The following is a 55443-nucleotide window of genomic DNA, read 5'->3' as shown; positions in this document are numbered from 1 at the left end:
GGCGCTGTTGCCGCTGCTGGTCACCACCGCCGTACTGATTCTGCAATTCTTCGTCTTCGCTGACTTTACCCCGCACATTCCACTGGCCTGCGGCATCATGGTGTGTGCCTTTTTCGGCCGCCTGCGCGGCATCCGCTGGACGCAGATGGAAGCCTCGATGCTGGAGGTGGTCAAGATCGGCATTCCGGCGATCTTCATCCTGATGGCGGTGGGCATGGTGATCGGCACCTGGATCCTGTCCGGCACCGTGCCGATGCTGATCTATTACGGCTTCCAGATGATCTCGCCGTCGGTGTTCCTGGTCGCTACCTGCCTGATCAGTGCGCTGGTCTCGCTGGCCACCGGTACCTCCTGGGGCACGGTGGGCACCCTGGGCATCGCCCTGATGGGTATCGGCGAGGGCCTCGGTATTCCGATGTACCTGACCGGGGGCGCGCTGGTCTCGGGCGCCTTCTTCGGCGACAAGATGTCACCGCTCTCGGAAACTACCAACCTGACCCCGGCGGTGTGTGAAACCGACCTGTGGAGCCATATCAAGAGCATGATGGCGACCACCGTGCCGGCCATCGTGCTTGCGCTGATTCTCTATGCCTGGCTGGGTGCCGGTTATGCCGACCAGTTGGAGCGCACCACCGATATCACCACCTTCCGCGAGACGCTGGCGGACACCTTTACGCTGTCGTGGATCACCATGATTCCCCCGGTAGTGGTGATCGCCATGGCGTTGGCCAAGCTACCGCCCTTTCCGACCATTTTCACCGGCGCGGCACTCGGCGGCCTGGTGGCCATCGGTATCCAGGGCGAGAGTCTGCACACCGTCTTCGATGTGATGCAGAACGGCTACATCAGTGATACCGGTAGCGGCGCCATCGACGAGCTGTTGAGTAGCGGCGGCGTGCTGTCGATGACCTGGGTGGTCACCCTGACCTTCTTCGCACTGGGCTTTGCCGGGATGCTCGAGGCCTATGGCACCATCGACGCCATCATCCAACGCTTGATGCGCCTGATACGCGGACGCTTCAGCCTGGTGGCGACCAGTTCCGGCACCACACTGGCGGTCAGTACCATCATCGGAGACGTATACACCACCCTGGTACTGCCCGGCCGGCTGCTCAAGGGCCAGTACCAGGCCATGGGCTACAAGACCACCACCCTGTCACGCAGCATCGAGGATAACGGCACCCTCTCCTCGCCGCTGATTCCCTGGAACATGGGGGGTGGCTTCGTGGCGTCGACGATTGGCGTACCGACACTGGTCTACGCGCCGTTTGCCTTCGCCTGCTGGCTGTCTCCGCTGTTCGGACTGCTGTGGGGACTGACCGGCCACTTCATCCCACGGGAAACCCACGACGAGGCTGCCGATGACGCGACCCCGGCGCCAGACTACCAAGTAGCTAGCGGCCACTCATCGTAATAGGCGACCGGCGGCGCACCTACCGATCAGGCGCGCCGCCGGCTCGATGCACAAGGAGACACGCATATGCAATCACGCTGCCTATGGGAGATGACCGCACGCGAGCAGGCTCCGTCGACCTCGGGGCTGGAGCAGGACACCGAGGCCGCCGTGTGTATCATCGGTGGCGGCATCACCGGGTTGAGCACGGCGCTGCATCTCGCCGAACAAGGCATCGATAGCGTGCTGCTTGAGGCCGGCGAGACGGTGGCCAGCGGCGGCTCAGGGCGTAACGTGGGTCTGGTCAATGCCGGGCTCTGGATCCCGCCAGACGATATCGTCGAGGCGCTTGGCAAGCGCGACGGCGAGCGCGTCAATCGCATCCTCGGCGAAGCGCCGGCAGCGGTGTTCGACATCATCGAGCGCTACGCCATCGACTGCAGTGCGACCCGCACCGGCACCCTGCACCTGGGCCATAGCACCAAGGGCCGCCGCGAACTTGAGCGGCGCCATGCGCAACTCGCGTCGCGCGGCGCGCCGGTGACACTGGTCGAGGATGAGGCCTGCCATGCGCTGACCGGCACCACCCGGATCCAGGCCGCGCTGCTCGACGAGCGGGCCGGCACGCTCAACCCGGCGGCCTATACCCACGGCCTGGCGAGGGCCGCCGCCGCGCAAGGGGCACGGTTGTTTACCGCCAGTGCCGCCAGCGGGATTGAGCGCCACGGCGAGCGCTGGCGGGTCACCACCGAGCACGGTTCGGTCACGGCGCCTCAAGTTGTTCTAGCCACTAACGCCTACACTTGCGATGAGTGGAATCAGGTCAAGCAGCACTTCTTTCCCGGTCACTTCTTTCAGGTCGCCTCACAGCCCCTCGAGGGCGACGTCGCCGAGCGCATCCTGCCGCAGCGCCAGGGCGCCTGGGACACCCGCATGGTGCTCAGCAGCATCCGCCGCGATGATCAGGGTCGGCTGATCCTGGGTAGCCTGGGCAAGGGCGAAGGTCGCCCGCGGGCCTATCTCGAGCAGTGGGCGAATCAGGTTCAGCGCCGCTATTTTCCCGAGCTTGGCAAGGTCGAGTGGCAAACCAGCTGGACCGGCCGCATCGGCTTTACGCCCGACCACACCCTGCGCCTGTTCGAACCCCAACCAGGAATCCTCGCCGCCAGTGGCTACAACGGCCGCGGCCTGACCACCGGCAGCGTGGTCGGCAAGGGGTTCGCGCACTATGTCGCCAGCGGTGACGATGCCCTGCTGCCGCTGCCGCTCAAGCGTCACGCCCCGATCAGTGCTCGCGGCCTGCGAAGTGCCGCCTATGAAAGTGGCTTCACGCTCTATCATGCGGGGCAGTGCCTGCGAGTGGTGGCATAAAAAAACCGCTGCCGAGGCAGCGGTTAAGAGAGCAGCACACACCACTCAGAGACGATCGAACAGCGACATGCCCTGGATATCGACGAAGGCCTTCTGCGCGGCCTGGAGACCGACCTGACGCAGGCTGTATTCGGAGATCGCCTCGGCGTAGTCGAGGTCGACCAGATCGGAAAGGGTCTGCTCGTAGTTGAGCATGCGGTTGCCGCCCACCGAGTCGACCACATCGAGCTCGTTGAGGCGCGCGCCTACCGAGGCGCGCACGGTGAGGACGTTATCGAGGCTATTGTCCAGTTCGCGCATCGAGGTGTTGAGGGTATTGCGCAGGGTAGCCTTCTCCTGAGCGGTCTCGGCGGGCTGCTCGAGTACTGCCAGGGCGTTCTCGAAGGTCTTGAACAGATCGGGATCCATCTCGGTGGCACGGCCGAAGGTGAAGCTATCGTCCTCGGCGGGCTCCCCGTCCAGGGTCAGGCTCAGGCCACCGAAACGGATCTGCTCGCCGGCGACATAGTCGACGTCCTGATACTCCGCAGCCGGCTCCAGTGCGACCCATGCCTGGGCATCTGTATCAAACGTTTCTACCGTGTAGGTGGCATCATCCCCGTCACCGGCAAACTCAATGCGATACTGCTCGCCATAGCCAGGATCGGAGGAGTCGACCACCGTGGGACCGGAGACGACCACGCTGCCCTGATTGTCGCCCATCTCGGTGATGTACTTGGCGCCGCTGGGCACGCTGGCAAATATCTTGTTGCCGTTGTCGGCCACCGGCATCAGCCGCGAGGAGTCGATGCGCTGCTCGCGAACGTTGTCATCACCGACGTAGCTCACCGAACCGTCTGCCTCGCGCACATAGGGCGGGCTGTTGTCCTGATAGCCCCCGAACAGGTAACGGCCGTTGCCGTCGGTGGCGTTGGCCTGACCGATCACGGTCTCGTAGATACCGCGCAGCTCGCTGGCAATCGACTCGCGGTCAACGTCGCTCAGGGTATCGCTGGAAGCCTGGATCATCAGCGTCTTGGCGCTGGCGATGGCATCGCTGACGCTGTTGAGAATGCTCTCCTCCTGGGACAGCGAGTTGCGCGCACTGACCCGGGCATCCATATGCTGCTGGGTGACCGCCTTTGACTGGTCGACGCCCACCGCTCGCGAGGCGGCCTGGGGGTCATCCGAGGGGTTGACCACGCGGCGACCGGAGGCGATCTGCTGGCCCACCTTCATGAAATCATTCTGCTGGCGGTTCATGCTCGACACGCTTTGCTCGAACATGGTAACGGTGCTGACACGCATCGCGGTTAACTCCTAAACGAATCAGGCACGCAGGCCCAGAATGGTATCCAGCATCGACGAACCGATATCGATGACCCGTGCATTGGCCTGATAATACTGCTGATAGCGAATCAGGTTGGCCGCTTCTTCGTCCAGATTGACCCCGGACTCGGACTGCTGAACGGCCTTGAGCTGGTCGGTAAGGCCCTGCTGAGCGTCGAGGTTGACCTGCACGATATTGGTACGGTTGCCCACGTCGCTGACCATGGAGCCGTAGGCCTGGCTGACGCTCGAGGTGCCGCCCACCAGCGAGACATCTTGCAGCCCCTGCATGGCCAGGGCGTTGCGGTTGTCGCCGGAGCCGGGAGGCGCCGCGCCAAGGGTCAGGGTCTGGTCTTCCTGGATATCACCCAGGGTAAAACTGACCCCGTCGATGGTGATTTCATCCCCGGCACTCACGTCGTTGAAATCTAAGGTCGTGCCATCTTCAGCCGTCACCTCAATATTGAATTGGCCACCATCTTCACTGACAACCAGGGAATAGGGAGCTCCTCCCTCACCGAAGGCGCCATCGGCAGCCCTGAGCCCACTGACCGGCATATCTCCCTCCGCCTCGACGAAGCTCGCCGCAGCGATCTTGTCGAGATCGTTGATCTGGGTCTCCATGCTGGCCGCGGCGCGCCGTACCGGCTGGACCTCGAAACGGTCGCCGTTTTCGAAACCGTCATCAGTAAAGCCGATCACCACCCCGCCGAAGCTCAGCTCGTTGGCGTCGTCATCGAAGCTGTGCTCTACGACCTGACCGTTATCCTTGCGTACCACCTCGAAGGCGGGTGCGGCGCCATCGGTCACCCGCACGGTGTAGTCGGTGGCGCGCAGATCATCGATATCGCCGAAGCGGGTCGACTCAATCTCGACATCGCCGGCGTTGCGGTCATTGGCGTAGGCCTGTGGCTGGCCGATATTGAACAAGTCCTCGCCCTGCTCACCGTTGAGGTCCTGACCCAGGCGGTGCTGCTCGTTGAAACCCGCCGCCAGCGAAACCGCCAGCTGCCCGATCTGGTTCTGGGTCTTGTCGAGGGTCTCGGCGCGGAAAGTCATTAGCCCGCCCAAGGTGCCCCCTGTCACGGCGTTTTCGTTGAGCGGTGAGATACTGCCGTTGGAGTCACGGTAGCCGAGCACCATGCGCTGCGGGTCGTTGGGCGCCTCGATGGCCTCGAGGTCGTACTGATTGGTGCCCGATACCAGCGGCTGCCCGTTGGGCAGCGAGATGTTATAGGTCTTGCCATCCTGAATGTCGACGCGCACGTCCATGCGCTGGCTGAGCTCGGCAATCGCCTCGTCGCGCTGGTTGAGCAGACTATTAGGGGCTTCACCCTGGCGCGCCCGCGCCAGGGCGATCTCCTTGTTGAGACCGGCAATCTGGTCGGTGAGGTTGTTGATCTGGGTGACTTCGTCCTTGATCTGGCCGTTGACGCCCTGCTGCATGTCGTCAAGATAGCGGTCGAAGGAGCGGAACTGGGCGCTCATGGTGTCGGCAGCGCCGAGCACGCCCTGGCGCGCGGCAGGATCAGACGGCGCACCGGCCAGGTCTTCCATGGCCGAGAAGAAATTCTGCATCAACGGTGCCAGGCCAGCGTCGCGGTCGGCAAGCAGGTTGTCGATCTGGCTGACCTGCCCCTGATAGGCCTTGAGGGCGCTGGAGGAGCTGGTGGCCGCGTTGAGCTGGTCGGCGACATACTGGTTGAACTGGCGCTGAATGTCGTTGACCTTCACGCCGCCCGCCGCACCGCCTTCGCCCAGCAGTGTCAGCTCGCGGTTATAGCCCGGCGTATAGACGTTGCTGATGTTGTTGCTGGTAGTGTTCAAGGCGTTCTGAGCGGCGTTCAGCCCGCTCAAGCCGATCGAAAATATGCTCATGATTCCGTTCCCTAAAGCCAATGCTTGTTATATCGGCACCGCCGCGGTTTTCTTTAACGCTTAGAACCAGCTGTTGCCCGGGGCATAGATACTGCCGCCAGCCGGTACATCTCGACTGGCCAAGGTTGTCCCGGCGGACTCGACCGGCCCCAGGGTATTCATGATCGACACCAGCTTGTCGGCGTAAGCCGGATCGGTGGCATAACCGCCCTGCTGCAGCGCGCGGGCAGCCTGCTCGGCGTTGGGCGCTTCCACCACACCGGCATAGCGCGGGTTATCGCCAATCAGTTGGGCATAGTCGGTGAAGGCTTCCTCGAAGGAGTCGTAGACGCGGAAGGTGTCGGTGAGTCGCGTGCGCTGGCCGTCGAGGTACTCATGGGTGGTGATGTCGGTGGTCTCGCCCTGCCAGCGGCTGCCGGCCTTGATGCCGAACAGGTTGTGGCTGTTACCGCCGCGAGCATCGGGAATCTCGTGGCGGCCCCAGCCGGTCTCCAGCGCCGCCTGGGCGAGAATCAGCTCGGCCGGCACACCGGTGGCCTGACTAGCGGCCTGGGCCGGGCCGGCCAGCTCGTCAACGAAGGCCCGCACATGGTCGGGCTGGTCGCTGCGCGGTTCGCTGCGCTCGGCGCCGGATGCTGCTTGTGCAGCCTCAGAAGCATCTCGCTGAGTCCCGCGCTGCAGATCAAGGGCCTCCAGGAAACTGCCCGGTGTCGCCGCGGCGGCGCTGTCGGCGGGCTCGCGCTCAGATATCTCACCGGCGCTGAGGCCACCGCTGAGCGCTCGCGGCGTGCCACGCGGAATCCCGGCGATCAGCGAATCGGCCTCGCTGTCGGCCTGCTCACGTTCGGGGACCATGCCGCGCCCTTCGAGCTGGTTGACCAGCTGCTCGGCGAGGCCGATGCCGCGGCCAGAGAGGTGCTGCGCCCACTGCTGGTCGAGCAGTGACTCGTAGAACTCGGTCTGCTGACTATGCAGCAGATCGGAGCGCGGCGTGGCCTCGCGCATGCTCTTCATCATCATCTGCACGAACAGCGCCTCGAACTGCTTGGCGGCCTCATCGAGGCCGGCATTGGGGTCGCGGCTGGCGGTGTGCCGCAGGCGCTGGATACCCTGCATATCGAGGGCAAACTGACCGCCGAGATCATTGCTCATCAGAGAATCTCCAGCTCGGCACGCAGCGACCCCGAGGCCTTGAGCGCTTCGAGAATCGCCATCAGGTCGTTGGGCGTGGCGCCCAGCGCATTGAGGGCATTGACTACGTCGACCAGGTCGGCTCCTTCCACCATCATCAGCGCGGCTTCCTGCTGCTCGACGGCGATATCGGTGTCCGGCACCACCACCGTTTCGCCCTCGCCGAACGGTGCGGGCTGGCTGACCTGGAACTGAGTGTCGATGATGATCGACAGGTTGCCATGGGCCACAGCGGCGCGCCGCAGGGTCACCGAACTGTTGAGCACCACCGAGCCGGTACGCGAGTTGAGCACCACCTTGGCCGGAGCATCGTTGGGCGTGACCTGCAGATTCTCGACTCGGGCCATGAAGTTGACCCGATCATTGGGATCAGAGGGCCCCTGCAGGCGGATGGTGCGACCATCCTGGGCCGCCGCCACCGGCCAGCCGAAGTCGTCGTTGATCGCTTCCACTACCTGGCGCGCGGTGCCGAAGTCCGACTCCTTGAGCTGCAGGTCGAGGACGCCGCCGTTGGCGCCCAGCTGCAGAGGCACTTCGCGTTCGACCATGGCGCCACCGGCGATGCGCCCACCGGCCTGCTGGTTGATCTGCACGCTGCTTCCGCCGCCTTCGGCGCCAGCGCCGCTGACCAGCAGGTTGCCCTGGGCAATGGCGTAGGTGTCGCCGTCTGCGCCCTTGAGCGGCGTCATCAGCAGGGTGCCGCCGCGCAGGCTGCGGGCGTTGCCCACCGACGAGACATTGATATCCAGACGCTGACCAGGCTGTGCGAACGGCGGCAGGTCGGCGGTAACCATTACTGCGGCCACGTTGCGCAGCTGCATATTGGTGCCTGGCGGCACGGTGATGCCCAGCTGCGAGAGCATGTTGGTCAGGCTCTGGCCGGTAAATGGCGCCTGCATGGTCTGGTCGCCGGTGCCGTCGAGCCCTACCACCAGGCCGTAGCCGACCAGGGCGTTATCACGCACGCCGGCGAAATCCGCCAGCTCGCGCAGGCGCTCGGCCTGCACCGGGCTGGCGACCATGGCGAACAGCAGGGCCAGCATCAGGACTTTCAGTAGGCGGCTGCCACGCAGCCGGGCGGTGAACGTGGTCATCGTCAGCGGCTCCGCTAGAAGGGTGAAACGTTAAGGAAGAAGCGCTGCAGCCAGCCCATGTGCTGCGCCTCGTTGATGTAGCCGTCGCCGACGTACTCGATGCGCGCATCGGCCACCTGGGTCGAGGGCACGGTGTTCTGGCCGGTGATGGTGCGCGGACTGACAACCCCCGAGAAGCGGATGAATTCGACGCCCTGGTTGATGGCGATCTGCTTCTCGCCACGCACCCGCAGGTTGCCGTTGTGCATCACCTCGAGTACCGAGACGGTAATGGTGCCAGTGAAGGAGTTATTGGCCTCCGAACCGCCGCCACCGGAGAAATCGCTGTCGCCGGAGACGTCGAAACCGTAGTCGGCCAGCTGGTCCAGCACGTCAGGCAGCTCCAGGAACGACAGTCCCGCCGAGCCACCGCGGTTGGCGTTGCTCTGGGAGTTCTTGCTGGCACTGACTTCCTCATCGAGGACGATGGTCAGGATATCGCCAACCATCCGCGGGCGACGATCCTCGAACAGCGGGTGATGGCCGCGGCTCGGCTGGTAGATCGAGCCGTTGGGCTCGGGAGGCTGGCGGTCAGGGATACTGACCTGCTCCTGCTCGCCCACCACCGACGGGCGTGGCATCTGCGCGCAGCCAGTGATCAGGACCGCTAGCAGCAGTGCGCCGAATAACCGCCAGGGGCGCCGTGAGGAAGTGTGCCGATTCATGCTCTGCTCCGGGTGTCGCTTACAGCTGGCTCAAGCGCGCCAGCATTTCATCGCTGGTCTGCACCGCCTTGCTGTTGATCTCATAGGCGCGCTGGGTCTGGATCATGCTGACCATCTCCTCCACCACGTTGACGTTGGAGGTCTCGACGTAGCCCTGCATCAGACGGCCAGCACCGTTCATGCCCGGTATGGTCTCGTTCATCGGGCCGGAGGCGGTGGTCTCCAGGTAGAGGTTGCCACCAATGCTCTCGAGGCCAGTCGGGTTGACGAAGGTCGCCAGGCTCAACTGGCCGACTTCCAGGCTCTCGCTGGTGCCCGGCTGGGTGACCGAGACGATGCCGTCCTCCCCCACGCTGACCGACAGCGCGTTCTCCGGCAGGATGATCGCCGGCTCCACCGGATAGCCATTGGCGGTGACCATCTGGCCGTTCTGGTCGAGCTGGAAGCTGCCGTCGCGGGTGTAGGCGGTATTGCCGTCCGGCATCAGCACCTGGAAGAAGCCTTGGCCGTTGATCGCCAGGTCCCGGGAGTTCTCGGTCTGCTCGAGTCCGCCCTGGTTATGCAGCCGCTCGGTGGCCACCGGGCGTACACCGGAGCCGACCTGCATGCCTGACGGCAGCGCGTTCTGGACATCGTTCTGAGCGCCGGGCTGGCGCAGATTCTGGTACAGCAGGTCTTCGAACACCGCCCGCGAGCGCTTGAAGCCGTTGGTGCCGACGTTGGCCAGGTTGTTGGAGATGACATCCATCTGCACCTGCTGCGACTCGAGGCCGGTCTTGGCAGTCCACAGCGATTTGATCATGGGATAATTCCTTGGGTAGCGCCCCGGTCAAGAGGCTTAGCCTTGAATCGACAGCAGGTTATTGGCGCGCTGGGCGTTCTCGTCGGCGCTGTCGATCACCTTCATCTGCATATCGTAGCGACGCTGGGTATCGATCATCGCCACCATCGATTCGATGGCGCTGACGTTGCTGCCCTCCAGCGAGCCGGAGACTACCCGCACGTCCTCATTGGCAGCCAGGATCGGGATCTCGCCATCGTCAGCGGGCGGGGCACGAAACAGACCGTCGTCGCCGCGCTGGAGGATCTGGTCCTCGGGATCGACCAGCTTGAGCTGGCCTACCGGCACCAGCGCACTGGGGTCTTCACCGGGACCGATGGCGCTGATGGTGCCATCGGCGCCGATCGACAGCTGAGCCTCGAGGGGCACGATGATCGGGCCATCGTCGCCGATGACCGGACGCCCGACGCTGGTCAGCATGCCGTTGCCGTCGACCTGCAGGTCACCGCGACGGGTATAGGCCTCGCCGCCGTCGTCGGTCTGCACCGCCAGCCAGCCATTGCCTTCCAGCGCCACATCGAGCTCACGACCGGTGGTGCTCACCGGGCCGTGAGAGAAGTCAGAGCCCGGCGTGGTGGCGGCCACCGAGGCGCGCGTGTCCAGCAAGCCGTCGCCCTCCACCGGCACCGCACGCATGGCGTGCAGCTGGGCGCGGAAGCCGGCGGTGGCGGCGTTGGACAGGTTGTGGTTGACCACCGACTGCTGATCGAGGCTCTGCTTGGCCCCGCTCATGGCGGTATACAGGATACGATCCATGGTTCACTCTCCCCGAGGCGTCATCAACGCAGGTTGATGGCGGTCTGCAGGATCTCGTCCTGGGTCTTGATGGTCTGGGAGTTGGCCTGGTAGGCGCGCTGGGAGACGATCATGTCGACCAGCTGCTTGGCCATATCCACGTTGGACATCTCCACCACCCCGGACTCGATGGAACCGAACATGCCGGTACCCGGCGCCCCCACCAGCTCCTGACCGGAGGCGTTGGTGGCGGTCCAGGCGTTGTCACCGTTGGGCTGCAGGCCTTCCGGGTTGCGGAAGTAGGCCAGCGCCACTTGCCCAGCGGGGCGTGACTGCTCGTTGGCATAGTTCATCATGATGGTGCCATCGTCTTCGATGGTGATGCCGACCAGGGCCCCGGAGGTGAAGCCGTCCTGGGTCAGGGCGCTGGTGGTGGAGTCATTGCCGAACTGAGTGGAGCCGGCCAGGTCGAGCTGGAAGTCCAGCTCTTCAGGGTCGTTGCCCAACGGGGAGTCGGCGCCGAAGTTGATTTCCTGCTGGGGATCGGAATTCAAGGTGCCGTTATTGTTGAAGGAGACCTCGAAGTCGTTGGCATCATCGTAGTAGCCGTCCATGACGACCTTGGCGTTCCAGGTATTGTTGACCGGATCACCGGCAGCATCTTCATCCACTTTTTCGTAGTAAACCGTCACATTGCGCGGATTGCCCAGCGAGTCGTAGACGGTGAAATTGTTCGAGTAGTGATACCCAATCTCCTCAGTATCACCAGTCGCTAGATCTGTGGTCACCTGGGTAGTACTCAGGTCCTCATCGGCATTCTCGCGGGAATCGAGATTGATCGTGGTACCCACATTCTCGGTGGCACCGGCCGGCATCTCGTCGGCGGGTATATTGAGCACCTGGGGCTGGCCGCCGACCTGCACCTCACCGGCAGCGTTGAGGCCATAGCCCATCAGCTGCGCGCCCTGGGCGTTGACCAGGGTGCCGTCCGGGGTCAGGTTGAGCTGACCGTTACGCGAATAGACGATCTCCCCCTGCTGCTCGTAGCGCAGGAAGCCCTCACCGCTGACCGCCAGATCGAGGTTGCGGTTGGTCGACTCGAGGTTACCCTCGGTGAAATCCTGCAGCGTGGCCGAGACTCGCGTGCCCAGACCCACGGAGCCGGCGAAGACGTCGGCAAACTGGGTGCTCGAGCCCTTGAAACCGACGGTCTGCGAGTTGGAAATATTGTTACCAAGGGTGCCGAGGCTCGATGATGCCGCGTTCAACCCGCTCAAGGCTTGTGAAAAGCTCATGGTCCTTCTCCCTGTGTCACCGTGTGGTGGCTATTTTTTATGCGCTGTGCGACGGAGTGCCCGTCACGCTAGAGTTGTAGAATCTGACGAATATCTTCGAGGCTGGCTTGCTCACTGATGCCGCCCAGGTCGAGGCGCGGTGATCCGTTGCTGTCGCTGGACACCCCGCTGACCACGGCGTAGTTGAGCGCCTTGACGTCGACGCTGTCATCGCCGGCAGTGGCTTCGAAGGAGATGCTGTAGGCGCCCTCCGGGGCCATTTCGCCGCCGTCGAGCTTGCCGTCCCATTCGAACGACTCGACGCCCGACGACACCGCACCGAGGTCGAAGCTGCGAACCACCTGTCCGCCGCCGTCGCGAATCGTCGCCTTGACGTTGTCGGCGGACTTGTCGAGCTCGATACCAAACGGCGTGGCGCCGTCCTTGCCGACCAGGATGCGTTCGCCCGGCACCAGTACGCCCTGGCCGATCAGGCCGACGGCTTGCAAGGTGTGTCCGGCGTCGATCTGCCCGGTGATGCCTTCTAGCGTGCTGTTGAGCTCTTCGATGCCACTGACGGTGTTGATCTGAGCCAGCTGGGACGTCATCTCCGCGTTTTCCATCGGATTGAGCGGATCCTGGTTCTGCAGCTGGGTAATCAGCAGGGTCATGAAGTTTTCGCGCAGCTCGTCCGACTCGCGGGCGCTGTTGCCACCGGCGGTGGCATTCATGCTGCTAGTGACGCTGCTATCGATGATGTTGGACATGCTCAGCCCTCCCCGATGGTCAAGGTCTTGAGCATCATCTGCTTGCTGGTGTTCATGACCTCGACGTTGGCCTGGTAGGAGCGCGACGCCGAGATCATGTTGACCATCTCATGCACCGGCTCGACGTTGGGCATCTGGATATAGCCCTGCTCGTCGGCCAGCGGGTGTTCGGGGCGATACTCCATGCGCAACGGGCTCTGGTCTTCGACCACCTCGCTGACGCGCACGCCGCCGACGCCGTGACGCCCCTGGGCCTGGGTCTCGAACATTACCTGCTTGGCGCGATACGCCTCACCATCGGGGCCGGCCACGCTATCGGCATTGGCCAGGTTACTGGCGGTGGCATTCATACGCTGCGACTGGGCGCTCATCGCCGAGCCGGAAATATCGAAAACGGAGAACATCGACATGAATAACTCCTGTTACTCGGGCTGCATGGCCGACTTGAGGCCCTGAATGCGGCTATTGATCATGGTCAGCGCCGCCTGGTAGCGAACGGCGTTATCGGCGAACTGGGTGCGCTCACGGTCCATGTCCACGGTATTGCCATCCAGGCTGGGCTGGTCCGGCACACGGTAGAGCAGCTCCTGACCGCCCGGCGCGCTCGCCTGGGCGGGGATATGCCGCGCCGAGGTCGTGGCCAGCGCCATGCCGCTGCCGCCGGACCGCCCACTCTCCATCACCTTGGAAAGCTCGCGGGAGAAGTCCATGTCGCGCGCCTTGTAGTTGGGCGTATCGGCGTTGGCGATATTGCCCGCCAGCACTTCATGACGCTCTGCGCGCAGGTTGAGGGCTTCCTGATGAAAATTCAGAGCACCCGAGAGTTTGTCGATCATCCGCTGAGCCTCCCTTCTCGATGGCCGCTGACGGCACGTGGGGTATTGGGTCAGCGTGGAGAATAGATGAGCGGCTGTCAGGACAAAGGGCCAAACAGGGGCTGCTTTACGCGTCATTTTCGCCGTTGCGTTTCTGCGCAGCAGCCTAGAATCGTGATCCTCGGTCAACCTCGCCTGCGCGCTGCCGCAGAGGACGTCACCATGCCGCTTTCCCCCCGCATTATTCGAGTCTCCCTTGCAACGCTGCTCGCCGCGCTGTGCCTGAGCATGCCCCTGGTCGCGAGCGCCGAGGCCTCACGCCAGCTGCTGGTCGAGCGCGTGCATGGCTTCCTTTATGAGCGCAGTCATGAGCTCGGCAGTGAGGTGCATATCGAGGTACACCCACCATCGGCACATCTACCGGCATGTGAATCTCCAGAGCCGTTCATGCCCAATGAGCGCGCCCCCTCTCAGGGCCGGGTATCGGTAGGGGTGCGCTGCGGTGAACAGGGGCAGCAGGTTCGCTATATGCAGGCGTCGGTGGCGGTGATCGGCGACTATGTGGTGCTGCGCGAGGATATTCCTGCCGGTACACTGATCAAGCCGGAGATGCTCGAACTGAGCGAGGCGGAACTTGGCCGCCTACCGCGCGGAACGCTGACCGATCTTGATGAGGTCATCGGCCAGGAGAGCGCCCGCGCCCTGCGCGCCGGCAATGCCATTACATCGCAGCAGCTTCGCGAGGTCACGCTGGTGGAACGTGGCGCCACGGTTCGCATCGAAGCGGTAGGCGACGGCTTCGCGGTCAGCCGTGAAGGCCAGGCGCTGGACAGCGGCGGCATGGGCCGGGAGATCCGCGTGAGACTCGCCAACCGCGACATCCTCAACGCCCAGGTCAGCGGCCACAATCGGCTCAGCGTCGATTTTTAACCTGAGCAGCGATTGTCAAAAATAGTATTCAAGTTCGTTCATTCCCGGCCGATACTGGGTGAAAGGACTGAGCGAGAGAGGCTTCCCGTGAAAATCGATAGCTCCCACCCCCTGACACGCCCCCAGCAGGGCGAGACAGGCAACACCAGCAAGACGCCAGGCAGTGGCGATGGCCCGACCAACCCTGGCAGCCCGGCTGCGGTGACGCACCTGAGCAGTACCGGCAGCCACAGCAGCCAGGACGTCGACTCCGCTCGCGTCGAGGAAATCCGCCAGGCGATCAGTGATGGCAAACTCGACATCCACGCCGAGCGCATCGCCGATGGCCTGATCGATAGCGTCCGCGATATGCTCAGCGACGGCAGTGGCTCGCCGCGCTCATGAGCCTGGCAGCCCACCTCGCCCGCCAACAGCAGCGCCTCGAAGCGCTTGTCATCCTCCTCGAACAGGAGCGCGAGGCGCTGTGCGCCGGTCGCGTGGATGGCCAGCAACTCAACGAACTGGCGGCCGGCAAGCAGGCTCTATTCGACGAGCTCGATCGTCTCGAGAGCCAGCGCCGCAGTGCTCAGCATAAGCTCGGCTATGCCGAGGGGCTGCCCGGTGCCGAAGCCGCCGCCCGCGACGCCGACTGCCTCGAGGACTGGCTGGCAATGCGCGACAGCGCCGAACGCGCCCGCCACCTGAATGCCCAGAACGGTGAGCTGATCGCAACGCGTTTGAGCCATAATCAACGCACGCTCAATTTCCTGCACGAAGCCGCCGGCAAGGCGCTCTACGGTCCAGATGGCCAATCCCAGCGCAAGGGGCTGGCGGGAATCGCTTCGCGCGCCTGACGCCAGCCTTGACCTCAACGCAACGCCTGATTAATAGTCGGTTACAATGACACTGCATTAGTCAGGTCGGCGCGCTGCCTTCAGGTCTTCGCGACGCCGCGTATAGTCGCCAGCGACCAGGACGGAGACCGGCATGCCCACCTTCGCAGAGCAAGACAGCGCCACAGATAGCGTTGCCGCGTCTGGCGACCACGCCCCGGACGACACCTCCCTGGCGCTGCCCGAGGCGCTGGCTGAGCTGCTGGGCACCAACCGTGCCCTGCCCTCGCTGCCCACCGCCGTGATGCAGATCATCGCCTTGGCCGACACACCGGATGCCAACCTGCAGGAGTTCACCGCCACCATCGAGCGCGATCCGGCGCTGACGCTACGCATGCTGGGACTGGCCAACAGCGTTTTCCACGCCCATGACACGCCTGCCAATACCTGCCATGAAGCCATTACCCGGCTAGGCATCGACGCCACGCTGTCGGTTGCCCTCGGCTTCGGCCTCGCACAGCAGCGCCCACCTCAGACGCCCGGTCTCGATCTGACCCGCTTCTGGCAGCGCTCACTGATCAGCGCCCTGGCAAGCCACACGCTTGCCAAGCATCTATCACAGCCCTCCCCTGGACGCGCCTTCACGCTGGGTCTGCTGCAGGATATCGGCATGCTGGCCCTGGATGCCTGCCTGCCACGGGGCTATGCCGCACTGCTGTCGAGCGCTGATAGTCACGACGCGCTAAGCGCCGCCGAGCAAAAGGCCTGGGGATGCGATCACGCGCTGGTCGGCGCCTGGCTTGCTCAGCACTGGGGATTGTCCAAGCGACTGGTAGCCGGCATCGCCGACAGCCACCTGCCACTGCCCCAGGTATCTCCCGAACAGCGCTGTGTGAACGCCTCGCGACTACTGGCCGAGGCCTGGCTCGACAACGCAGATGGCCTTGCCGATCACACCGACTTCGACGTGGTGAAACTGACCAGGGTACTGCAGTGCATCTCACCGGCACTGGAAATCGATGAAGACACTCTGATCGAGCTGCTGTGCGGTCTCCAGAAGACTCTCCCTACCACCGCCGAACTGATGCATATCAGCTGCCCGCTGGAGTTCGACGCCACCCGCACCCTGCTCAGGGCCAAGCAGCAGCTGCACGCCCATCACCTCAAGCTCAGTCAACAGCTGCTCGACCAGCGGCAGGAGATCGAGCGGCTGAGACTGCTCCAGGCCGATCTTGCACAGCGTGTCCGTTACGACCCGCTCACCGGCCTCTACAATCGTGCCCATCTGGAAGTGTTACTTGAACAGCACTTTCGCGACGCCCTGGACCAGCAGCGTGAGCTCAGCCTGGTATTCATCGACCTCGACTACTTCAAGCAGCTGAATGATCGCTATGGCCATCGCCTCGGCGACGACGTCCTCAAAGGCTTTGCCGATCTGCTGCGCGAGCAGTTGAGTGATAGGGTGCTGGGCGGACGCTATGGCGGGGAGGAGTTCCTACTGTTCTTGCCCGGCGCCGGACGCGATACCGCCGAGCGTCTCGCCAAGGCGCTACAGCAACGTATGGCGGGATCTACCCTGGCGACGACTCCAGGACAGAAGGAAATTCGCGTCAGCGCCTCGATGGGGATCGTCAGCCTGGCGGATAACGTTTTCGCCAACGCCGAGGATCTGATCCAGGCCGCCGACCAGGCCATGTACGTCGCCAAACACGCCGGTCGCGCCTGCATCGCGCATTACCTCTCCGGCGTACTCACGCAAGGGCAGCCCAACAGCGCCTGAACCTGATCGCTCAGGCGTCGCCCTCTCCCTCACGGCGACGCTCCACGGCACGCCGCACCCCGGCTCCCAGCAGCAGCAGCAGGGCCAGCGCCACCAGCGGCAGAATCACACCGACACTCAGCGCATCACCGGTCTCGACCGCTTCCAGAGCGCCGTAAATGGCGCTGGCATACACCGCCCACTTGACCCCCAGGCCGATCACTGCGGCGATCACGAAGGTGCGCAGCGGGAGATGCAGCAGGCCTGCGGCATAGTTGATGACCGAGTGGGGAAAGCCAGGCAGCACGCGAAAGGCGCACTGGGTCAGAGCATCGCTGCGCCGACTCATCACTCGCATGATGCGCAGGGTCAGACCCTTGGGGGTGTAGCGCTGACGAAAGTTCGCCGCCAACCAGTAGGCGCCAAGCGCCCCACTCACGCTGCCGACGATCAGCATCAGGGTCGCCACCCAAGGCGGGTGGAAGGGCGCGATCAGCCACAGCCCGATGCTGCCCGGCAGGCCCACGGCGAGCGTCACCGCCATCACCAGCATCACGGTCAGCATGGTCAGCGGGTGGTGAGAGGCTTCATCGGCCCAGTGACGAAAGGCGCTAAGGTCGGGGGACTGCCATATCCATAGCAGCACGGCCATCAGGATCGACGCGCCAATCGCCACCAGTCGCCAGTGACCGCGCGCTTCGCGCACATCGTCATTCATGTCGCCTTGCATTGAGCCTTCCCGAGCATCCGCAGCAGATCCAAAAAGAGCCAATGGTGCCACGAAATGCCGCCGACATCATGCCCGATCCAAGCGGCAGGCAATCAGCTCAGTGGCGGAGGCGTCTCATCATCTTGCTGGGCAAGCACCGATGAGGCCGGATTTCCCGGCTGAAGTCGCTGATCGATGTAGTGCAGCACACCGAGCTGCACCACCAGGATCGATACACACAGCATCAAACTCTTCCACATGACGGCAGATTCCAGGCTCAGGAGCAGGCGCTCCGACAGCGCTAATATAGGCGCTGTCGCGATTCTACGGTAGCGCTATCTGCGCGTCGCCGCTGCGGCTTATAGCCGCGCCTCGACACGCGCCAGAATCTGCCGACTGACCTTGCTGACCAGCGGCTTGGCGGCACGATTGACGGCACGCTCCAGCAGCCGGTTATTGATGCGGTATTCAATGGTCAGCGATACCTCGGTGGCATCCCCTACCCGACGCAGCCGATAGCAGCCCTGGTTACGCACGCCGTCCAACGACTCCCAGGCCAGTCGCTCGGGAGCCTGGCGCTCGGTGATCTCGACATCGAAGGTCCAGTCCATGCCTACCGCCCGCACGTGCCAGCGGTAGCGCTGTTCGCCCAGCGGTTCGATGGCCTCGATCAGGTCGGAGTAATCGGCAAAGTCCTCCACCCGCTCGAGCAGGGCGAAAACCCGCTCCGGGGTGGCCGGTAGAATGGCACTGTGCTCGATGGTGGCCATAACGATCCTTGCAATGGTAACGACGCTGCCCCGAGAGTACCGGGACGGCCGGCGTATAGCCAGGCCCCAGCGGCGCCGCTACAATGGCGCCGCAACCGGACCGGACCCCGGACAAATTCTCCGACAGGGGCTTTCCCATGACAACCGATGCAAACTCCGCCGTGGTGATCTACTCCGGCGGTATGGACTCCTTTACGGTGCTTCACCGTGCACTGCGTGAGGGCCAGCGTGTCCACGCCCTCTCCTTCGACTACGGCCAGCGCCACGCCCGTGAGCTGGATGTCGCACGCCATGTCTGCGAGGGGCTGGCGATTCCCCACCAAGTCATCGATATTCGCGCCATCCACGGCCTGATCGACAATTCGGCGCTGACCGATGCCAGTCGCGACATGCCCAGCGGCGACTATGCCGCCGACAATCTGGCCGCTACCGTGGTGCCCAACCGCAATATGATACTGCTCTCGCTGGCCATCGCCCAGGCGGTCAATATCGGTGCGCCGAGGGTCTACTATGGCGCCCATGGTGGCGACCACGTGCTCTACCCCGACTGCCGCCCGGCGTTCGTCGACGCAATGAACGGGGTGGCGGCCATCGCCAATTTTGAGGCGGTAGAGATCGTCGCGCCCTACCTGCGGCGGGGCAAGGAGGAGATTCTTGCCGACGGGCTGGCCATGGGACTCGACTACGCCGAGACCTGGACCTGCTATCTGGGCGGAGAACTGGCCTGCGGCACCTGCGGCAGCTGTCGTGAACGCCTGGCAGCCTTTGCCGCTAACGGCATAAGCGACCCTATCGGCTATATGGAGCGGCCCGATAGCAACGCCTCGTCTCGCATTGATGGAGCGCCCAGCTGATGTATCACGTCAAGGAGGCTTTCTACACCCTGCAGGGCGAAGGCGCACGCGCCGGACGCGCCAGCGTGTTCTGCCGCTTCAGCGGTTGCAACCTGTGGAACGGCCGTGAGCAGGACCGCGCCACCAGCGTCTGCCAGTTCTGCGATACCGACTTCGTAGGTACTGACGGCCCGGGCGGCGGACGCTTCGCCAGCGCCGACGCTCTCGCCGACCAACTGCTCGACAAGTGGCCGACACCCGGCCACGGGGCCACCCCCTATGTGGTATTCACCGGCGGCGAGCCACTGCTGCAGCTCGACACCGTGCTGATCGAGGCCATGCATGCACGGGGCTTCGAGATCGCCGTGGAGACCAACGGCACCCTGGCGCCACCCGCCGGTATCGACTGGCTATGCGTTAGCCCCAAAGGCACCAGCCAACTGGCCGTGACCGCTGGTGACGAGCTCAAGCTGGTCTACCCCCAGCCGGACGCGCCGCCGGAGCGTTTCGCCGCACTCGACTTCCAGCACTTCTACCTGCAGCCGATGGATCTGGCCCCCCAGGGTGGCAATGGCACCACGCTCGACGCAACCCTGGCTTACTGCCTGGCCACGCCGCGCTGGCAGCTGTCGCTGCAGACGCACAAGATCGCGGGGTTTGCATGACGCTATTCGTGAATCGCCTGACCCAGCTCGATGTCTCGCTGTGGTGTCCGAGCCGCGGCTTGATCGGCGCCAGCTGGCACGCGGATGTCGAGCTCGACGGCAGTCTGGGAGAAGACGGCATGCTGTTCGACTTCGGCGAGGTCAAGCCGTGGATCAAGTCGCGACTGGATGGCGGCGCCGATCACACCCTGCTGGTGCCGAGCCGCGCGCCGGGCATCAGCGTCCAGGAGTGCCGTGAAGGGCTATCGATACGCACCCAGCTGCCTTACCCGATGGAAGTGCGTGGCCCGCGGCAGGCCTTTACCCTGCTGCCGTGGCAGGCCGTCAGCAGCGAGCGGCTCGGCGAGCATCTGGCCAAGGAGCTGATGCGGCGTCCACCGCCGCGGGTCGAGGCGATCCGCTTGGCGCTGCGCGATGAAGCCATCGACGGTGCTGCCTTTACCTACAGCCACGGCCTCAAGCGGCATGCCGGCAACTGTCAGCGCATCGCTCACGGCCACCGCTCGCGGCTCGAGATCTGGCGCCAAGGCCAACGCGATGCCGGCTTGGAAGCCCGCTGGGCGAACTGGCTGGCCGACCGCTATCTGGTCGACGCCGAGGATGTGATCGGCGACGACGACAGCGACACCCTGCACTGCCACTACCGCGCCCCCCAGGGCAATTTTGCGATGCGTCTGCCCCGGTCGCGCTGCGCCGTGCTGCCGTACCCGACCACCGTCGAGCACATCGCCGCCTGGCTTGCCGAGCGGGTTGCCAAGGAGTGCGGCGAGCGTATCAAGGTCAAGGCCTACGAGGGTATCGACAAGGGTGCCATGGCCGAGGCGGGAGCGTGAGCGAGGCGCGCAGTGAAGGCTGTCGGCCGGGCTGCGGGGCCTGCTGCATCGCCCCGTCGATCAGCTCGCCGATCCCCGGCATGCCGCATGGCAAGCCGGCCGGGGTACGCTGCGTGCAGCTCGACGACGCCAACCTGTGCCGGCTGTTCGGCGACCCGCAACGCCCGGCGGTGTGCCGGGCCTTCGACTTCGATATCGAACTGTGCGGCAGTCACCGCGACCAGGCACTGCAGCGCATCGATATACTGGAGCTCAGCACCGCCTAGCTGACCGACTCAGACATTATCGACGCTCGCCGGGACGCGCTGATCCAGCAGGTTGCGCCAGCGCATCAGCACCGGTGCATCGCTGTGCGACACCTCGCTGAGCAGCCGCCGGAAGTCGTCCCGCGCCTTGCCGTCGGACGCATCGATCAGCGTCAGCCACAGCTCCAGGGCATGCAGCTGCTGGTGCAGGTTCTCGTGTTCACGGGCCTGCGCCAGGGCTTGCTCGGCCAGGGCGCGAACCGCTTCGCGGGGATGCCCCAGATGGTGACGCACCCGCGCCAGCTGGGTGGCAATCTCCGGCAGGTAGAGCGAACCGCGCTCCTGAGCCACCAGCAGGCACTGATCGAGATAATCCTCGGCGCGCGCGTACTCGCCCAACGCCATGCAGGCATCCACGTACCACAGCACTGGACGCGTAAAGCGCTCGCGCCCGGTGACCTCCTCGAACTCCTCCATCCCCGTCTGCAGCATCACCAGGCCCTCACTGTCGCCGGCCAGGGCGCGCTGCCAGCCGATCAGGCTCTGGGATGACACCTGCCACAGATGCAAATCCGGGGTGCCGGTCATCTCGAAGGCACGCTGGGCGCGCATACCCGCCAGATGGACATGTCCCAGTTGACGATAGACCGCCGCCGAGAACAGTAGCGCCATGGCCAACGAGCCTGGGTGATTGAAACGCTCGGCAAGCCGAATCGCGGCTTCGGCCTGCTGCTCGGCACGCCGATAGTCGCCGCGCAGGCACAGCGCCCAGCCTTGATAGCAGGAAGCCGCGACCTGGGGGTGATCTGAGAACGGTAGCCACTCGATCAGCATCGGCTGGTTAAGTGGATCGATCTCCTCGAGATGATCATAGGCCTGGCGAATGCGGCCGGCCCAATATTCGCAGGTCGCCTGGGCATAGTCGGCGAGGCGTTGATAGCGCACGTCGTCGAGCCGGGCGGCCAGGTCGGCCAGATTCGAGGCCAGCGAAAAAGCATCGGCGTGGGCGTGACGCTGACTGCAGCCTACCCACAGGCCCCACTTGACCAGGAAACGCTGCTCCAGATCGATCTCCTCGTCGCCGTCATCGTCGCTCTCACACTCCATCAGCTCACGGGCGCGTACGAAGCTCTCGTGAGCGGTAGGCGAGCCATGCCCCTCCAGCGCAAAGGCGGCCTGGCCGCGCACGGTCAGCAGGCTGATCTCGCGCTCGCTCTGGTCGCTGACGTGGCGCAGGCTGGCAAGCCCGAAATCGGCCATCTTGAGGGCGGTGCGGTTGGCGCTGACCTTGAGCGCCTCACGGGCGGCCAGCTCGAAGTAGCGAGCGCCACGGGCATAGTGGCCGCTGCGCCTCAGGTGCGTGGCAAAGTCACCGGGATGGCGGCTGATCCACATCGGGAAGCGCTCCTCGATGAGGTTGACCACTTGCAGGTGAATGCGCATGCGCAGGTCACGGGGGCAGGAGAGGTAGGCGGCTTCCTGCAGCAGCTGATGGCTGAACTGGTAGTCGAATTCGCTGCCGCTGTCACAAGGTTCAATGACCTCGAGGCGACACATCTGCTCGAGTGCCTGCTTGAGGCGCGCCGACTCCCAGCCGCTGCACTCGACCAGGAAGTCGAGGCGGAACTGGCGCCCCAGCACCGCTGCCACATGCGCAATCTCGCGGTCGACATCGAGCTGGTCGATGCGACTGGCCAGCAGGCCCAGCAGACCGCGCGGCAGCTCGTCGATCTGTACGCTGCGCCCTTCGCGGCGATCCATGTCGAGCCTGCGGCAGATCTCCTGCAGATAGAGCGGCACACCGTCGCAGCGCTCGATCAGCTGACTTCGCAGCCGCGGGCTCAAATGCAGCCGGTAGCGGCGCGCCAGCTGCGACAGCAGCCGCGAGGACTGCAGCGCATCGAGGCGTCCAAGTGCTATCTGCTGATCCCAGTGCAACTTGGCCGGCAGTGGTTCACGACCGTGGTGGCTGGCCACTATCAGCAGCGGACAGTTGATCGGCAGCCGCGCCTGGAGGCCGGAGAGCACCTTGAACGAGGGCTCGTCGAGCCACTGCAGATCATCGACCATCATCACCAGTGGCCTTTCCTGGGTCAGCAGCTCGATGAGCCGCTGCATCAGGCTGACCACAAGTTCCACCGCTTCACCGCTCTGGGCCAGCGCCGAGACCTCCTCGGGCTCGCGCACGCCAAGCGCCTCCTCCAGCAACCGGCGCTTGCCCTCGTCCAGGCGCAGGGCCGGCAGCTGCTCGAGAAGCGCCCCGAACACCTCGCTATCGATATTTTCACCGAGGTGCCAGTGAAGCAGTTGGCGGGCCACGCCATAGGGCATCTGTACCGAGAGTCGCGTGGTCGGCTGCCAGCATACCGCGGCGTCGCGGCTCTGCTCGACCTGACGGAAGCCGACCAGCAGCGCTGACTTGCCCATCCCCGAGGCGCCACGTACCAATACGCTCTGACGCAGGCCGATACCGGCCCTGGCCAGAGCATCGCGCAGCTTGCGCAGCGCCGCTTCGCGGCCGATCAAGCTCGGCGGCAAGGCCTCTCGACCACCCTCATTGGCGCCCAGCACCAGTGCCCGCAGGCGAATCTTGCCGTCACTGGCCAGCAGTCGTGAGGAGAGCCGTGGCTGCAGGTCGAGTGCCGGCGGCATATGCTGGCTAGACTCCTGAGAGATCACCAGCTCGCTACCTTCCGCAGCGCTCATCAGCTCCAGCGACACCTGGGTGACCTGGCCGAGCGGATCGACCAGTTGACGCTCAGGCAGATACACCACCCGACCGCTGTTGAGCCCCGCCGCCAGCTCGAAGGTGGGCAGCGCCCCGTCGCCCTTCCAGTGCCGTGCACACTCGTCGGGCAGCGCCCGGCGGCAGTGTTCGTAGAGCGCTACCAGCTCGGCCAGTTGATGAGCCGGGCCATGGGTGCCGAAGCAGGCCAGCCCCAGGCCACCGGTGGCCCCCGTGAGCCAGAACCCGCCCAGGTGGTGGCACTGCTGCTCCAACCAGCGCATCAGCTCTATCTGCAGCGCCAGACAGGCGCGCGTCTCGGCGCGATCCTGCCATTCGCCCTTGAGGCGCAGGCGAATGGCCATCACCGACAGCTGGCGCTGCTCGATCTCATCGTCGCGCAGTGGCGAACTGTCGGCGGCAAGGGCCCGCGAGAAGGCGCCCTGGGGCGACAGGCGCTGCATGTCGCTCTTGCCATCCGACCAGTGGCGAGCCAACTGCAGGAAACTCGGCTCGGGCTGCTGGCCGGACAGCGCCAACAGCTGCAGATAAGCGTTGTACTGTTCGTGGGCCGCCGCCGATTGGCCCTGCTCGGCGAGCTGGCGCACCAGTCGTTCATGAAACGGGCCGTAACCGGAAAAGCGGCTGACCAGCCCCCGCAGCAGATGCTCGGGCACCTCATCATTGGCCTCGAGCACGGTTTCCGCATAGGCGATGACCCGCTGACGCCACTCGTTGCGCACGCGCAGCAGCCAGCGCTGAAACTCGGCGCAAGCCGATAGCTGCAACTCTTCGACCAGATCGCCACGATAGATATCGAGAATCGACTCGAGGTGGGTGATATTGGCCGGCGCGTCGAGCATCTCCTGCAATTCATGGAGATCGAACGCCCACTCGTCAGGTAGCTTGAAGGCGATCGTCTGACGCGACACCACCAGCACGCGCTCGGCCTGGTCACCCAGCGACTGGCGCAGACAGTGCAGCGCATGGCGCAGGTTGGTACGCCCTGACGAGAGTCCCTGGTCAGGCCACAGCAGCTCGGCCAGGGTCGAGCGATTGACCGGCTGCCGATGCAGCAACAGGTAGACCAGCAGCGCCTTGACCTTGTCATAGCTGAACTGGGAAAGGCTGTCCTCGCCGAGCATCAGAGAAAAGTGACCGAATAGCGCTAACTGCTCGTTGACAGGTGATTCCCGCATCATGATGGTTCCTGCGTTATTATCTGGTCAGTATGCCCCGCGCATGCCTGAGCCGCTCATGCGGCGCACGGCAAGCCGCTATGGAAGCGAAACTCGCTGTCCTCACGGTTGATCAAGTCGGCTTCACACTCGGCGAAGAAGACGATTCGCGCCTCGACTTCGGCATCGCCCCCCTCCACCGCGTAACGACGCGCCAGCATCAGATAGTCCTCGAAGTGGCGCCCTTCCGACTTAACCAGACTGCGATAGAACTTGGCAAGTTCAGCGTCGAGATGTGGAATCAGCCGCGCGAAGCGTTCACAGCTGCGCGCCTCGATATAGGCCCCGATAATCAGTATATCGACCAGCCGCGCCGGATCTTCAGGCCGCACGTGGCGACGCAGGCCCTCGGCGTAACGCGACGCGCTGAGATGGCGGTAGCTGACGCCGCGGCTCTCCATGAGCTGGATCACCTGCTCGAAGTGCAGCAGCTCTTCCCGCGCCAGCTGCGACATCTTGGTCAGTAGCAGTGGGCGGTCGACGTAACGGTACATCAGACTCATCGCCGTCGAGGCGGCCTTCTTCTCGCATTGGGCGTGGTCAATCAGCAGCAGGTCCTGATGCTCGAGCGCCGCCGCGACCCAGGCATCGGGCGTGGGGCAGCGCAGAAAGTGCATCAGCGAATCGGGTAGCAGCGCCTGCGAAGCGTCTTGCATAGTCAGTCTCTCTTGCATTGATGTAGCGGACCGTCGCGTCGGATGTAGACAATCTGTTCAAGGCTCGGCATCACTGCGCGCCTGAGCGGCCACACTGAGGGCGCGGTTGAGCGTCGCATAAAGCTCTGCCGGCGGCAGCATGCTCACCTCGGCACGTGGCGCCAAGCCGTAGCGATGCATGTCATTGATCCGCTGACGACCTACCCGGAGCAGCTCGACGGCGCGCGACAGCGCCGGCTGGTCAGGTCGAAAGCGAATCCGATGGCGCACCAGTTGAGCCTCCAGCAGTGCGGCATCGGTCACCGTCAGGTACCGCTCGGCCACCGTCACGCGCAAGGTGTCCAGCGCCTGCATGCGCGCTTCGCGCTCGGCGCCGTCGTAGCCTAGCCAGTCGCGTATCTCGCGATCGTGACGCTGGCAGCCACGGCAGGTGGTATCGCCCACGGTAGTCGAACACAGGCCCACGCAGGGCGACACGATTCGGCGGTTCATGGGCGTCCCTCACTGAATGACGACGGGTGAATTGACGGCGCCGATGGTACCGCGTCAAGCCGTCAGGGGCACCCTCGATATCGCCATTGCAGCCCCCACCCGAGGGCGCGCCGACCAAAGTTGAAGTCCCACCACGCCTAGTCTCCTTAACATTGTCGACAGTTTCACGTATGATCCGCAGCACCTATTCACACGGTTACTGCGAGAACCAGGACGGCATAGCGCCGGTGTCGACTACGGGGGCAACCGCACTCGGCACGCAGGTAACGTCCTGGCTTATGACACTTGATGAGGGCCCTATCGTGCTTGAAGCTTATCGCCAACATGTCGAGGAACGTGCCGCCGAGGGCATTCCGCCGAAACCCCTTAACGCCGAGCAGGTCGCAGCGCTGATCGAGCTGCTGAAGACGCCGCCGGCGGGTGAGGAAGAGTTTCTGCTCGAACTGATCACCGACCGCGTTCCCCCGGGTGTCGACGAGGCCGCCTACGTCAAGGCCGCCTTCCTCAGTGCCATCACCAAGGGCGAGGCCAGCTCGCCGCTGATCGACAAGATCCACGCGGTCAAGCTGCTCGGCACCATGCAGGGCGGCTACAACATCGCCACCCTGGTCGAACTGCTCGACAATGATGAGTTGGCCCGCGAGGCCGGCGAGCAGCTCAAGCACACCCTGCTGATGTTCGACGCCTTCCACGACGTGGCAGAGCGTGCCAAGGCCGACAATGCGGTAGCCAAGGACGTTCTGCAGTCCTGGGCCGACGCCGAATGGTACCTGGCCAAGCCGAAGCTCGAGGAGAAGGTCACCCTGACGGTCTTCAAGGTGCCCGGCGAGACCAACACCGACGACCTATCGCCGGCCCAGGACGCCTGGTCGCGCCCCGATATTCCGCTGCATGCCAATGCCATGCTCAAGAACCCGCGCGACGGCATCGAGCCGGAAGCACCCGGCAGCAAGGGCCCGCTGGCGCAGATCGAGGCAGTCAAGGCCAAGGGCTACCCGGTCGCCTATGTCGGTGACGTGGTCGGCACCGGCTCTTCGCGCAAGTCCGCCACCAACTCGGTGCTATGGTTCTTCGGTAACGACATCCCCTACGTGCCCAACAAGCGCACCGCCGGCTACTGCTTCGGCGGCAAGATTGCACCGATCTTCTTCAATACCATGGAAGACGCTGGCGCTCTGCCGATCGAGTTCGATGTCACCAAGCTCGAGATGGGCGACGTCATCGACGTCTACCCCTATGAAGGCAAGGTCTGCAAGCACGGCAGCGACGAGGTGCTCTCGACCTTCCAGCTCAAGACCCGAGTGATTCTCGACGAAGTGCGCGCCGGCGGCCGCATTCCGTTGATCATCGGCCGTGGCCTGACCGAAAAGGCGCGCAACGAGCTGGGCCTGCCGCCCTCCGACGTGTTCAAGACGCCGGAGCAGCCGGTCGACACCGGCAAGGGCTTCACTCTGGCACAGAAGATGGTCGGCAAGGCCTGCGGCATGGATGGCGTGCGTCCCGGCATGTACTGCGAGCCGAAGATGACCACCGTTGGCTCCCAGGACACCACCGGCCCGATGACCCGCGACGAGCTCAAGGACCTGGCGTGCCTGGGTTTCCAGGCCGACCTGGTGATGCAGTCGTTCTGCCACACCAGCGCCTATCCCAAGCCGGTGGATGTCGAGACCCAGCACACCCTGCCCGACTTCATCATGAACCGCGGCGGCGTATCGCTGCGTCCCGGTGACGGCATCATCCACAGCTGGCTGAACCGCATGCTGCTGCCCGACACCGTCGGTACCGGCGGCGACTCCCACACGCGTTTCCCGATGGGCATTTCGTTCCCGGCAGGCTCTGGCCTGGTGGCCTTCGCCGCCGCCACCGGTGTCATGCCGCTGGACATGCCGGAGTCGATCCTGGTGCGCTTCAAGGGTAAGCGTCAGCCTGGCGTCACCCTGCGCGATCTGGTCCACGCCATCCCCTACTACGGGATCAAGCATGGCCTGCTGACCGTCGAGAAGTCCGGCAAGAAGAACGCCTTCTCGGGCCGCGTGCTGGAGATCGAAGGGCTCGACGACCTCACCGTCGAGCAGGCGTTCGAGCTCTCCGATGCCTCCGCCGAGCGCTCCGCCGCTGGCTGTACCATCACCCTCTCCGAGGAGAGCGTTAGCGAGTATCTGAAGTCCAATATCACCCTGCTGAAGTGGATGATCGACAGCGGCTACGGTGAAGAGCGCACCATCCGTCGCCGCATCGCGGCGATGGAAGAGTGGCTGGCCAACCCCAGCCTGATGCGCGCCGATGCCGACGCCGAGTACACCGAAGTCATCGAGATCGACCTTGAAGAGATCAAGGAACCGATCCTCTGCGCGCCCAACGATCCGGACGACGCCCGTCTGCTCTCCGAAGTGGCCGGCGAAAAGATCGACGAGGTTTTCATTGGCTCGTGCATGACCAACATTGGCCACTTCCGCGCCGCGGGCAAGCTGCTCGAGCAGCAGCCGGCAGGTAGCCTCAAGACCAAGCTGTGGCTGGCACCGCCGACCAAGATGGATCAGCACCAGCTGACCGAAGAGGGCTACTACGGCATCTACGGTCGCGCCGGGGCACGCATGGAAATGCCGGGCTGCTCGCTGTGCATGGGCAACCAGGCCCGCGTGGCCGCCAAGTCCACCGTGGTCTCCACCTCGACGCGCAACTTCCCCAATCGCCTGGGTGACGGCGCCAATGTCTACTTGGCCTCTGCCGAGCTGGCGGCCGTCGCAGCGGTTGAAGGACGCCTGCCCAGCGTGGAAGAATACCAGCGTTACATGGGACAGTTCGATGCGATGGCTTCAGAGATCTATCGTTATATGAACTTCCATGAAATCGAGCAGTACCAGAAGGCTGCCTCGAATGTGATCCCGGTCGCTCAGGAAGCCTGATCGACCGAATCACACCTATCGTCGCCGATGCTCGCAACATCGATGGCACGCTGCCTGGCAGCGACCGCCATAGCCGATGACCGAAGCGCCCCGCTCAATGCGGGGCGCTTTTTATTGGCCTCATGCTGGGATATACCTACTAGTGGAAAGAGACATGACGTCCTTTCCTACGCCAGCTGCCAGGAGTAAGGCCATGAGCCATATCATCACCCCGGACATCTGCGATGCTCACCCCGAGGTACAGGTATTGGATCCTATCTTTCTCAACCTCGGCGGACGCGAAGCGTTCTGCGGCCCAGTGCGCACCATCAAGTGCTTCGAGGACAATACCCTGCTCATGCAGGCTGTCGCCGAGCCCGGTGACGGCGCCGTGCTGGTAGTCGATGCCGGCGGCTCGATCCGCTGTGCACTATTCGGCGACCGCCTCGCCGAACAGGCGCTCGAAAACGGCTGGGCCGGTGTGGTGCTCTACGGCTGTGTGCGCGACGTCGACGTCCTGGCGGAAATGGAACTGGGGGTACAGGCGCTGGGGGTGCACCCGCGGCGCAGCCAGCGCAACGGCGAGGGGCAGCGCGACCTCAGCGTGCAGCTTGCAGGCGCCTGCATCGCCCCAGGCCAGTGGCTGTACGCCGACAACAACGGCATCGTGATTGCCGAGGCGCGGTTGCCACTGGAGGCGTGACGCCTAGTGAGCTGCCATCCTCCTGCGATTGCCAAGCGCGCGCCGCAATGACAGGCTAGGTAAAGGATGCTCAACAATATGGATTGCCATGCTGTCACTGTCCCAGCTATACGGTGACGTGCTGCGCTCACTGCGTGAGCATATTCGCCCTCTGCTAGCCTACCACCTGTTCTTCACTATCCTCGCTTCGGCCGTCCTGCTGCCATCCGTGGCCTGGACCCTGACCACGCTGCTGAGTCAGTTCGGTCGTCCGGTGATCAGCAACGCCGAGTTGCTCGACATCCTGGTCTCACCAGGCGGCGTGCTGTGGCTGCTGGCCGCCATTGGCCTGACCTTCCTGGTACTCTACCTGCAGCAGGCTGGCATGATCCTGGTCGCGGTGCGCCCCCGCGATAACCACTATCGTCTGGCCTGGGAGGCCTTCTGGGGTAGCCTGCGCCGGCTACCCGCGCTGGCCGCTCTGGTGGTGGTACAGGTTGGCAGCCACCTGCTGCTGGTGTTACCGCCGGTGCTGGCGATCAGTTGGCTGTATGGCGTCTTCCTCGGCGGCCTCGACCCCTATTACGTACAACGAGTGCGCCCGCCGGCCATGTGGCAATTCCTGGCCGTCAGCCTGCCCCTGGTGATGATCTGGGGCAGCATCGCCGCCACGCTCTACTTCCGCTGGATCCTGGCCCTGCCTCTGGTGGTGCTAGAGGCGCTGAGCCCGCTGCGCGCCCTCAAACGCAGCCACCGCCTGACCCGCGGTCGACGCCGGCCGATTGCCGCCGCGGTGATACTGCTGTTGCTCGCCATCATGGCCCTGCCGTTCTTGATTACGGCACTGTTCGATCGCGTCTTCACGCCGATGCTGTGGTGGCTGCCGGAGCGCGATGCGGTACTGATACCGGCCATGCTTGCCTATCTCAGCGGCTATGTGCTGCTGACCCTGGCGGTGACTTTCGTCGGTATCGCGGCCAACAGCCTGCTCTCGGCGTGCCTCTACTTGCGCCTGGTGCACAGCGAACCCCGCCCACCGCGCCCCACCGCCGATGCTCACCCCGGCCGCTGGGCCTGGGCCGTAGAGCTAGGGGTCATCGCCTTCGCCATCAGCCAGGCGTGGCTGATCGTCAACAGCTTCGAGCTGCGCGACGAAGTGCTGATCACCGCCCACCGCGGCAGCTCCATGGCTGCGCCGGAAAACACCATGGCCGCCATTGATCAGGCTATCCTGGACGGCGCCGACTTCACCGAGATCGACGTCCGCCTCACCGCTGACGACCAGGTTATCCTCTACCACGACCGCAGCCTGCAGCGCCTGACCGGAGATCCACGCAACGTGCGCGACCTGACCATGGAGGAGCTGCAGCAGTTCGATGTCGGCAGCTGGTTCGGCGACGCCTTTGTCGGCGAGCGCATGCCGTCGCTGGACGACGCCCTGGCACGCACCCGGGTACAGAGCCCACTGATGATCGATCTCAAGCCCGACCCCGGCCGCGAGCTGGACCTGGTCGACGCCGTGTTCGAGAGCCTGGCCCGAGAGAACCAGGCGCGCGAGCGCTGTCGCGAGCAGGACGAAATCCCGGCAGAGGGCTGCGGCAGTGAAGACGTGCATGACGACGTGCTGATGGCGACCATGTCACCGTCACTGGTGCGCGAGATCAAGACCCGTGAACCCCAGGTGCGCACCACCCTGCTGGCACAGTTCGTACTGCCGGGCACGCTGGATCGCAGCAGCTTCGACGCCCTCGGACTACGCCACAACCGGGTCAGCGACGGTGAGATCCGCGCCGCACGCTACTACGGCTATGAGTTGCATACCTGGACGGTCAACGACCGCGCACGGATGTCGCAGCTGATCGATATGGGAGTCGACAATATCATTACCGACCGCCCCGACCTGCTCGCCGAGCTGCTTCACGACCGCCGCGAACTCAGCGATGGTGCGCTGCTGCTGGTCAAGCTGAGGAACTGGCTGAGGGGCTGATAGCGCCGAGCGCCGCGCGCAAGGCTGGACGCAGGGCGCCACCCGCTGGGCGTTACTCGCCCATTACCACCCCTTCCCGACGCGGGTCGGCGCCGCCGAATAACCCCTCATCGACCACCTGCAGGGCCTGCAGGCCGCTTACCAGTTCCCGCTCGCTGGCATCGTGGCCACGCTGGTTTAGGCCATCAATCACCTCGGCCGGGAAAGCGCCCTCCTCGAGGAACACCGGTCCGCCCAGGGTGATGGCATGGGGCAAGTTGAGGGCCTGCTGGGCGTCCAGCCCCCAGTCCAGCATCGCCACCAGCGCCTTGGCGGTGTAGTGGATGATCGCCGCGCCGCCTGGCGAGCCGAGGCTGGCCACCAGCGCATCGCTGTCGCGGTCGAATACCAGCGTCGGGCTCATGCTCGAACGCGGCCGCTTGCGCGCCTCGACGCGATTGGCGATGGGGTTGCCGTCGGCGTCCTCCGGGGTGAAGGAGAAGTCGGTGAGCTCATTGTTGAGCAAATAGCCGCCGGGCAGGCCAGTACCACCATCGGCCATGATCCGCGAGCCGAAGGCCGCTTCAATGGTGGTGGTCATCGCCAGGGCGTTGCCGTGCTCGTCAATGATGCTGATATGGCTGGTGCCATACTCCGGCTGATCGGGCTGCACTGCCCAGGCAGTGCTCAGTTCGCCCGGCTCCCCCGGCTCGGCACCGTCGCTGCCCAGGCTCTCCTCGCCGAGCAGCGCAGCGCGCCCGGAGAGATAGTGAGGGTCGAGCATGCTGTTCCAGTCGTTGCCCGGGGCCTCGACGAAGTCGGGGTCGGCGATATACTTGCCGCGATCGGCGAAGGCAAGCCGCGACGCCTCGAGGAACTGATGCAGCCAATCGACGCTGGGGCGATCCTCGTCGAGCGGCGCCTCCAGCTCAGGCAGGTGTTCGAGCACCCCGAGGATCTGCATGATGGTCAGATGCCCAGACGAGGGCGGAGGAAACCCACAGACTCGATAGGCTTGCCATTCGTTACACAGCGGCGTGCGCGTCTTGGCCGAGTAGCTGGCCAGATCCTCGAGGCTCAGCGTGCCGGGCCGCTCGGCGTGCCCCTGAACGCGGGACACCAGGTCCTCGGCGATGCTGCCGGTATGCAACGCCTTGCTGCCGTGTTCGGCAATCTCGCGAAGAATCGCGGCCAAGGCCGGATTCTTGAGCTCGTGTCCCTCCGCCAGCGGCTCACCATCCGGGTAGTAGAACGGCCCCGCCAGCGGGTCATCGCGCAGCCGCTCTTCGCCGGCCAGGCTGGTGTGCAGCCGCGGACTTACCGCAAAGCCCTGCTCAGCCAGCGCAATGGCCGGCTCGAACAGCGCCGCCCAGGGCAGCTCACCGTGGCGCTCGTGGGCCAGCTGGAGCATGCGCACCGTGCCCGGCGCCCCCACCGAGAGGCCACTGGCAGCGGCGTCCATGAAGGCCAGCGGTTCGCCATCCTCATCCAGAAACAGCTCACCGTCGACATCGCCTGGGGCCGTCTCGCGGCCGTCGTAGGCCTGTACCGCCTCGCCGTTGTAGTGCACCAGGAAGGCCCCACCGCCAATCCCGCTGGACTGCGGCTCGACCAGGGTCAGCACCATCTGCACCGCAATCGCCGCGTCGACCGCGCTGCCGCCGGCCTTGAGCACCTGGTAGCCGGCGTCGGTGGCGAGCGGATTGGCGGCGGCCACGGCAAAGCGCTCGGTGGCCCAGCCGGGCTTCTCTTCGCTGCCGGAGCTGACTTCCGGGGCGATCGCCGGGATATCGTAGTCGAAGGGCACCTCGGCCTGGGCCGCGAACGGTACCCCAAGCATGACGGCCACAGCCCAAGGCAGCAGGCGGCGGCGGAAGCGAACGGGAGAGAGGGGCATGCGACAGGCTCCTTGTCGTTAACATTGTGGGAGAGACTGACAGCATAGACGAAAAGCGCCCGCTCGATGGGGTCGCCGAGCGGGCACTTGCTAGCATAAGCGTCAGGGATAGGTCGAAGAGGGGGTTTGCGCCATGGATGGCGCAAGGTAGCGCCCAGGGATGGGTTCACAGCGCCCCCTCGTAGGCCTATCACTGATGCCCCTGAGCACTGACCTCTTAGGCCCCTCGCTAATAGCAAAGACGGTGGTGTGCCCGGTCAACTAGGCTGCTATCCCAGCGTTTCGCCGGCCAGCATAAACCAGGTCTCGAGCACCGCGTCCGGGTTGAGCGACACCGAGTCGATGCCCTGCTCCATCAGCCACTTGGCCAGCTCGGGATAATCCGACGGGCCCTGGCCGCAGATGCCGACGTACTTGCCCTGGGCCTTGCAGGCCTGAATGGCCATCGCCAGCAACTTCTTGACCGCCGGATTCCGCTCGTCGAACAGGTGGGCGACGATACCCGAGTCGCGATCCAGCCCCAGGGTCAGCTGGGTGAGGTCGTTGGAGCCGATGGAGAAACCGTCGAAGTGCTCCAGGAACTCGTCGGCGAGCAGCGCGTTGGCCGGCAGCTCGCACATCATGATCACCTGCAGGCCCCTGTCGCCGCGTTTCAGGCCGTTGGCGGCCAACAGGTCGACTACCGCCTTGCCCTCATCCGGGGTGCGCACGAAGGGCACCATGATTTCGACGTTGTCGAGGCCCATCTCGTCACGCACGCGCTTGAGCGCCTGGCACTCGAGCTCGAAGCACGGCCGGAACACCTCGGAGATATAGCGCGAGGCGCCGCGGAAGCCGAGCATCGGATTCTCTTCACCGGGCTCGTAGAGCTTGCCACCGATCAGGTTCTCGTACTCATTGGACTTGAAGTCCGACAGACGCACGATGACCCGCTGGGGATAGAAGGCCGCGGCCAGCGTCGAGATGCCCTCCACCAGCTTGTCGACGTAGAAGCTCACCGGATCGGCATAGCCGGCGGTACGCAGGTCGATGCTCTGCTGCAGGTCGAGGGGCAGCCGGTCATAATCGAGCAGCGCCTTGGGGTGCACGCCGATCATGCGGTTGATGATGAACTCCAGACGCGCCAGGCCCACGCCGGCATTGGGCAGGCTGGCGAAGCTGAAAGCGCGATCCGGGTTGCCGACGTTCATCATGATCTTGAACGGGATCTCGGGCATGGCGTCAACGCTGGAGACCTTGCGGTCGAAGGCCAGCAGCCCTTCGTAGACGTTGCCGGTATCACCTTCGGCACAAGACACCGTGACCTCGCGACCATCACTGAGTACCGCAGTGGCGTCACCGCAGCCCACCACCGCCGGGATGCCGAGTTCGCGGGCGATGATCGCCGCATGACAGGTGCGTCCGCCGCGGTTGGTGACGATCGCCGAGGCGCGCTTCATGATCGGCTCCCAGTCGGGATCGGTCATGTCGGTGACCAGCACGTCGCCATCCTTGACCTTATCCATCTCATCCGGCGTCAGAATCACCTTGACCGCACCCTGCCCGATGCGCTGACCGATGGCCCGGCCGCTGACCAGGGTGCGCCCCTTCTCCTTGAGCTGGAAGCGCTCGAGCTTGCCGCCCTCCTGCTGAGAGACCACCGTTTCGGGGCGCGCCTGGACGATATAGAGCTTGTCGTCGTCACCGTCCAGCGCCCACTCGATGTCCATCGGGCGCTGATAGTGCTGCTCGATGATCACCGCCTGGCGCGCCAGGTCCATGACCTGGGCATCGCTGAGGCAGAAGCGACCCCGGTCGGCGAGCGGCACCTCGACGGTCTCCACCGACTTGCCGGCGCTGGTGTCGTCGGTGTAGACCATCTTGATCAGCTTGGAGCCAAGATTGCGGCGCAGCACCGCAGGCCGACCAGCGGCCAGCGTCGACTTGTGCACGTAGAATTCGTCGGGATTGACCGCGCCCTGCACTACCGTCTCGCCGAGGCCCCAGGAGGCGGTAACGAATACTGCGTCGCGAAAGCCCGACTCGGTGTCGAGGGTAAACATGACGCCGCTGGCGCCGGTCTCGGAGCGCACCATCTTCTGCACCCCGGCGGAGAGCGCAACGTTTTCGTGGGCATAGCCGCGATGCACGCGGTAGGAGATGGCGCGGTCGTTGAACAGCGAGGCAAACACCTCATGCACCGCTCGCTTGATATTGTCGAAGCCTTCGATATTGAGGAAGGTCTCCTGCTGGCCGGCGAAAGAGGCATCCGGCAGATCCTCGGCGGTGGCCGAGCTGCGCACGGCGGCCTTGAGGCTCGGGTGCTTGGCTTCCATCTGCTGGTAGGCGTCGCGCAGTGACGCTTCGAAGGCCGGCGGCAGCGGCGTATCGATGACCCACTGACGGATCTCGGCACCGACCCGCGCCAGCTCGGCGACATCGTCCACATCGAGACGCGCCAGCGCCTGGTTGATGCGCTCATTGAGCCCTTCATGGGCGAGAAACTCGCGGTAGGCGTGGGCGGTGGTGGCGAAGCCGCCGGGGACGCTGACGCCGGCCCCAGCCAGGTTGGAGATCATCTCGCCCAGCGAGGCGTTCTTGCCACCGACGCGTTCGACGTCATTCATGCCCAGCTGGTCAAACCACAGAATGTACTCTTCCACGAGACCCCCTTGTTCAGGTGCGGGATACCGCTTGTGGCGGTATGGGCGCAAGGCGCGGCGTTGCCGCTAGCAAAGTGTGCGTCACCCTACCAAGCCATGGTCGTATTCGCCATTGGTCTAACAGCGAAGTCACTGGAGGATTTTTACAACACGGGGGGTTTTGTGTAGTAATCGCTGCACCGCGACCAGACGAGACCGCCATGACCCGCACCGCATTTTTCATCTCCGACGGCACCGGCATCACCGCCGAAAGCCTCGGGCGCAGCCTTCTTGCCCAGTTCGAGAGCGTCGAAATCCGCATGCTCACCAAGCCCTACATCGACAGCGTCGACAAGGCCCAGGCGCTGGTCGAGGTGATCAATGCCACCGCGGTGCGCGACGGCGCCCAGCCGATCATTATCGATACCATCGTCGATGCCGCCATCCGCGATGTGATCAGCCAGGCCAGCGGCTTCAAGGTCGATATCTTCTCGACCTTTCTGAAGCCGCTGGAGAAGGAGCTGGCCACGCGCTCGACCTACAGCGTCGGCAGCACCCACTCCATCGGCCGCGACGATGCCTATATGAATCGCATCGATTCGGTGCACTTCGCCCTCGACAACGATGACGGAGCGCGTACCCACCAGTACGACAAGGCCGATATTATCCTGGTCGGGGTGTCACGCTGCGGCAAGACACCCACTTCGCTCTACCTGGCCCTGCAGTTCGGCATTCGGGCCGCCAACTACCCGCTCACCGACGACGATCTCGACGAGGACGGCAGCCTCAAGCTGCCACCGGCCCTGGCACCGTTCCGCCACAAGCTGTTCGGGCTGACCATCGACGCCCGCCGGCTGGCGGCAATACGCAGCGAACGGCGCCCCAACAGCCGCTACTGCTCGATGGACCAGTGCATGCAGGAGGTCCAACAAGCCGAGGGGCTGTTTCGCCAGATGCATATCCCCTTTATCGATACCACGCGCTTCTCCATCGAGGAGATCTCGACGCGGATGATCGCCGATACCGGCCTCAGCCGGCGCTTCTCGCCGCGCTAGGCAATGATGCCCTGCTGACGCAGCGTGTCGATCTGCTCGGCGTTGAGCCCCATCTTGCCGAGCACGCTGTCGCTGTCCTGGCCGAGCCCAGGTGGAGCGCGCCGGCTGGTCTGGCTGTCGCCGTCGAAGCGCAGCGGACTGCCTATCTGGGGCACGGCGTTGCCGTCCCGCTCAAGGGTGGTCACCATGCCACGGTGCAGTACCTGGGGGTCGTGCAGCGCCTCGGAGATGGTATTGATCGGCCCGGCGGGAATGCCGTGGCGTTCGAAGTCGGCAAGCCAGGCGTCCCGTGAGCGCGTCGCCAGGCAGGCCTCTATCAGCGGCACCAGCGTCTCGCGATGGGCGACCCGTGCACCGTTGGTGGCATAGCTCGGGTCGCTGGCCCACTCGGGGTGGCCCAACAGGGTGGCGAAACGCGCGAACTGGCTATCGTTGCCTACCGTCAGCACCAGATAGCCATCGGCGCAGGCAAAGGCCTGATAGGGCACGATATTGGGGTGAGCGTTGCCGTGGCGCTGGGGATCGCGCCCCGAAACTAGGGTATTGAGCGCCTGGTTGGCCAGGGTCGCCACCTGCACGTCGAGCAGCGCCACGTCGACGTGGCGGCCGCGCCCGGTGCGGGTACGCTCGTCGAGGGCCGCCAGCACACCGACACAGGCATACAGGCCGGTCATCACGTCGGTGATCGCCACACCGGTCTTCATCGGCAGCTGATCGGGGTCGCCGGTAACGCTCATCAGACCGCCCATGGCTTGAATCATGAAATCGTAGCCGGCGCGGTGAGCATAGGGCCCATCCTGGCCAAAGCCGGTGATCGAGCAGCCGATCAGCCCGGGGTTGAGCTCGTTCAAGCTGGCGTAATCGAGACCATACTTCTTGAGGCCACCGACCTTGAAATTTTCCAGCAGGATATCGGCGCGGGAGGCCAGCTCGCGCACCAGCGCCTGGCCCTCGGGGCGGGTAATATCTACCGCCAGCGACTGCTTGCCGCGGTTGGCGCACAGGAAGTAGGCTGCCTCCAGCGGATCGCCGGCGGCGTCCTCCAGCCATGGCGGCCCCCAGCTGCGGGTGTCATCGCCGCTGCCGGGACGTTCGATCTTGATCACCTGGGCCCCCAGATCGGCCAGCAGCTGGCCGGCCCAGGGGCCGGCCAGCACGCGGGACATATCGAGTACCAGGCGTCCCTCAAGCGGTCCGCTCATCGGGAGCTCCTTATACACTCGGGGCTGATCCAGCAACAAGCTTGCGGGGAGGCGCTATAAACCATCCCTGGGCGCTACCGATGCCATCCATGGCATCGTAACCTCCCCTTCAGCTTATTCCTGGCGCCCCTCGTTATCGTCGGCGGGCTGTATGTAAACAGATCAGTTGGAAAAGGCCTGGATACCGGTCTGGGCACGGCCCAGAATCAGCGCGTGAATATCGTGGGTGCCTTCGTAGGTGTTGACCGCCTCGAGATTCATCACATGGCGAATCACGTGGTACTCGTCAGAGATGCCGTTGCCGCCGTGCATGTCCCGCGCCACCCGCGCGATATCCAGCGCCTTACCGCAGTTGTTGCGCTTGATCAGCGAAATCGCTTCGGGCACCAGCTGGTCGTCGTCGATCATGCGGCCGACGCGCAGCGCCGCCTGCAGCCCCAGCGCGATTTCGGTCTGCATATCGGCGAGTTTCTTCTGGATCAGCTGATTGGCGGCCAGCGGGCGGCCGAACTGCTTGCGATCCAGGGTATACTGTCGCGCCGCATGCCAGCACGCCTCGGCGGCCCCCATGGTGCCCCAGGCGATACCGTAACGGGCGCGGTTGAGGCATGAAAACGGCCCCTTGAGGCCCTTGACGCCAGGTAGCATCTGCTCTTCTGAGACCTCCACGTCCTGCATGGCGATCTGCCCCGTGATCGAAGCGCGCAGGCTGAACTTGCCCTCGATCTTGGGCGCCGAGAGGCCTGCCATGCCCTTCTCGAGGATAAAGCCGCGCAGGTCGCCTTCATCATCCTTGGCCCACACCACGAAGACGTCGGCGATGGGGGAGTTGGTAATCCAGCTCTTGGTACCGTTGAGCTTGTAGCCGCCGTCGATCTTGGTGGCGCGGGTGCTCATGCCGTTGGGATCCGAGCCGTGGTCCGGCTCTGTGAGGCCGAAGCACCCTACCCACTCGCCACTGGCAAGCTTGGGCAGATACTTGTCGCGCTGGGCGTCGCTGCCAAAGGCGTGGATGGGGTACATCACCAGGCTCGACTGCACGCTCATGGCGCTGCGGTAGCCGGAGTCGACCCGCTCCACCTCTCGGGCGATCAGGCCGTAGCTGACGTAGTTGAGGCCGGCGCCGCCGTAGCCATCCATGGTAGCGCCGAGCAGCCCCAGCTCGCCCATCTCGTTCATGATCTCGCGGTCGAAGTGCTCGTGGCGGTTGGCTTCCAGCACTCGCGGCAGCAGCTTCTCCTGGCAATAGTCGTGGGCGGTCTGATAGACCATCCGCTCGTCTTCGCTGAGCTGGTCGACGAGGCGAAACGGGTCTTCCCAGGTGATCGGGGTAATCTGGCTCATGGTGGCTCCGGGATTGCAGCGTTAAAATTTCTACATTTTTATAAAATGTAGAATAAAAAGCAGCAAAACGCTAGCCCCCTGTGACACTGTCCCCCTCACGCCCAAGCGCAACCAGAGGGTGATGCTCCTCCTGCCAGACGCTGCGCAGCATCGCGTCCACCTGCGCGGCTGGCACGCTCGCCACCTCAGGGTGGGACCAGCGCGGGCGCTTGTCCTTGTCGATCAGCAGGGCGCGCACGCCCTCGGCCAGGTCACCCTCGAGACAGCAGCGCAGCGACAGGCTCAGTTCATCGCGCAGCGCCTCGGAGAGGCTGGCGTGACGGTGTCGCCTCAGCATCCCCCAAGCCAGCTGTGCGGTGAGCGGACAGCCCTCGGCCAGCCGACGACGGTTGGCGACCAGCCACTCGTCCTGCTCCGGATCGGCGAGAATCGCCGCACTCGCCTGGGCGGCATCGGCGGCACTGGTGAGCTGCTGGAGATGGTCGCGCCAAGGCCATAGCTGGGCACGTGGCGCCAGGTCACGATCGGCCACCGCGGCGAGCGCCGTACAGATGGCACGATCATGTGCCAGCAGGTCGCCGCTGGCGCCATAGTCGGCGCGGCACAGCTCATCGATCAGGGCATCACGCCGCTGGGCGGGCACCAACTGGTCCGCCAGGCCCAGATCCAGCGCATCGCGAGCATTTAGCTGGGCACCGGTGAGCGCCAGGTAGGCGCCGATACCCGGCGGCATGCGGTTGAGAAACCAGCTGGCACCAACGTCCGGGTAGAGCCCGATGCTGATCTCAGGCATCGCCAGCCGCGAACGCTCGGTGACCAGCCGGTGCCGGGCCCCGGCCAGCAGCCCCATGCCGCCGCCCATCACGATGCCGTCGCCCCATGCCAGCAGCGGCTTGGGGTAGGTATGCAAGCGGTAGTCGAGGGCATATTCGGCGCTGAAGTAGCGCACCACATAGTCCCGCGCGGTTGCCGCTTCGCCCTGCAAGGCCCGATACAGCGCGACGATATCGCCGCCGGCGCAGAACGCCCTGTCGCCAGCCCCCTCCAACCATACCGCCACCACGCTGTCGTCGTGCTCCCAGGCTGTCAACTGCTGGTCGAGGGCTTCGATCATGGCAAGCGTGAGAGCGTTGAGGGAGCCCTCGGCATCGAGGGTCGCCACGCCAATGCGCCGCCCGTCTTGGGTCGGCCAGAGGGAAAAGCGCACGGGAGATGAGGGAGTGGACATTGGGCCTCCTGGCAGAGTAACGGACGCCCACAGCATGCTCGGTGATTTACGTTAACGTCAACGCCGAGTATCCTGACAGGCATGACATCCGACAGCACCTCTCTGCCCCGCACCTACTCGATCAGCGAGCTCGCGCGCATGTTCGAGGTCACCCCGCGCACCATCCGCTTCTATGAGCAGGAGGGACTGCTCGAGCCCCAGCGCCGCGGCCAGATGCGGATCTACCTCGACAAGGACCGAGTGCGTCTCAAGCTAACCCTGCGCGGCAAGCGGCTGGGCTTTTCACTGGCCGAGATCCGTGAGGTGATCGAACTCTATGACGCCCTTCCCGATGGCAATGCCCGCCAACTACAGCGGCTGCTCGAGCTACTCGCCGAGAAGCGCGCCAATCTGCAGCGCCAGGAGGAAGACATTCGCTTGATGCGCAAGGAGCTGGACGACGTCGAGGGCCGCTGCCGCGAGGCCCTGGAGGCACTGCCCGAAAACAGCGAGGACTGACCCTCGGGCCAGCCCTCATCGATCAACTGCGGCGGAACCCGCCTCCTACATCACAATCCCTTGGGCGCGAAGATCCCCGGCGCGTTACGCCAATAGCCCTTGTAATCCATGCCGAAGCCGAACACATAGCGGTCGACCACTTCCAGGCTGCAGTAGTCTGCGGTGAGCCTGGGCACCGCCTTGCGGTCGTGGCGCTTGTCGACCAGTACCGCAGTGGAGATGCTCGCCGCACCGGCCTCCTCGCAGTAGCGCAGAATTGCCGCCAGCGTCGCACCCTCGTCGAGAATATCGTCAACGATCACCACGTGGCGCCCAGCCATGGGAATCTCCGGCGAAACGCGCCAGAATAGTTCGCCGCCGCGCGTGGCTCCGCGGTAGCGGGTGGCGTGCAAGTAGTCCACCTCCAGGGGGAAGCCGAGCCGGGTCAGTAAATGGCCAGTGGTAATCAGGCCGCCGTTCATCACGCAGTAGAACACCGGCAGCTTGTCGCCCAGGTCGGCGCTGATCTCGTCGGCCATGCGATCGAGGGCGCGCTCGACATCGGCCTGGGTGATCAGGCAATCGGCGTTGTCCATCACCTCGCGCATGGTGGTGAGAGAGTCATGGGTATGTGGATCGAGAGTAGACATCATTGTCCTGGGTCGCAGACGGAAAAGGAGGATCTCAGGCGTCTTGGCTGGCACTCAGGGCCTCGAGACGGGCATGCACGCGACGCCAGCGCGATAGCGCCGGCAGCGCCTCGAGGCTCGGCCGAGCGCGGCCGTAGCGTAGTTTGGCCGGTCGCTTCTTGGCCCGCCCGGTGCAGGCATCAAGCACCTCCAGCGCCGCAGCACGGTCGTTGCATACCAGCACCATATCGCAGCCGGCATCGAGTGCCGCCAGCGCCGCGTCCCCGGGACTACCGGCGACACGCGCTGCCGCCATCAACAGGTCGTCCGAGAAGATCGCCCCCTTGAAGCCCAGCTCCTCGCGCAGCAGTCCCAGCCAGCTGCGCGAAAATCCCGCCGGCTTGTCGTCGAAAGCGCTGTAGATCACGTGGGACGGCATCACGCCATCGAGGCGCTGCGCCAGCTCGGCAAACGGACGCATGTCATGCTCGCGTAGCGACGCAAGCGGGCGCGGGTCCACCGGCAGCTCATGATGTGAGTCCGCCACCACGCTGCCATGGCCTGGGAAGTGCTTGCCGATAGCGACCATCCCGGCATCGTGTAGCCCGCTGATAAAGGCGCCGCCGAGCAGGCTGACGACCTGAGGGTCGGCAGAGAAGCTACGATCGCCGATCAACGTCGAGTCGCCGTCGACATCGAGCACCGGGGCGAAGGTCACATCGAGCCCACAGGCGGCCATCTCCATGCCCAGCAACCAGCCGGCATCCTGACACTGTTGCACCACCGCTTGAGGATCGTCGTCATAGCCCGCCGCCAGCTGGCCCATGGACGGCAGCCGCGTCACCCCTTGGCGCAGGCGCTGCACCCGCCCGCCCTCCTGGTCGATCGCCAGCAGCAGGTCGGGGCGCACCCGACGGATCGCAGCGCACAGCGCCTGAACCTGGGCAGCGTCCTCGGTGTTGCGAGAAAACAGGATCACGCCACCGACCTCGGGACGCTTGAGCATGTCACCTTCTTCTCGGCTGAGCCGGGGCCCCTCGAGGTCCAGCATTACCGGGCCGATAGGTTGGGTCATGATCATCTTCCTAGGCTGAGAAGGGGCAGATTCTAGACCAACCGCCAAGCTGACAACAGGGGATGGCGGTGCTCCACTGGGATATCACACTAGCACCACTCGGGACTGCTCCGTCGGCAGGCCTGCGAGGAGGCGCTGTAAGCCATCCCTGGGCGCTACCTACGCCATCCATGGCGTAGAACCTCCTCTTCGACCTGCCCCCGGCGTCCCTCGCTTAGCGCTTTCTTGGTGTCGGAATGGTCGCACTGGATAGGTCAGTCGTGAAGCCACACCGGTGTTCCGGGTGGTGCAAAATCGAATACCGCCAGTAGCGCCGCGTCACGCATCCTGAGGCAGCCATGCGACGCCGGGGTGCCCATCGGCTGGTCCGGGGGGGTGCCGTGCAGGTAAATATAGCGCCGCTGGGAATCTACATGACCGCCACGGTTGTAGCCCGGCTCGAGGCCACACAGCCATAGAATACGGGTCAGGATCCAGTCGCGCTGCGGGCACTCGGCGGCCAGCGTGGCATCGAATACCTCGCCAGTCGGGCGACGACCGCGAAAAACAGCGCCTGGTGGCTGGCCTGCGCCGATCGCCGCACGCACGTAGTGCCAGCCGAGCGGTGTCTGGCCGCTGCCGTCACGCTGGCCAATACCTGCCACACCGCTGGAGATCGGGTAATCGACAACCCGCTCTCGCCCCTTCCAGCACCACAGCCGCTGAGTCGATAGATCGACCTCCAGCCAGTGGCCGGTCTCCGGCGGCAGCTGATCGAGTCGCGGGGTGATCACTATTATACCGCGGCCGGCAGGCTATCGGATGGGGCGTCCGGCAGCGGCGCATTCATTGCCGACACCACCACCGGGCGCAGCCGACGGATCAGATCGCGCACGCTGACATGCTCACCATAATCCTTTTCAGCGATATCGCGCAGCGCATCGAGTCCGGAAAGCGTGAAAATCACCGTGCCGAGCACGAAGTGCAGACGCCAGAAGCGCTCGGCCTCAGGCAGATCCGGGGTGGCCTGTCGCACCAGGTCTGAAAAGCGGCTGAACACACTCCCGTAGTGCTCCTGAATATAGCGCCTCAGGTGCCCCTGGGCCTGGCTGTACGCCAACCCCAGCAGGCGCATGAAGACCTTAAGGCTGTTACGCTCGGCGGGGACATCCAGAACGGTTTTTGCCATGGTCTCCAGCAGCACCTCAAGCGGAATGACGCGGCCGGCGTACTGCGCTTCGAGCTCGTCCAGCGCCGCATGAAATCGCTCGGTGAAGGGGTCCAGGTAACGCGCGAACACCGCCTGAATCAGCGCCTTCTTGGACCCGAAATGGTAGTTCACCGCCGCAAGATTGACCTTGGCCTTGCTGGTAATGTTGCGTAGCGAGGTCTCCGCAAAACCGCGCTCGGCGAACAGCACCTCTGCGGTGTCGAGAATGCGCGTTACCGTATCCGCCTGCGCCATACCTCCCCCTCTGCCGAGTTGATAAACATTTGTTTTAAACGTTATCCCATTCTACGCAACCTGACAGTTCGTCACAAACTTGGCGTTTTAAACGCTGCAACGCTTTTACTGGATACTCAGCCATACTGTATACTTAACCAAACACCGCCACCGACCTGCGGAGGTCATATGACCCGCCCTCTTACCCCGCGCCAGCAGAACGTCTACGACTTCATCGTCAAGACCATGTCCGAATTCGGCTATCCGCCCACCCGTGCCGAGATCGCCCGAGCGCTGGGATTTCGCTCACCCAACGCTGCCGAAGAGCATTTGCGGGCACTCAACAAGAAGGGCGTGATTCGCATGGTCGCCGGCACCTCGCGGGGCATCCGCCTTCCCGCCCAGGAGCTGGAGTCGGCCGAGGCTGATACCAGCGCCCCGCAGGGACTGCCGATTATCGGTGAGGTCGCCGCCGGCAGCCCGATCCTGGCAGCGGCACATATCGACCGCCACTGCCCGCTCCCCCCCGAGTACTTCACGCCGCGCGCCGACTATCTGCTGCGAGTGCGTGGCCTGTCGATGAAGGACATCGGCATCATGGAGGGCGACCTGCTCGCGGTGCACCGTACCGAGCGCATTCGCGATGGCCAGATCGTCGTCGCACGGCTCGAGGACGAGGTCACCGTCAAGCGCTTCAAGCGCCAGGGCCACCAGGTATGGTTGATAGCCGAGAACGAGGAGTTCGCCCCCATCGAAGTGGACCTGCGCCATCAGGCGCTGGAAATCGAGGGCATCGGCGTGGGTGTGATTCGCGGTGGCAGCGGCCAGGCGCTGGGCTAAGCCTCAACCCGGCCATGCGCAAGATTCTGCACGCCGACTGCGACTGCTTCTATGCCGCGGTAGAGATGCGCGACCAGCCAGCGCTTCGCGAGGTTCCACTGGCGGTGGGCGGCAGCGCCGAACGTCGAGGCGTTGTCGCCACATGCAATTATCCCGCCCGCGCCTTCGGCGTGCGCAGTGCCATGCCCACCGCCACGGCGCGGCGGCTGTGTCCGGAGCTGGTCGTGCTGCCTCCCGATTTCGAGCGCTACCGCGCCGTTTCACAGCAGATACAGGCGCTATTCCTCGAACTCACGCCGCTTATCGAACCGCTGTCGCTGGATGAAGCCTACCTCGACGTCAGTGAGGTAGCGCGTTTCCACGGTAGCGCCACCTGGATGGCCCAGTGGCTCAAGGAGCAGACCCTGGCGCGTACCGGCATCACCCTGTCGGTGGGAGTCGCGCCAAGCAAGTTTCTGGCCAAGATCGCCAGCGACTGGGACAAGCCCGATGGCCTGACGGTGATTGCCCCCGAGGACGTGGACGGCTTTCTGCGCCCGCTACCGGTAAGCAAACTTCACGGCGTGGGGCCGGCCACCACTGCCAAGCTCGAAGCGCTGGGGATTCATCGCTGTGAAGACCTTCGCCAGCGCTCTCTGACTACGCTGCTGGAGCGCTTCGGCAAGTTCGGCCGCCACCTCTACCAGCTCGCCCGCGGCATCGATGAGCGCGAGGTCAACATCAGCCGCGAGCGCAAGTCGGTCAGCGTCGAAACCACCTTCGATCGCGACCTGCCCGACCTGGCCGCCTGCCGGCAGGCGCTACCCCCACTGATCGACAAGCTCCGGAAACGGCTGGCGCGCCACGACGATCCGCCCAGCGACAAGCGCTTCGTCAAGGTGAAGTTCGACGATTTCAGTCAGACGACCATGGAGAGCGCGGGCTACGCCGATGACTCCCGCGGCTTTCAGCACCTGCTCGAACAGGCGTGGCAACGTGGCGCCAGACCGGTGAGGCTGCTTGGTGTCGGCGTCAGGCTGGTACCCGAAGATGCCCAGCGACAGCTGACGCTGTTCGACGAGTCATGATCCAGCGGCGTCGCCGGTCAGCCATGCCGATACGCCGCAACGACTACTTGGTATCGATATAGCGCTGGGAATTGAACGTCGCTACCCACTCAGGGTGATATACCACCAGTACGCTGAGCAGCATGCCGGAGATAAAGGCCTCGGAGGGCATCAGCAGTGGCAGGAAGCGGGCATACTCACCGGCCAGGAACCAGGCCTGCGGGTCGCTCGCCCCGAGCCCCACGATCGCCACTGCGGCGAGCCCACTGGCCAGAGTGGCCAGCGCGGTACCGAAGAAGCCGCAGATGAAAACGAACACCGGCAGGTTGTCGGGCAACCAGCGGTCCACCAGCCGCCAGGCGACCACCATCACCAGCGCCGGGACCACGCCACTGATCAGCACGTTCACGCCCAGCAGCGGCCAGGCCACGCGTCCCAGCAGCACCATGGCGAGATTGACCGCCAGACAAATCAATAGCGCCAGCGGCGCCTTGAACACCAGCGTCAGCAGCGCGGTAAACACCAGATGCAACGTCAGCCAGTCCACCGCCTGGGCACGCAGCTGCCACAGCAGCAGCACGGCGACCAGCGCCGCCAGCCAGCGATGCTGCAGAGCGACATCCGCCAGCAGCGCCTGCCACGGCCGCTGCGCCAGCGCCAGGCCCAGTACTACGGCGCTGATCAACCAGCCAAGCCCCAGGATCCAGGGCATCAGCACCACTTCGGCGAAGGTCATGGCACTCTCCGTGATCGCTGACGGTCAGGCGAAGACCACCGTCTTGTTGCCATGGATCAACACCCGGTCTTCGAGGTGCCAGCGCAGCCCGCGGGCGAGCACGGCTTTCTCCACGTCGCGACCAAAACGCACCAGGTCGTCGGCGGTGTGGCAGTGGCTGACGCGGTGAATGTCCTGCTCGATGATCGGCCCCGCATCCAGCTCTTCGGTGACATAGTGGCAGGTTGCCCCGATCAGCTTGACGCCACGCTGGTAAGCTTGATGGTACGGCTTGGCACCGGCGAATGAGGGCAAGAAACTGTGGTGAATATTGATCACCCGACCGGCATAGCGCCGGCATAGCGCCGGCGGCAGGATCTGCATGTAGCGCGCCAGCACGACGCTATCCGCCTCGGCCTGCTCGACCAGCCGCTCGACCTCGGCAAACGCCTGGGGCTTGGTATCCGGCGTGACCGGCACCCGGTAGTAGGGAATGCCGTGCCACTCCACCAGCGAGCGCATGTCATCGTGGTTGGAGATCACGCAGGGAATGTCGCAGTCGAGCTCACCGGCGGTCCAGCGATACAGCAGGTCGACCAGGCAGTGACTTTCCCGAGACACCATGAGCACCACGCGGGGGCGCCTGGCGGTATCGGTCAGCGCCCAGTCCATGGAGAACTCCTCGGCGATCGGTGCAAAGGCCTCGCGTAGTTGCACGGCGCTCAATCCGATCGAGTCGGCAAGAATTTCGTAGCGCATGAAGAAGCGGCCGGTCGCCAGGTCGGAGTGCTGGCTCGCTTCGGTGATCGAGCCTCCCTGGCGGGCAATGAATCCTGACACACGGGCGACAATCCCGACCTGATCGGGACAGGACACTACCAGACGATAGTAATCGGACATCGGGGAACCATCAGTAGGGAAAACGAACGCTGCAGAGCCCGCAGGCTCCACGATAGTGTAACGAATTCAACGGCATCGGAATACGCGCGTTGTGGGGCCAGGGAGCCTTCCCGTATGATGTCGAGACGCTCTGCTCTCATTAGGCCCAACCTTCTCATGCCGCAACACCGCGTTACCGTTCGCCGTCGCCAGCGCCCACCGCTCAGATTGCTGCCCCTTGGCGGTTGTGGCGAGATCGGAATGAACATGACGCTTTACGGTTATCAGGATCACTGGCTGGCCGTTGACTGCGGGATGATGATTCGCCAGGACCTGCCCGACACTCCGCTGCAGGTGCCCAACCTGGCCACCCTCGTCGCGCTGGACATCGTACCTCAGGCGCTGGTGATCACCCACGGTCATGAAGACCATATCGGCGCGGCGGCCTGGCTGTGGCCCAAGTGGGGCTGCCCGATCTACGCCACCCCGCTGGCGGCAGGCCTGCTGCGCGCCAAGTTTCACGAGCGCGGCCTGACCAGCGACATGATCCAGGTGATCGAACCCGGCGCGGCGCTGGAAAACGGCCCGTTCAGCCTGCGCTACCTACCACTGACCCATTCGATTCCGGAAAGCTGTGCACTGCTGATCATCACGCCGCACCATAAGGTGCTGCACAGCGGCGACTGGAAGCTCGACCCCGAACCGCTGATTGGCGCGCCGATGGATCCCGCGCTGTTTCAGGCGCTGGCCCCGGTCGATCTGGTGATCGGCGACTCCACCAACGCCAACCTCCCCGGCCATTCACGTAGCGAAGGCGACGTCGCCCGCGCACTCGAACGCACCCTCGCCGACTGTCCCGGTCGAGTCATCGTCAGCTGCTTTGCCAGCAATCTGGCGCGGGTGCTGGCCGTCGGCCGCGCTGCGGCAAACACCGGTCGCCGCGTGTGTCTGATGGGGCGCTCTATGGAGCGCATGGTGAGCGTAGCTCGAGGGCTCGGCTATCTGGACGACCTGCCGGCGCTGGTACCGGTCCGCGATCTCGGCTATCTGCCTCCCGAGGAGGTGCTCGTGATCGCGACCGGCAGTCAGGGCGAGCCCCGCGCCGCCCTGTCCCGTCTGGCACAGAACCGTCACCCCCATTTCGAGCTGGTGGCCGGCGACAGCGTGATCTTTTCCGCCAAGGCGATCCCCGGCAATGAGCGACTCATCGAGCGTCTCCAGCGGGGCCTGCGACACCTTGGCGTGACGCTCTTCGACGAGCGACTTCACCCCGAGCTCCATGCGTCAGGGCATCCCGCACAGGACGAACTGGCCACCTTCTACGACTGGATCAAGCCTCGCTACCTGCTGCCCGTGCACGGTGAACAGCGCCATCAGCAAGCCCATACGGCGCTTGCAGAGCGACTCGGCATTGCCGCTCCGGTGATCCCCGTAAACGGCGACCTGGTTCGCTTCGATGGCGAGGGGCTGCAGCTCGAAAGCCGCCATCCGCAGCCGCCCTGCATCGTCAGTCGGGATGCCATCACCCCGGCACCAGGCCTCAACGGCAGTGACGCGTCGCGGCGCGACAGCCTGTTTCTGGCGATTACCGTGACACCCGACGGAGAGGGCTGGGCGCGCCTAGGTCGTCTGGTGGTCGACGCCAGCGCCGCCTCGCACCTTGATGAGGAGGATTTCGGTGATTGGCTGGACGATCAGCTGGAAGGTCTCGACGCCCACGACCTGGCCGAGCTGCGTCGTCGCCTACAGCCACGCATGATCGACTACCTCGGCGAGCGCATGCGCCACTTGCCCACCGTGCACCTGCAGCTACTTGCCGGGGATCGTTTCGACCAGTAGCTCGACCTTATCTGCTAAGCAAATAAAGACAAGGGCGAGCCGCGAGGCTCGCCCTTGTCATGCTGGTACACTAGCCGACGAGTTCAAGATCGCCAGCAATGACATCCAGCCTATCAGCTCTTCTTAGCGTTCTTAGGCGGCCGGCCTCGGCGGCGCTTGGGCTGCTCACCAACCAGATCATCCAGAGAAAGCCCCGCGTCATTGATGGCCTCACGAATCTCAGCCAGCTTGCGCTCTTTCATGGCTTCCTCTTGCTGGCGCTGCTTGTCCTCGTCCTGCTTCTGCTCGATCACTTCACCGATAACCTCGGCAAGCTTATGTAGTTGCTCCATGCTCAACTGGCGTGCAGCTGCACGAGCAACGTTCTTATTGCGAGCGATACGCTCCAGAGATTCGGAAGACATTGGCTTCCTCCATATTGAAAGTCAGGGAACACGAATATGCTGCGCCTGGATAAAAAGTATAAGCAGATATAACGACATGGCAAGAAAAGCCTACACAAAAAAACCGCCGCTTTGGAGTGGTGCGACGGCTTTAGCATCAATCTATGTGTCGAAACAGCGATGGAGTTGCCGGCTAGCCACCGGTCATATTCATGAAGCGAACGACCTGGACATCACCGTCAGTGGTAAAATGGTGACGCTCCGGCTTTAGCGGCATGGCCTCCACAATGGCCGTCTTGAGGGCATCCATATTCCCTGGATGGCGGCGCAATACGGCGCGCAGATCCACCGAGTGCTCGTTGCCTAGACACAGCAGCAAGCGCCCTTCCACCGTGACCCTGACACGATTACAGGTCGAGCAGAAGTTATGGCTGTGGGGTGAGATGAAGCCGATCCGTGATTCACTGTCGGCCATACGGAAATAGCGCGAGGGGCCAAGCGTGCTTTCGGTGGTCGGCACCAGCGGATAACGTGCTTCGATCAGGGCCTGCACTTCATCGCTCGAGCAGAACGTTTCTGCCCGCGAGTGATCCGACACATCGCCAAGCGGCATCTCCTCGATAAAGCTGATGTCGAGATGTTCGCGTCTCGCAAACTCGACCAGGTCGACCACCTCATCATCATTGCGCCCCTTGAGAACCACTGCATTGAGCTTGATCCGCTCGAAGCCTGCGTCACGGGCGGCACGTATGCCATCGATCACCTTATGCAGATCACCGGTGCGAGTCAGTTGGCGAAACTTGTCGGCATCCAGCGAGTCCAGGCTGATGTTGAGCCGAGTGAGACCGCCATCGCGCAGGGCCTGGGCATGCTTGACCAGCCCGACACCATTGGTGGTCATGGCAAAATCGTCTAGCCCCAGCGTGCCAATCTCGGACACCAACTGAGCAATCCCTCGCCTGACCAGCGGCTCGCCGCCGGTCAGTCTGACTTTCTCTACCCCGAGCTCGACGAACGCCCGCGCCACCATCGACAGCTCTTCCAGCGTCAATATCTGGGCTCGCGGCAGAAAGGTCATCTCCTCGCTCATGCAGTAGACGCAGCGAAAGTCGCAGCGATCAGTCACTGAAATACGCACATAGCGCACCCGGCGATTGAAGTCATCGATCAACGTCGTCATACACTCTCCCAGCGGCGTGCAGCGTGCTTGTCGGTATTGCGCTCCGCCACCCAATAAGCGCCGTGGCGGGTATGTTCCTTCTTCCAGAACGGGGCGCGCGTCTTGAGATAGTCCATGATGAAATCGCAGGCCTCGAAGGCCGCGCGACGATGCGCACTGGCAACCGCCACCAGCACAATGGGATCACCAGGTGTCAGCATACCGACCCGGTGGATCAGTCGTATACCGTCGAGTGGCCAGCGCTGCTCTGCCTCGGCGACGATCTGCGCCAGCGCCGCTTCGGTCATCCCCGGATAGTGCTCGAGGCTCAGCGCTTCAACGTCGGGTTTCTCGTTGAAGTCGCGTACCAGACCGGTGAAACAGACCACCGCCCCAATGTCGCTGCGTCCTTCGCAAAGCGCGCGCTGCTCGGCACCGGCATCGAAGGGCTCGTGCTGAACTCGGATCATCATCACCCCCCCGTGACGGGCGGAAAGAAGGCCACTTCGTCACCTTCGGTCAGCGGGGTGTCGTCACCGCCCATGACCTGATTGACGGCACATAGAATGCGGCCTTCCTCGAGCAGGGTGAAGTTGGCATCGCGCTCCTTGAGTGCCAGCTTGAGCGCCGCAACATCCGGTCGTGCCAGCGACGCAACGGGTATTTCCAGCTCACTGACCCCCAAGCGCTCGCGCAATTCGGCAAGACATTTGACCCGCACGCAGCGCGAATCGGCATGGGGGCCGAGACTCACCTCACCACTGTAACAGTCATCGGTGACGATCTGGGGGCAGGATGTCGGTACCGGCTCGCCACGGCGATAGTCGCCGGATTTACCACCGGTCTTGGTCAGCAAGCGAATCTCGCCAATCTGCATGTCCTTGTCGACGGCCTTGCACATGTCGTACAGCGTGAGGCAGGCCACCGACACTGCGGTCAGTGCCTCCATTTCGACGCCGGTACGTCCATTCAGACGACAGGTCGCGGTGACCTCGACACAGGAGTGCTGCTCATCGAGGCGAAAGTCCACACTGACCTTGGACAGCGCAAGCTGATGGCAGAGTGGAATCAGCTCGTGAGTTCGCTTGGCCGCTTGAATGCCGGCAATGCGGGCGGTGGCCAACACGTCGCCCTTGGGTAGGCCACCGTCGGCCAGTAGCGCCAGGGTCGCCGGCCGCATGCTGATGCGGCCGCCGGCCATTGCCTCACGGCGGCTCTCCTGCTTGTCGGCGACATCCACCATATGGGCCTCGCCGCGGGCGTTAAGATGAGTCAGGCTCATAACGTTTCGTGCCTCATATCAAACTGTCGAAGGGTTGCACGGTAACCGTCTCGCCACGGGCTACCGCTGCCCGCGATGCCTCGATCTCGATCAGACAGTTAGCGGCATTCATCGAGGATAGAATCCCGGAGCCCTGAGCGCCTGTGCTGCGCACCCACAGTTGGCCATCGGCATCGCAGCGATAGACCCCACGCAGGAAGTCCACCCGCTCCAGCCGGCTGTTGAGTGTCATCTCGGCTCGGGCCGTAAGGCGCGTTGGCTGCCAGCCCGGCTCACCCTGCAAGCCGCGCAGCACCGGCTGCACGAATTCGAGGAAGGTGACCATTACCGCCACCGGGTTGCCCGGCAAACCAAAGAAAGGCACCTGACGCCACCCCAGCCGACCGCAGGCCAGCGGCCGTCCAGGACGAATGGCAATCCGCCAGAAACCGAGCTCGCCCAGTTCGTTGAGCGCTGCCTTGATCCAGTCCGCCTGGCCCACCGAGACACCGCCGCTGGTAATGATCATATCGTGATCGCTGACGGCCTCGGCCAGTGCCGCCACTACCCGCTCACGCTGATCGGCGAGAATACCCAGGTCATGAACGTCGGCACCGAGCCGGGTCAGCATGCCGCGCAGCGTAAAACGATTGGCGTCATAGATGCTCGCCTCAGGCAGCGGCTGCCCCGGCGCAGTGACTTCGTCGCCAGTGGAGAAAATCGCCACCCGCGGCCGCCGATAGACACTGACCTCACTCAAGCCCAGCGACGCCAGTAGACCGAGATGCTGGGGTAGCAGCCGGGTACCGGCGTCCAGCACGGATTGCCCGAAGGCGATGTCCTCACCGGCCTGGCGCACGTTCTGACCGCGGCGCACGCGCTCCGCGCGGCTGATCACCACCGCTCCGTCTCCGCCCTCCTCGATCTGTTCGCTCATGATCACGGTATCCGCCCCCTCGGGTAGCGGCGCGCCGGTGGTAATGCGCAGCGCCGTGCCCGGCGCCAGCGGCTGCGCCCAGCGCTGACCGGCGAGCACCTCGCCCACCACCGGCCAGCGTGTCGGCGGCCGCTCAGGCCACGCCAGCGCAATGCCGTCCATGGCGGCATTGGTCTGCTGCGGTACATTGAGGGGTGACACCAGCGGCTCGGCCAACACGCGCCCGAGCAGCCCTGCGAGGGGGACCCGCTCGGTCCCGAGCGGCGTCGCAAACAGCGCGTCGAGCGCCGCGCGCGCCTCATCGACGCTGAGCATCCGCTCGCCAAGTTCGAAACAAGACAGCGTCATGCTGGCATCTCCCGCGGCCGCGCCTGCTGAGGCCAGCTCTGCTGCCAGGCAACGACCCAGTTACTCAGCCGCTGATGGTCATCCAGATCGAGCGATTCGACCCCTGCCGGGAGGTCCAGCACATCGGGACTGGCGACAGCCCTGATCCAGGGATCGTCGGTGGCCAGCAGCGGCTTGCCCAGCGCCGCACGATGCAGCTCCAGCTTGGGCAGCGGCCAAGCCTTGAAGCCCTCGACCAGCACCAGATCGGGGGCCAGCGGCGCCAGTTGCGCCAGCAGCTGTGACAGATCCGGCTCCGCGTCTCCGGGGGTGTTGATCATCAGCGCGGTGCGCGAGCGCGAGGCGATCAGCATCGGTGTCGCACCGGCCTCGCGCAGGCGATAGCTGTCCTTGCCGGGCTGGTCGATATCGAAGGCGTGATGCGCATGCTTGACCACCGCCGCTCTGATGCCGTGCGCCTGCAACCGCGGCAGCAAGGCTTCAAGCAGCGTGGTCTTGCCGGTGCCGCTCCAGGCGGCGATACCGAGCAGCGGCAGGTGCGCATCGAAGGTCAGCGTCATCGAGATTCCGTCACTGTTCATATTCCCAGGCGCCGCTCGAGCGCCTCGCGCTCGGCGGGGCGATTGAGATTGGCAAAGGCCTCTGGGCAGTCGCTGAAGTCGACATGGCAGTAGGCATGGCGGGCATACCAGCGGTCGATCTTGCGCTCGCCGTCGGTAAGCGCTGCGCCAAGATCATCGGCCAACTCGCGACGCATCAGCGCCACCACCGGATGGGCGCGCTCGCCGTCGTGGGCCACTGCAATGTCATGCTCCCCCACGCCTTGCCAAAGCCGCGGCACCAGTTCCATGGGCAGCGCCGGGGTATCGCAGGGCACGAACACCACCCAGGCCTGGCGGGCGGCCAGCAGGCCGCTCCAGATGCCCATCAATGGCCCCTGGTATCCCGTCTCGCGATCGCACACCACGCGACAACCCAGCGCCCGGTAATCCTCGAGGTTGCGGTTGGCATTGATCACCACCTCTTCGACGTGGCCGTCGAGGCGCTCGCGGACGTGTGCGACAAGCGGCCGTCCAAGGAAGTCGCTAAGCCCCTTGTCACAGCCCCCCATGCGCCGCCCCTGTCCACCGGCGAGAATCACACCGCTGAGCGGCAACCGCTGGTTCGTTTCCATGCCACTCGTCATACCATTATCGCCTCACGGCGGCCCATTGACCGATCGTTGATCCTGCCCAAAACTGACCAAACGGTCAAATCCGACAGGCACTGTAAGTCTTTGTCTAAAGACTACCCCATGGGCGCTGTGACTGCGACCATCGGAGCCGCCATACAGGCCTAAAGTCATAGTCGTTTCATCGGCTTATCTTTGCACCGGGGACACGCTATCATGCCGTCAAGGATCTTCAACAAGGACAGCGCATGGGTGGTTTCGACGTCGGAGCACGTCTCAAGCAACTACGACTACGGGCAGCGCTTTCGCAGCGTGAGCTGGCCAAACGGGCCGGCGTGACCAA

Annotated in this window: 54 protein-coding genes (2 of these 54 only partly in view); 19 read left to right on the top strand and 35 right to left on the bottom strand. The window is 64.3% G+C overall.

The window, feature by feature from the left end; all coding sequences use genetic code 11:
• Nucleotides 1-1414, top strand: partial view of a Na+/H+ antiporter NhaC gene (gene nhaC / locus IEI94_RS05010; RefSeq protein ID WP_191166147.1) — the 3' portion only. Its footprint begins 44 nt before the window's first position; 1414 of the gene's 1458 nt are visible here — the last part of the coding sequence; its start codon lies off the left edge, out of view; its stop codon occupies nt 1412-1414.
• 66 nt (nt 1415-1480) lie between these two features.
• On the top strand, nt 1481-2764 hold the full coding sequence (locus IEI94_RS05005) for an NAD(P)/FAD-dependent oxidoreductase (RefSeq protein WP_191166146.1): 1284 nt from the start codon (nt 1481-1483) through the stop codon (nt 2762-2764).
• Nucleotides 2765-2809: 45 nt separating this feature from the next.
• Here the strand turns inward: IEI94_RS05005 and flgL are convergent, their stop codons facing one another.
• From flgL to flgB, 11 genes are all read right to left on the bottom strand, one after another.
• Nucleotides 2810-4051: a flagellar hook-associated protein FlgL gene (gene flgL / locus IEI94_RS05000; protein WP_191166145.1), complete on the bottom strand. Its 1242-nt coding sequence runs from the start codon at nt 4049-4051 to the stop codon at nt 2810-2812.
• A gap of 21 nt (nt 4052-4072) precedes the next feature.
• A complete protein-coding gene (flgK, locus tag IEI94_RS04995) occupies nt 4073-5950 on the bottom strand; it encodes a flagellar hook-associated protein FlgK (protein WP_191166143.1) in 1878 nt (625 codons plus the stop codon).
• Nucleotides 5951-6010: 60 nt separating this feature from the next.
• Nucleotides 6011-7102, bottom strand: a complete 1092-nt coding sequence (flgJ, locus tag IEI94_RS04990; protein WP_412030897.1) for a flagellar assembly peptidoglycan hydrolase FlgJ — start codon at nt 7100-7102, stop codon at nt 6011-6013.
• Nucleotides 7102-8235 (bottom strand): flagellar basal body P-ring protein FlgI, encoded by a 1134-nt coding sequence (locus IEI94_RS04985; protein WP_191166140.1) that lies wholly within the window; start codon nt 8233-8235, stop codon nt 7102-7104. The genes flgJ and IEI94_RS04985 overlap by 1 nt, the downstream gene beginning before the upstream one ends.
• 14 nt (nt 8236-8249) lie before the next feature.
• Nucleotides 8250-8939, bottom strand: a complete 690-nt coding sequence (locus tag IEI94_RS04980) for a flagellar basal body L-ring protein FlgH (protein ID WP_191166138.1) — start codon at nt 8937-8939, stop codon at nt 8250-8252.
• 19 nt (nt 8940-8958) lie between these two features.
• A complete protein-coding gene (gene flgG / locus IEI94_RS04975) occupies nt 8959-9741 on the bottom strand; it encodes a flagellar basal-body rod protein FlgG (protein WP_191166136.1) in 783 nt (260 codons plus the stop codon).
• Nucleotides 9742-9777: 36 nt separating this feature from the next.
• The gene (locus IEI94_RS04970; RefSeq protein ID WP_191166135.1) at nt 9778-10536 is read right to left on the bottom strand and encodes a flagellar basal body rod protein FlgF; all 759 of its coding nucleotides are present in this window, start codon (nt 10534-10536) and stop codon (nt 9778-9780) included.
• A gap of 23 nt (nt 10537-10559) precedes the next feature.
• Entirely contained in the window at nt 10560-11810 is a 1251-nt protein-coding gene (gene flgE / locus IEI94_RS04965) for a flagellar hook protein FlgE (RefSeq protein ID WP_191166134.1), read from the bottom strand.
• Between the two features lie 68 nt (nt 11811-11878).
• The gene (flgD, locus tag IEI94_RS04960) at nt 11879-12556 is read right to left on the bottom strand and encodes a flagellar hook assembly protein FlgD (RefSeq protein WP_191166133.1); all 678 of its coding nucleotides are present in this window, start codon (nt 12554-12556) and stop codon (nt 11879-11881) included.
• 2 nt (nt 12557-12558) lie between these two features.
• Entirely contained in the window at nt 12559-12966 is a 408-nt protein-coding gene (gene flgC, locus IEI94_RS04955; protein WP_191166132.1) for a flagellar basal body rod protein FlgC, read from the bottom strand.
• Between the two features lie 12 nt (nt 12967-12978).
• Entirely contained in the window at nt 12979-13392 is a 414-nt protein-coding gene (gene flgB, locus IEI94_RS04950) for a flagellar basal body rod protein FlgB (protein ID WP_191166131.1), read from the bottom strand.
• A gap of 201 nt (nt 13393-13593) precedes the next feature.
• On the opposite strand from flgB, the gene flgA reads away from it, so the two are divergent.
• From flgA to IEI94_RS04930, 4 genes are all read left to right on the top strand, one after another.
• A complete protein-coding gene (flgA, locus tag IEI94_RS04945) occupies nt 13594-14301 on the top strand; it encodes a flagellar basal body P-ring formation chaperone FlgA (protein WP_191166130.1) in 708 nt (235 codons plus the stop codon).
• Nucleotides 14302-14388: 87 nt separating this feature from the next.
• Nucleotides 14389-14685: a flagellar biosynthesis anti-sigma factor FlgM gene (flgM, locus tag IEI94_RS04940; RefSeq protein WP_191166128.1), complete on the top strand. Its 297-nt coding sequence runs from the start codon at nt 14389-14391 to the stop codon at nt 14683-14685.
• Nucleotides 14682-15134 carry a flagella synthesis protein FlgN gene (locus IEI94_RS04935; protein ID WP_191166126.1) on the top strand — a complete coding sequence of 151 codons (453 nt, stop codon included), beginning with the start codon at nt 14682-14684 and terminating at the stop codon, nt 15132-15134. The genes flgM and IEI94_RS04935 overlap by 4 nt, the downstream gene beginning before the upstream one ends.
• A 133-nt stretch (nt 15135-15267) precedes the next feature.
• Complete coding sequence (locus tag IEI94_RS04930) at nt 15268-16893, top strand: GGDEF domain-containing protein (RefSeq protein ID WP_191166124.1); 1626 nt, start codon at nt 15268-15270, stop codon at nt 16891-16893.
• Between the two features lie 10 nt (nt 16894-16903).
• Here the strand turns inward: IEI94_RS04930 and IEI94_RS04925 are convergent, their stop codons facing one another.
• The 3 genes from IEI94_RS04925 to IEI94_RS04915 form a co-directional block, all read right to left on the bottom strand.
• Nucleotides 16904-17602 (bottom strand): TVP38/TMEM64 family protein, encoded by a 699-nt coding sequence (locus tag IEI94_RS04925; protein ID WP_224749931.1) that lies wholly within the window; start codon nt 17600-17602, stop codon nt 16904-16906.
• A 92-nt stretch (nt 17603-17694) separates the two neighbouring features.
• On the bottom strand, nt 17695-17841 hold the full coding sequence (locus tag IEI94_RS04920) for a hypothetical protein (protein ID WP_191166122.1): 147 nt from the start codon (nt 17839-17841) through the stop codon (nt 17695-17697).
• Nucleotides 17842-17940: 99 nt separating this feature from the next.
• Nucleotides 17941-18351, bottom strand: a complete 411-nt coding sequence (locus tag IEI94_RS04915) for an SRPBCC family protein (RefSeq protein ID WP_191166120.1) — start codon at nt 18349-18351, stop codon at nt 17941-17943.
• A 137-nt stretch (nt 18352-18488) separates the two neighbouring features.
• Here IEI94_RS04915 and queC point away from each other — a divergent pair, with 137 nt between their 5' ends.
• Genes queC through IEI94_RS04895 form a run of 4 tightly spaced genes read left to right on the top strand, consistent with a single transcriptional unit; the run spans nt 18489 to nt 20948 of the window.
• Complete coding sequence (gene queC, locus IEI94_RS04910; protein WP_191166118.1) at nt 18489-19205, top strand: 7-cyano-7-deazaguanine synthase QueC; 717 nt, start codon at nt 18489-18491, stop codon at nt 19203-19205.
• Nucleotides 19205-19849, top strand: coding sequence for a 7-carboxy-7-deazaguanine synthase (gene queE, locus IEI94_RS04905; protein WP_191166116.1), 645 nt, complete (start codon nt 19205-19207; stop codon nt 19847-19849). The genes queC and queE overlap by 1 nt, the downstream gene beginning before the upstream one ends.
• Complete coding sequence (locus IEI94_RS04900; RefSeq protein ID WP_191166114.1) at nt 19846-20682, top strand: 6-carboxytetrahydropterin synthase; 837 nt, start codon at nt 19846-19848, stop codon at nt 20680-20682. The genes queE and IEI94_RS04900 overlap by 4 nt, the downstream gene beginning before the upstream one ends.
• Nucleotides 20679-20948, top strand: coding sequence for a YkgJ family cysteine cluster protein (locus tag IEI94_RS04895; RefSeq protein WP_191166112.1), 270 nt, complete (start codon nt 20679-20681; stop codon nt 20946-20948). The genes IEI94_RS04900 and IEI94_RS04895 overlap by 4 nt, the downstream gene beginning before the upstream one ends.
• Before the next feature lie 9 nt (nt 20949-20957).
• On the opposite strand, the gene IEI94_RS04890 is transcribed toward IEI94_RS04895, so the two are convergent.
• Genes IEI94_RS04890 through IEI94_RS04880 form a run of 3 tightly spaced genes read right to left on the bottom strand, consistent with a single transcriptional unit; the run spans nt 20958 to nt 26038 of the window.
• Nucleotides 20958-24854 (bottom strand): AAA family ATPase, encoded by a 3897-nt coding sequence (locus IEI94_RS04890; RefSeq protein WP_412030896.1) that lies wholly within the window; start codon nt 24852-24854, stop codon nt 20958-20960.
• A gap of 53 nt (nt 24855-24907) precedes the next feature.
• Nucleotides 24908-25546 carry a tRNA-(ms[2]io[6]A)-hydroxylase gene (locus IEI94_RS04885; protein WP_191166110.1) on the bottom strand — a complete coding sequence of 213 codons (639 nt, stop codon included), beginning with the start codon at nt 25544-25546 and terminating at the stop codon, nt 24908-24910.
• A 57-nt stretch (nt 25547-25603) separates the two neighbouring features.
• Nucleotides 25604-26038, bottom strand: coding sequence for a DUF1289 domain-containing protein (locus IEI94_RS04880; protein ID WP_191166109.1), 435 nt, complete (start codon nt 26036-26038; stop codon nt 25604-25606).
• Nucleotides 26039-26340: 302 nt separating this feature from the next.
• Here IEI94_RS04880 and acnB point away from each other — a divergent pair, with 302 nt between their 5' ends.
• From acnB to IEI94_RS04865, 3 genes are all read left to right on the top strand, one after another.
• Entirely contained in the window at nt 26341-28944 is a 2604-nt protein-coding gene (acnB, locus tag IEI94_RS04875; protein WP_191166108.1) for a bifunctional aconitate hydratase 2/2-methylisocitrate dehydratase, read from the top strand.
• 193 nt (nt 28945-29137) lie between these two features.
• Nucleotides 29138-29626 carry a ribonuclease E activity regulator RraA gene (gene rraA, locus IEI94_RS04870; protein ID WP_191166107.1) on the top strand — a complete coding sequence of 163 codons (489 nt, stop codon included), beginning with the start codon at nt 29138-29140 and terminating at the stop codon, nt 29624-29626.
• 88 nt (nt 29627-29714) lie between these two features.
• On the top strand, nt 29715-31592 hold the full coding sequence (locus IEI94_RS04865; RefSeq protein WP_191166106.1) for a glycerophosphodiester phosphodiesterase family protein: 1878 nt from the start codon (nt 29715-29717) through the stop codon (nt 31590-31592).
• A 52-nt stretch (nt 31593-31644) separates the two neighbouring features.
• Here IEI94_RS04865 and ggt read toward each other — a convergent pair whose 3' ends face one another.
• Nucleotides 31645-33411 carry a gamma-glutamyltransferase gene (ggt, locus tag IEI94_RS04860; RefSeq protein ID WP_191166259.1) on the bottom strand — a complete coding sequence of 589 codons (1767 nt, stop codon included), beginning with the start codon at nt 33409-33411 and terminating at the stop codon, nt 31645-31647.
• Nucleotides 33412-33737: 326 nt separating this feature from the next.
• Nucleotides 33738-36110 (bottom strand): phosphoenolpyruvate synthase, encoded by a 2373-nt coding sequence (gene ppsA / locus IEI94_RS04855; RefSeq protein ID WP_191166105.1) that lies wholly within the window; start codon nt 36108-36110, stop codon nt 33738-33740.
• Between the two features lie 200 nt (nt 36111-36310).
• Here ppsA and IEI94_RS04850 point away from each other — a divergent pair, with 200 nt between their 5' ends.
• A complete protein-coding gene (locus IEI94_RS04850; RefSeq protein WP_191166104.1) occupies nt 36311-37144 on the top strand; it encodes a pyruvate, water dikinase regulatory protein in 834 nt (277 codons plus the stop codon).
• On the opposite strand, the gene IEI94_RS04845 is transcribed toward IEI94_RS04850, so the two are convergent.
• From IEI94_RS04845 to IEI94_RS04835, 3 genes are all read right to left on the bottom strand, one after another.
• A complete protein-coding gene (locus tag IEI94_RS04845; protein WP_191166103.1) occupies nt 37141-38346 on the bottom strand; it encodes a CaiB/BaiF CoA transferase family protein in 1206 nt (401 codons plus the stop codon). The genes IEI94_RS04850 and IEI94_RS04845 overlap by 4 nt on opposite strands.
• Before the next feature lie 162 nt (nt 38347-38508).
• Nucleotides 38509-39690 (bottom strand): acyl-CoA dehydrogenase, encoded by a 1182-nt coding sequence (locus tag IEI94_RS04840; protein ID WP_191166102.1) that lies wholly within the window; start codon nt 39688-39690, stop codon nt 38509-38511.
• Between the two features lie 70 nt (nt 39691-39760).
• A complete protein-coding gene (locus tag IEI94_RS04835) occupies nt 39761-40918 on the bottom strand; it encodes an enoyl-CoA hydratase/isomerase family protein (protein WP_191166101.1) in 1158 nt (385 codons plus the stop codon).
• A gap of 81 nt (nt 40919-40999) precedes the next feature.
• On the opposite strand from IEI94_RS04835, the gene IEI94_RS04830 reads away from it, so the two are divergent.
• Entirely contained in the window at nt 41000-41416 is a 417-nt protein-coding gene (locus IEI94_RS04830) for a MerR family transcriptional regulator (protein ID WP_191166100.1), read from the top strand.
• Nucleotides 41417-41466: 50 nt separating this feature from the next.
• Here IEI94_RS04830 and IEI94_RS04825 read toward each other — a convergent pair whose 3' ends face one another.
• The 4 genes from IEI94_RS04825 to IEI94_RS04810 form a co-directional block, all read right to left on the bottom strand.
• Complete coding sequence (locus IEI94_RS04825; protein WP_191166099.1) at nt 41467-42045, bottom strand: hypoxanthine-guanine phosphoribosyltransferase; 579 nt, start codon at nt 42043-42045, stop codon at nt 41467-41469.
• A 34-nt stretch (nt 42046-42079) separates the two neighbouring features.
• Entirely contained in the window at nt 42080-43099 is a 1020-nt protein-coding gene (gene nagZ / locus IEI94_RS04820) for a beta-N-acetylhexosaminidase (RefSeq protein ID WP_191166097.1), read from the bottom strand.
• A 254-nt stretch (nt 43100-43353) separates the two neighbouring features.
• Entirely contained in the window at nt 43354-43872 is a 519-nt protein-coding gene (locus tag IEI94_RS04815; protein WP_191166094.1) for a L,D-transpeptidase family protein, read from the bottom strand.
• A gap of 2 nt (nt 43873-43874) precedes the next feature.
• Nucleotides 43875-44543, bottom strand: a complete 669-nt coding sequence (locus IEI94_RS04810) for a TetR/AcrR family transcriptional regulator (RefSeq protein WP_191166093.1) — start codon at nt 44541-44543, stop codon at nt 43875-43877.
• 168 nt (nt 44544-44711) lie between these two features.
• On the opposite strand from IEI94_RS04810, the gene lexA reads away from it, so the two are divergent.
• Nucleotides 44712-45362: a transcriptional repressor LexA gene (gene lexA / locus IEI94_RS04805; RefSeq protein ID WP_191166090.1), complete on the top strand. Its 651-nt coding sequence runs from the start codon at nt 44712-44714 to the stop codon at nt 45360-45362.
• Between the two features lie 14 nt (nt 45363-45376).
• Nucleotides 45377-46429: a DNA polymerase IV gene (gene dinB, locus IEI94_RS04800; RefSeq protein ID WP_191166088.1), complete on the top strand. Its 1053-nt coding sequence runs from the start codon at nt 45377-45379 to the stop codon at nt 46427-46429.
• A gap of 43 nt (nt 46430-46472) precedes the next feature.
• Here dinB and IEI94_RS04795 read toward each other — a convergent pair whose 3' ends face one another.
• On the bottom strand, nt 46473-47144 hold the full coding sequence (locus IEI94_RS04795) for an energy-coupling factor ABC transporter permease (protein ID WP_191166086.1): 672 nt from the start codon (nt 47142-47144) through the stop codon (nt 46473-46475).
• Between the two features lie 24 nt (nt 47145-47168).
• Nucleotides 47169-48023, bottom strand: coding sequence for a formyltetrahydrofolate deformylase (gene purU / locus IEI94_RS04790; protein WP_191166085.1), 855 nt, complete (start codon nt 48021-48023; stop codon nt 47169-47171).
• 240 nt (nt 48024-48263) lie between these two features.
• Between purU and IEI94_RS04785 the strand changes: the two genes are divergently transcribed.
• On the top strand, nt 48264-49841 hold the full coding sequence (locus IEI94_RS04785) for a ribonuclease J (protein WP_191166083.1): 1578 nt from the start codon (nt 48264-48266) through the stop codon (nt 49839-49841).
• Nucleotides 49842-49954: 113 nt separating this feature from the next.
• On the opposite strand, the gene IEI94_RS04780 is transcribed toward IEI94_RS04785, so the two are convergent.
• From IEI94_RS04780 to mobA, 7 genes are all read right to left on the bottom strand, one after another.
• Nucleotides 49955-50245: a hypothetical protein gene (locus tag IEI94_RS04780; protein WP_191166081.1), complete on the bottom strand. Its 291-nt coding sequence runs from the start codon at nt 50243-50245 to the stop codon at nt 49955-49957.
• A 172-nt stretch (nt 50246-50417) separates the two neighbouring features.
• Nucleotides 50418-51404 (bottom strand): GTP 3',8-cyclase MoaA, encoded by a 987-nt coding sequence (gene moaA / locus IEI94_RS04775; protein ID WP_191166079.1) that lies wholly within the window; start codon nt 51402-51404, stop codon nt 50418-50420.
• Entirely contained in the window at nt 51401-51853 is a 453-nt protein-coding gene (gene moaE / locus IEI94_RS04770; protein WP_191166257.1) for a molybdopterin synthase catalytic subunit MoaE, read from the bottom strand. Before moaE ends, moaA begins: the two co-directional genes overlap by 4 nt.
• Nucleotides 51854-51855: 2 nt before the next feature.
• Nucleotides 51856-52665, bottom strand: coding sequence for a cyclic pyranopterin monophosphate synthase MoaC (gene moaC, locus IEI94_RS04765; protein ID WP_191166077.1), 810 nt, complete (start codon nt 52663-52665; stop codon nt 51856-51858).
• 13 nt (nt 52666-52678) lie between these two features.
• Entirely contained in the window at nt 52679-53929 is a 1251-nt protein-coding gene (glp, locus tag IEI94_RS04760) for a gephyrin-like molybdotransferase Glp (protein ID WP_191166075.1), read from the bottom strand.
• A complete protein-coding gene (gene mobB, locus IEI94_RS04755; RefSeq protein WP_224749929.1) occupies nt 53926-54510 on the bottom strand; it encodes a molybdopterin-guanine dinucleotide biosynthesis protein B in 585 nt (194 codons plus the stop codon). Before mobB ends, glp begins: the two co-directional genes overlap by 4 nt.
• Nucleotides 54507-55103 (bottom strand): molybdenum cofactor guanylyltransferase MobA, encoded by a 597-nt coding sequence (gene mobA, locus IEI94_RS04750; RefSeq protein WP_191166073.1) that lies wholly within the window; start codon nt 55101-55103, stop codon nt 54507-54509. Before mobA ends, mobB begins: the two co-directional genes overlap by 4 nt.
• A 245-nt stretch (nt 55104-55348) precedes the next feature.
• Here mobA and IEI94_RS04745 point away from each other — a divergent pair, with 245 nt between their 5' ends.
• Nucleotides 55349-55443, top strand: partial view of a cupin domain-containing protein gene (locus IEI94_RS04745; protein ID WP_191166070.1) — the beginning only. 487 nt of this gene lie beyond the right edge of the window; 95 of the gene's 582 nt are visible here — the first part of the coding sequence; it begins with the start codon at nt 55349-55351; its stop codon lies off the right edge, out of view.

Source organism: Halomonas sp. ML-15 (assembly GCF_014779595.1).
GTDB lineage: Bacteria > Pseudomonadota > Gammaproteobacteria > Pseudomonadales > Halomonadaceae > Franzmannia.
This window is presented reverse-complemented; position numbering and strand designations above follow the sequence as displayed.

What these genes read in the sequence shown, in the direction of transcription:
- IEI94_RS05005 (WP_191166146.1), top strand. Translation starts at nt 1,481, where the DNA reads ATGCAATCACGCTGCCTATGGGAGATGACCGCACGCGAGCAGGCTCCG.
- flgL (WP_191166145.1), bottom strand. Translation starts at nt 4,051, where the DNA reads ATGCGTGTCAGCACCGTTACCATGTTCGAGCAAAGCGTGTCGAGCATG.
- flgK (WP_191166143.1), bottom strand. Translation starts at nt 5,950, where the DNA reads ATGAGCATATTTTCGATCGGCTTGAGCGGGCTGAACGCCGCTCAGAAC.
- flgJ (WP_412030897.1), bottom strand. Translation starts at nt 7,102, where the DNA reads ATGAGCAATGATCTCGGCGGTCAGTTTGCCCTCGATATGCAGGGTATC.
- IEI94_RS04985 (WP_191166140.1), bottom strand. Translation starts at nt 8,235, where the DNA reads ATGACCACGTTCACCGCCCGGCTGCGTGGCAGCCGCCTACTGAAAGTC.
- IEI94_RS04980 (WP_191166138.1), bottom strand. Translation starts at nt 8,939, where the DNA reads ATGAATCGGCACACTTCCTCACGGCGCCCCTGGCGGTTATTCGGCGCA.
- flgG (WP_191166136.1), bottom strand. Translation starts at nt 9,741, where the DNA reads ATGATCAAATCGCTGTGGACTGCCAAGACCGGCCTCGAGTCGCAGCAG.
- IEI94_RS04970 (WP_191166135.1), bottom strand. Translation starts at nt 10,536, where the DNA reads ATGGATCGTATCCTGTATACCGCCATGAGCGGGGCCAAGCAGAGCCTC.
- flgE (WP_191166134.1), bottom strand. Translation starts at nt 11,810, where the DNA reads ATGAGCTTTTCACAAGCCTTGAGCGGGTTGAACGCGGCATCATCGAGC.
- flgD (WP_191166133.1), bottom strand. Translation starts at nt 12,556, where the DNA reads ATGTCCAACATCATCGATAGCAGCGTCACTAGCAGCATGAATGCCACC.
- flgC (WP_191166132.1), bottom strand. Translation starts at nt 12,966, where the DNA reads ATGTCGATGTTCTCCGTTTTCGATATTTCCGGCTCGGCGATGAGCGCC.
- flgB (WP_191166131.1), bottom strand. Translation starts at nt 13,392, where the DNA reads ATGATCGACAAACTCTCGGGTGCTCTGAATTTTCATCAGGAAGCCCTC.
- flgA (WP_191166130.1), top strand. Translation starts at nt 13,594, where the DNA reads ATGCCGCTTTCCCCCCGCATTATTCGAGTCTCCCTTGCAACGCTGCTC.
- IEI94_RS04935 (WP_191166126.1), top strand. Translation starts at nt 14,682, where the DNA reads ATGAGCCTGGCAGCCCACCTCGCCCGCCAACAGCAGCGCCTCGAAGCG.
- IEI94_RS04930 (WP_191166124.1), top strand. Translation starts at nt 15,268, where the DNA reads ATGCCCACCTTCGCAGAGCAAGACAGCGCCACAGATAGCGTTGCCGCG.
- IEI94_RS04925 (WP_224749931.1), bottom strand. Translation starts at nt 17,602, where the DNA reads ATGCAAGGCGACATGAATGACGATGTGCGCGAAGCGCGCGGTCACTGG.
- IEI94_RS04920 (WP_191166122.1), bottom strand. Translation starts at nt 17,841, where the DNA reads ATGTGGAAGAGTTTGATGCTGTGTGTATCGATCCTGGTGGTGCAGCTC.
- IEI94_RS04915 (WP_191166120.1), bottom strand. Translation starts at nt 18,351, where the DNA reads ATGGCCACCATCGAGCACAGTGCCATTCTACCGGCCACCCCGGAGCGG.
- queC (WP_191166118.1), top strand. Translation starts at nt 18,489, where the DNA reads ATGACAACCGATGCAAACTCCGCCGTGGTGATCTACTCCGGCGGTATG.
- queE (WP_191166116.1), top strand. Translation starts at nt 19,205, where the DNA reads ATGTATCACGTCAAGGAGGCTTTCTACACCCTGCAGGGCGAAGGCGCA.
- IEI94_RS04900 (WP_191166114.1), top strand. Translation starts at nt 19,846, where the DNA reads ATGACGCTATTCGTGAATCGCCTGACCCAGCTCGATGTCTCGCTGTGG.
- IEI94_RS04890 (WP_412030896.1), bottom strand. Translation starts at nt 24,854, where the DNA reads ATGATGCGGGAATCACCTGTCAACGAGCAGTTAGCGCTATTCGGTCAC.
- IEI94_RS04885 (WP_191166110.1), bottom strand. Translation starts at nt 25,546, where the DNA reads ATGCAAGACGCTTCGCAGGCGCTGCTACCCGATTCGCTGATGCACTTT.
- IEI94_RS04880 (WP_191166109.1), bottom strand. Translation starts at nt 26,038, where the DNA reads ATGAACCGCCGAATCGTGTCGCCCTGCGTGGGCCTGTGTTCGACTACC.
- rraA (WP_191166107.1), top strand. Translation starts at nt 29,138, where the DNA reads ATGAGCCATATCATCACCCCGGACATCTGCGATGCTCACCCCGAGGTA.
- IEI94_RS04865 (WP_191166106.1), top strand. Translation starts at nt 29,715, where the DNA reads ATGCTGTCACTGTCCCAGCTATACGGTGACGTGCTGCGCTCACTGCGT.
- ggt (WP_191166259.1), bottom strand. Translation starts at nt 33,411, where the DNA reads ATGCTTGGGGTACCGTTCGCGGCCCAGGCCGAGGTGCCCTTCGACTAC.
- IEI94_RS04850 (WP_191166104.1), top strand. Translation starts at nt 36,311, where the DNA reads ATGACCCGCACCGCATTTTTCATCTCCGACGGCACCGGCATCACCGCC.
- IEI94_RS04845 (WP_191166103.1), bottom strand. Translation starts at nt 38,346, where the DNA reads ATGAGCGGACCGCTTGAGGGACGCCTGGTACTCGATATGTCCCGCGTG.
- IEI94_RS04840 (WP_191166102.1), bottom strand. Translation starts at nt 39,690, where the DNA reads ATGAGCCAGATTACCCCGATCACCTGGGAAGACCCGTTTCGCCTCGTC.
- IEI94_RS04835 (WP_191166101.1), bottom strand. Translation starts at nt 40,918, where the DNA reads ATGTCCACTCCCTCATCTCCCGTGCGCTTTTCCCTCTGGCCGACCCAA.
- IEI94_RS04830 (WP_191166100.1), top strand. Translation starts at nt 41,000, where the DNA reads ATGACATCCGACAGCACCTCTCTGCCCCGCACCTACTCGATCAGCGAG.
- IEI94_RS04825 (WP_191166099.1), bottom strand. Translation starts at nt 42,045, where the DNA reads ATGTCTACTCTCGATCCACATACCCATGACTCTCTCACCACCATGCGC.
- nagZ (WP_191166097.1), bottom strand. Translation starts at nt 43,099, where the DNA reads ATGACCCAACCTATCGGCCCGGTAATGCTGGACCTCGAGGGGCCCCGG.
- IEI94_RS04810 (WP_191166093.1), bottom strand. Translation starts at nt 44,543, where the DNA reads ATGGCGCAGGCGGATACGGTAACGCGCATTCTCGACACCGCAGAGGTG.
- lexA (WP_191166090.1), top strand. Translation starts at nt 44,712, where the DNA reads ATGACCCGCCCTCTTACCCCGCGCCAGCAGAACGTCTACGACTTCATC.
- dinB (WP_191166088.1), top strand. Translation starts at nt 45,377, where the DNA reads ATGCGCAAGATTCTGCACGCCGACTGCGACTGCTTCTATGCCGCGGTA.
- IEI94_RS04795 (WP_191166086.1), bottom strand. Translation starts at nt 47,144, where the DNA reads ATGACCTTCGCCGAAGTGGTGCTGATGCCCTGGATCCTGGGGCTTGGC.
- purU (WP_191166085.1), bottom strand. Translation starts at nt 48,023, where the DNA reads ATGTCCGATTACTATCGTCTGGTAGTGTCCTGTCCCGATCAGGTCGGG.
- IEI94_RS04785 (WP_191166083.1), top strand. Translation starts at nt 48,264, where the DNA reads ATGAACATGACGCTTTACGGTTATCAGGATCACTGGCTGGCCGTTGAC.
- IEI94_RS04780 (WP_191166081.1), bottom strand. Translation starts at nt 50,245, where the DNA reads ATGTCTTCCGAATCTCTGGAGCGTATCGCTCGCAATAAGAACGTTGCT.
- moaA (WP_191166079.1), bottom strand. Translation starts at nt 51,404, where the DNA reads ATGACGACGTTGATCGATGACTTCAATCGCCGGGTGCGCTATGTGCGT.
- moaE (WP_191166257.1), bottom strand. Translation starts at nt 51,853, where the DNA reads ATGATCCGAGTTCAGCACGAGCCCTTCGATGCCGGTGCCGAGCAGCGC.
- moaC (WP_191166077.1), bottom strand. Translation starts at nt 52,665, where the DNA reads ATGAGCCTGACTCATCTTAACGCCCGCGGCGAGGCCCATATGGTGGAT.
- glp (WP_191166075.1), bottom strand. Translation starts at nt 53,929, where the DNA reads ATGACGCTGTCTTGTTTCGAACTTGGCGAGCGGATGCTCAGCGTCGAT.
- mobB (WP_224749929.1), bottom strand. Translation starts at nt 54,510, where the DNA reads ATGAACAGTGACGGAATCTCGATGACGCTGACCTTCGATGCGCACCTG.
- mobA (WP_191166073.1), bottom strand. Translation starts at nt 55,103, where the DNA reads ATGGAAACGAACCAGCGGTTGCCGCTCAGCGGTGTGATTCTCGCCGGT.